The organism is Aeromonas lacus, assembly GCF_000764665.1.
GTDB classification, from domain to species: domain Bacteria; phylum Pseudomonadota; class Gammaproteobacteria; order Enterobacterales; family Aeromonadaceae; genus Aeromonas; species Aeromonas lacus.
The window spans coordinates 57,101-114,581 of the sequence record NZ_JRGM01000154.1 but is presented as its reverse complement, the minus strand read 5'-3'; the positions used below and the strand labels follow the sequence as shown (position 1 = coordinate 114,581).

Here is a 57,481-nt window from a genome sequence, read left to right as displayed (position 1 = left end):
GGTTTAATGTCTCATGTTGATATTAGAGCTTGCGCACCTATATTAGCTGTAGCTGAGCCAAGTAAATGGGCTTTGGAAAAAATCCCAAATAGATAAACAAAGTTAATTTGTAGAATAGATTGGTGAAGCGTAATCGGACGTTCGCGTTCTTTTAGACGGTGCCATAAAAATAATATCCCTCCCTGTTACCAAAAAAGAGACCGGCTATCAGCCGGTCTCTTTTTATTATTTAACACAAACCTTACACCTGCGGCGGGGTACTTTCCGCGTTGGACATCACCGCATCCATCTGGATTCGCGCGCCGGCGGGCAGTTCGCGCACCGCGATCACGGTGCGGGCCGGCAGGTAGGCCGGGAAGTATTTGGTGTAGATGGCATCCACCTCGGCCAGATCCGCGATATTGGCGAGCTGGATATTGACCTTGACGATATCGTCCATCACATGGCCGATGCTCTCCACAATCGCCTTGATATGGCTGAGGCACTGGGCGGTCTGCTCCCGCACGCAACCGGTCAGGATCTTGCCGGTGGCCAGATCAACCGGCAGCTGAGCGGCGATATGGTTGTAGTGGGAGAAGGCGACGGTCTGGGTGTGCAAGGGGCTGCGCGGTGCCTTGTCGGTATTGCGCGGGCGGATCACCAGATTGTGTCTGTCTTCCACCAGTTGCGGCGGGGTGCCGTCACCGTGGGAGATGACCGCATCCATCTGTACCAGCGCACCCATGGGCAGGGCGGAGGCGGCAATCACGCTGCGGGCCGGCATATAGGCAGCGGCGCGGGCAATGGCGGAGTCGGGGAAGAAGGTGGTGTAGACCTCGTTGACGGCATCCAGATCGGCCAGATTGGTCAGATAGACGGTCACCTTGACGATATCGTCGAAGGGCACGTCGATCCCCTCCAGCACTGCCTTGATATTGTGCAGACACTGGGCCGCCTGCTCGCGAATACCGCCGCCAATCAGGGCGCCGGATGCAGGCTCAACCGGCAGCTGGGCGCCAATGTTGTTGTAGTGGGAGAAGGCGACGGTCTGGGTGGAGAGCGAGTCCTGTGGCGCACGGGCGCTGTTGCGGGCGAGCTTCACCAGCGGGCACGGCGCCTGCGGGAAGGTGCCTTCGCCGTTGGAGATGAGCGCATCCATCTGCACTTTGGCATGCAGCGGCAGACCCGCCACGGCCAGTACGGTGCGGGTCGGCAGATTGCGCGGGAAGAACTCGCGATAGACCTCGTTGACTGCCTCGAGGTCAGCCATCTCTTGCAGGAAGAGGGTCACTTTCACCACGTCGTCCATCACATGGTCGATGCTCTCGACGATGGCTTTGATATTGGTGAGGCACTGTCTGGCCTGCGCCTTGATATCACCCTCGATCAGGGCGCCGCTCTTCGGGTCGACCGGCAGCTGGGCGGAGATATTGTTGTAGTGGGAGAAGGCCACGCTCTGGGTATAGGGGCCGATATGCTGCGGAGCATTGGGGGTATTGCGGGCCGACTTGATAATAGTGCCACTCATTGGGATACACCTCGTTGTAATCATCGTTATTGGGGTCAGGGTTCCTCCCGCCAGCGACAAAAAATGTGGGCAGAGCGCGGCGATATAACGCGCCCGGCAACCATTGCGGCACCAGAGGGGGAGAGGGTTCAGACAAGCGCGATTCTATGAACCGCAAAATAGCGATGCAAACCGGGATCGCGTTTCTATGAGATGGCTCAACGCCCTGAAATATATCTCCGATGCGGATCAATTCAGGGATGATAAGAAGCATCTGGCGGCCATTTTTAGCAGCCTGCAGGGCGAGGCCCGCGCCGACGGTATTGGCGCCAGAAATATGGGTGGCTGGCACTCAGGATAATTTCAAATTATTCAGACTTGCTGGCAGCGCATTCATTTTTCGCTGCATAAATATCTATTTTTGCATTTTTATAAGCACTATCTGGCAGAGCAAAAATATGGTAGCCGCGGGATATTCACGACCCAGCAAAGATGTAACGGGAATATAATTCAGCGCTTTTGCATGGGGCTGGTGAAAAGGCTTTCCGGATATCCCGTGGCACGCCGCTGCAAGGGGCTCACCGTATCAGCCTTATGCCATGAATTTTCAGCGGCGCCGAACCGGGCAAACGGGCTCGTTCAGACTCCCTTCACCCCTGCATGTCAGGATCGGCCACCTGCCCTGATGGCGGTTTTCCGACCGGTTGTTGTCAAGGTTTCCCGCTATTTTTGCACCAGTGAAATGGTGTTTCTGTTCTTTGTTACTCAGGTGAAACAATTTGAGCCTGCCATCGGGCGCACAACCCTGTGTTGTTGTGGCAGGCGACCCCTCCGGTTTTGCCCGTGATGACGGTACAGCGTTATGACTGTGCAGCGTCATGACAGTGCAGAGAGAGGAGAAGGTTTATTTATCGCGGCCAGCGGGCCGGATACAAAGGAAGGATGTAGATGATCAGGATCGAGAAGATCGACGCCTCGAACTGCTTCGAGGTGTGCGAGCTGACAACCAACAAGGACGGGGTGGGCACCCTGTTCGAGCAGTATCTCTGCTGCAATGCCATCTCGCTGGTGGAGGCGGCCTACTTCCCGGGCTTTGAGCCCAGAGCGATTTATCGCGGGGAGGAGCTGGTGGGCTTTGTCATGTACAAGGGGTGTGATGCGCCGGGCGACATGGTCGAGATCTTCCGCTTTATGCTGGATGCCCGCTTTATGGGGCAGGGGCTGGGGCGGCAGGTCTTTGGCGAGCTGCTGGCCCACTTTGGCCGCGAGGGGTATCGGGAGGTGCTGCTGATGATCGACGAGGATAACCGGATTGCCAAAGAGCTCTACGCCTCGTTCGGTTTTCGCTTTACCGGCAAGATCGAGAAGGATGAGCACTACTACAGCCTCAATATCGAGGGGCTGCATTAACTGGCGCAGGTGAACCGGAGAGGGGAACAAGCCTGCCAGCCGCGGGCTGACAGGCGATAGCAAGGTCGGGTATGGGCCCGTTAGCCCGCCGGATAGAGGGCGCCGAGCACCGCCGGACGGCTGGCGCCGGTGACGGCGGGCAGGTTGCCCGGTTTGCGCTTGATAAAGCGCTCCGCCAGCCAGGCAAAGGCTGCCCCTTCCATCCAGTCGGGAGCAATCCCCAGCTCGGCAGTGTTGGCGATGCGCCAGCCGGGCAGCAGGCTGGCCAGCTCCGCCAGCAGCGGGGTGTTGTAGGCACCGCCGCCGCAGACAAAGAGCTCGGTCTTGGGCTGGCTGGCCCCGAACGCCTCGGGAGTCGCAGGCAGCTGGCGGGCGATGCTGTGGCAGGTGAGCGCCTGCAGGGTGCGCTGCACATCCGCCGGAGCATAGGGGCGGCCAGCCAGCTCACCATCGAGCCAATCGAGGGTGAACATCTCCCGTCCGGTGCTCTTGGGATGGGGGGCGGCGAAGTAGGGGTGGGCCAAGAGCTGCTCCAGCAACTCGGGAATGAGCTGGCCACTGGCTGCCCACTGGCCGCCGGCATCATAGCCGGCGCCCTTGGGGTGATGGCGGCGATACCAGCCGTCGAGCAGGGTGTTGGCCGGGCCGGTATCGAAGCCATAGACCCCGTTGGCATGGCCCGGCAGCACCGAGATATTGGCGATGCCGCCGAGGTTCAATACCACCCGCAGGGTGCCGGGGCGGGCAAAGAAGGCCTGATGGAAGGCGGGCACCAGCGGCGCCCCCTGACCGCCGAGGGCCATGTCCATGGTGCGAAAGTCGGCGACGACGTCGATGCCGGTCAGCGCCGCCAGCAGGGCCGCGTTGCCGATCTGCAGGGTAAAGCCAAGCTGGGGGCGGTGGCGGATAGTCTGGCCGTGACTGCCAATGGCGCGAATATCGGCGGGCGTGAGCCCCGTCTTAGCCAGCAGGGCGTGGGTGGCGGCGGCAAATTCGCGCGCCACCAGATTGTCGGCCACCCCCATCCGATCGATCTCGTTGTCGCTCGGGGTGCAGAGCTCATGCAGCTCGTGGGCGGTGGGCCAGGGGTGGCTGAGGGCCGCCTCGACCCGCAGTTGATCCCCGTCGATCACCACCAGTACGGCGTCGATGCCGTCCATGCTGGTGCCTGACATCAATCCGATATAGCGTTCAGCCATAGGCTCTCCTCACTCGCTGGTCGGGATAGTCCGCTTCCCGACCCCAATGCGGCATGGCGCCAAGCCATGCGCAGGCAAAATAAAAAAGGGCTGACGGGGCCGCTACCCCGCCAGCCCTGAAGGCTTTAGTTGCCGCGACTCTCCCGCTTGTTCTGGGCCAGCTGCAGCTCGGGGCTGTCGAGCTTGGCCAGTTGCGGTGTCGCCAGTTTTCTGAAGTTGGCCAGCTCGCGTCCGCTCAGGGACTCCGCCTGCGGCAGGGTGAGGGTGCGCGGGTTCTTGTGTACGCCGCCCACCACGAATTCATAGTGCAGATGAGGGCCGGTGACGCGACCGGTGCCCCCCAACAGGCCGATGGTCTGCCCCTGCTTGACCCGCTGCCCCTTGTTGACGGTGCGCTTGGAGAGGTGAAGGTACTTGGTCACATAGTTGCCGGCATGCTTGATAAAGACGTAGTTGCCGTTGAACTGGTTGTAACCGGCCGCCACTACGTTGCCGGAGCCCGCCGCCATGATGGGGGTGCCCACCGGCGCCACATAGTCGATGCCGTTGTGGGGGCGGATTTTGCCGGTCACCGGATGGAGACGGCGCGGGTTGAAGTTGGAGCTGATGTATTTAAAGTTGACCGGCGCGCGCAGGAAGCTCTTGCGCATCGCTTTGCCTTCCGGGGTGTAGTAGTTGCCATCTTCATTGAGCACGGCGCGGTAGGCTGTGCCCTGGTTGACGAACTCGGCGGCCAGAATATCGCCGGAGGCGACCCGCTCGTCATCGCGGAACTTGTCTTCGTAGACCACCCGGAAGCTGTCGCCCGGCTGCAAGTCCTGAGCAAAGTCGATGTCCCAGCCGAAGATGGCAGCCAAGTCCATGATCTGATCCTCGGTCATGCCCGCCTCGACGGCGGAGCCCCAGAAGCTGGAGCGGATCTCCCCCTTGGTCACCTGTTCGCGGGTGTCGAGGGCGATCTTGACGCTGCGGGCGACGAAGGTGTCATCCTTGCGGCTCACCTTGAGCGCCTGTTCGAGGCTGTGGGGGTAGTAGAGGCTGTGCAGCTGGCCATCTCCAGTCAGTTTGAAGGTGAGCTCCTGCCCCGGCTGCAGCATGCGCAGCGGGTTGCTGTCATCGAGCTGATCGATCAGGTGCAGATCCGTGGTGCTGAGCCCCAGACGCTGGAAGATCACCCCCATGTTGTCGCCGCGACGCACCTTCACATGTTTGGTGACATAGCTCGGCTTGGGCGGGGTGGCCGGTTGCACGGCATCTGCGGTGATGTCGTCCTGGGGCAGATTGTCGTCGCTTTTCTCTTCCTGTTGCTGTCGCAGGGCAATCTCGTTGCCGTTTTCATCGACCCGGGTGGCGACCGCCTGTTCGCTGGGCCAGGCCGCCAGCATCATGATCATGATGCTCAAAATCAGCACCATCTTGCGGTGCCAGTGAGGGAGAGAGTTGAAGGCGTGCCAAATAACCATGAGATGCAGATGAAGTCGGGCAGAATGGACGGATTTTACAGCCTTTCCAATTGGCCCGCCATTCCAGTAATATGTTTGGCCCTGTGGAATCGTGATGGAGAGTCAAAAAATGTCCCAGCTCGAGGTGGCGCTAGCCGAGATCAAGCGCGGAGCGGAAGAAATTCTGGTTGAAGAGGAACTGGTTGCCAAGTTGAAGGAAGGGCGCCCGCTGCGCATCAAGCTGGGCATGGACCCGACGGCCCCCGACATTCACCTGGGTCACACCGTGATCCTCAACAAGCTGAAAACCTTCCAGGATCTGGGCCATGAAGTGATCCTGCTGATCGGTGACTTCACTGCCATGGTGGGTGACCCCTCCGGCAAGAACGCCACCCGTCCGCCGCTCTCCGAAGAGGCGATCAAGCACAACGCCCTCACCTATGCCGAGCAGGCGTTCAAGATCCTCGACCCGGCCAAGACCCGCATCGAGTACAACTCGACCTGGCTGAGTGAGCTGGGTGCGACCGGCATGATCAAGCTGGCGGCCAAGCAGACCGTGGCCCGCATGATGGAGCGCGACGACTTCAAGAAGCGCTACAGCAACGGCCAGTCCATCGCGATTCACGAATTCCTCTATCCGCTGCTGCAAGGCTATGACTCGGTCGCGCTGAAGGCGGACGTTGAGCTGGGCGGTACCGACCAGAAGTTCAACCTGCTGATGGGCCGCGAGCTGCAAAAAGATGCCGGCATGGCGACCCAGTGCGTGCTGATGATGCCGCTGCTGGTGGGTCTGGACGGCGTCAAGAAGATGTCCAAGTCCGCAGGCAACTACATCGGCGTCCATGACGCTCCGGGCGAGATGTTCGGCAAGATCATGTCCATCACCGACGATCTGATGTGGAACTACTACGAGCTGCTCTCCTTCCGTCCGCTGGCTGAAATCGAAGAGTTCAAGGCGGGCATCGCTGCCGGCACTCTCAACCCTCGCGACGTGAAGATCTGGCTGGCCAAAGAGATCATCGCCCGTTATCACGACGAAGCGGCGGCCGAAGCGGCCCACGAAGATTTCACCCAGCGCTTCTCCAAGAACGCCATTCCGGACGAAATGCCGGAAGTCGAGCTGGCTCTGGAAGGCGAAGGTCTGGCCATTGCCAACCTGCTGAAAGATGCCGATCTGGTGGCCACCACCTCCGAAGCGCTGCGGATGATCAAGCAGGGCGCGGTCAAGGTTGATGGCGAGAAGCTGGAAGATGGCAAGGCTCTCATCGGTGCCGGTACCGCCGTCTATCAGGTCGGCAAGCGCAAGTTTGCCCGCGTGACCGTCAAGTAAACCGCGACCGTCAAGCAAGGCATCAAGATTGCCGTAAAAGGCCTCCTTCGGGAGGCCTTTTTTGTATCTGGGCGATAAAGCGGCGCAACACGGCGCTGCCGGGGTGGGGGCGGGTAGCGAGGCTGATGGCGGTCATCAGGCCGCTGCCGGCGATGGGGTGATAGCTCACCCCGACCGGGCGCAACGCCGCCACCGAGCTTGGCACCAGGGTCACGCCAAAACCCGCCTGCACCATGCCGACGGTGGAGATCACCTGCGGGCAGACGGGGCCGAGCTGCGGCTCGAATCCCGCCTCCCGGCAGAGGGCCATGATGCCATCGTGAAGGCCGGGGCCAATCTCGCGGGGGAACAGGATAAAGCTCTCGTCGCGCAGGCTGGCGAGGGCGATGGGGCCGAGCTTGGCTTTGGGGTGGCTGGTGGGCAGGGCGATCAGCAGCGGCTCCTGTTCGATGAGGTGGTGATCCAGCCCCTGACTGCCGCTGCAGGGGAGGCGCAGGATGGCGGCATCGAGCCGGTCGTGGCGCAGCGCCTCCACCAGTGCCGGCATGGTGCCCTCCTGCGGGGTGAGCGCCACCTCGGGGTAGCGTTCCCGATAGTCGTGCAACAGGGTCAGCACCGCGGGGTGGAGCACGGTAGAGCCGGCAAAGCCGATGCGCAGCGCCCCCTGCTCACCGCGGGCGATCCGCTTCACCTTCTGTTTGGCGGCATCGGCCAGCGTCAGGATCTGGGTGGCATCCCGATAGAGGCTTGCGCCCGCCTCGGTCAGCTCGACGCCGCGAGTCAGGCGGCGCAGCAGCGGGGTGCCGAGGCTCTCCTCCAGCTTGCGGATCTGCTGGCTCAGGGGCGGCTGGGCCATGTTGAGCGCCTCGGCTGCCCGGGTGAAGTTCTGTTTGTCGACGACCGCCATGAAGTAGCGCAGGGTTCGCAGTTCCATATCGAAAGAGTCTCAAAGTCGCGGGATCGGTGTATTGGCGTTGAAATGTGATCCGGGTCACCATTGAATCCGAACGCTAACAGGATTCAGGCCGGAGGTGAAACCCGAATGGAACGTATTGCAACATCTGACAGTGCCGGATGCGCGTGTGCCCTCGAAGTGAGCCAGCAGTTTTCCCGCTGGCGCAGGCAGCACGATGGCGGCGAGATCTACCAAAGCTCACTGATGAGTGCCCTGCTGGCGGGGGTCTACGAAGGGGAGACCACCATGAGCGAGCTGCTGCGCCACGGCGACTTTGGTCTCGGTACCTTCAACCACCTCGATGGCGAGCTGATCGCCTTCGAGCGCCAGATCCACCAGTTGCGGGCCGATGGCTCGGCCCGGCCGGCCCGCGCCGATCAGAAGACCCCCTTTGCGGTGATGACCCACTTTCGCCCCTGTCTGGAGCGTCGCTTCGACCATCCCCTCAGCCGCGATGAAATTCACCAGTGGGTCGACCGGCTGGTGGGATCCGACAACGTCTTCGTCGCCATGCGCCTCGACGGCCAGTTCGAGTCGGCCAAGGTGCGCACCGTGCCGCGTCAGGAGCCGCCCTATCGCCCCATGCTGGAAGCCATCGAGCAGCAGCCGCTGTTCCGTTTTGCCGCGGTGGCGGGGACTTTGGTGGGTTTTCGCTGCCCGCCGTTTGTGCAGGGGATCAATGTGGCGGGCTTTCACGAGCACATGATCACCGCCGATCGCAGCGGCGGCGGCCATCTGCTCGACTACACCATGGCCCACGGCACCCTGCGTCTCTCCGTGGTGCGTCATCTCAATCTGGCCCTGCCATCGGATCCCGCTTTCCGGCAGGCCGACCTCAACCCCGCCGATCTCGATCGCGCCATTCAGGCCGCGGAAGGCTGATATAGAAGGAGCAATATCATGGAAAACAGACAGTGGAAGTGCGGCGCCGAGCTGGTGGTGCGCCATCTGGAGGCGCAGGGGGTCAAGCAGGTGTTCGGTATTCCCGGTGCCAAGATTGACCGGGTGTTCGATGCGCTGGAGGACTCCCCCATCGAGACCATAGTGGTGCGCCACGAGGCCAACGCCGCCTTTATGGCCGCCGCGGTGGGGCGCCTGACCGGCAAGGCGGGGGTGGCGCTGGTCACCTCGGGCCCCGGTTGCTCCAACCTTATTACCGGGCTGGCGACCGCCACCTCGGAGGGGGATCCCATGGTGGCACTGGGCGGTGCGGTGCGCCGCGCCGACTGCCTCAAACTCACCCACCAGAGCATGGATACGGTCAACCTCTGCCGTCCGGTGACCAAGTTCAGCGCTCAGGTCAACAGCGGGGCCGCCCTCTCCGAGGTGATGGCCAACGCCTTTCGTGCCGCCGAGTTTGGCCGCCCCGGCGCTGCCTTTGTCAGCCTGCCGATGGACATCATCAACAAGCCGGTGCAGGGGGAGGTGCTGGTGCCGCGCGAGATGCCCGAACCCGGCGCCGCCGACGAGGCGAGCATGACCCAGGCGCTCGAGCTCATTCGCGAGGCGGAAAATCCGGTGGTGCTGCTCGGCCTGATGGCGAGCCGGCCGGAGAACGCCGAGGCGGTGCGCGCCTTCCTCGACAAGGCGCGGCTGCCGGTGACCGGCACCTATCAGGCGGCCGGGGTGGTCGACAGTTGCCACTTCGATGACTTCGCCGGGCGGGTGGGGCTCTTTAACAACCAGCCGGGGGATCAGCTGCTGGCAGGGGCCGATCTGGTGATTGCCATCGGCTACAGCCCCATCGAGTACGACCCCGTGCTGTGGAATGGCGACCGGGTGCGCCGCATCCTCCATATCGATGTGCTGCCCGCCGATATCGACAGTTGCTACTGCCCGGCGGCGGAGCTGCTGGGGTCGATCCGCGCCAACCTGCTGCAACTGACCCGCCGGATGGGGTCGCCCAAGCTGCGCATCCCCGAGGTGGATCGCCTGCTGCAAGGGGTGCGCCAGCAGCGGCTGCGGCTGGCGATGCGGGCAGACGATCTGCACGGCACGCCGGTGCACCCGCTGCGGATCGTGCGCGAGCTGCAGGATCTGGTGCGTGATGACATGACCCTCTGCGTCGATATGGGCAGCTTCCATATCTGGATCGCCCGCTACCTTTACAGTTTCCGCGCCCGTCAGGTGCTGATCTCCAACGGTCAGCAGACCATGGGGGTCGCCTTGCCGTGGGCCATCGGCGCCGCGCTGGTGCGGCCGGGGGAGAAGGTGATCTCGGTATCGGGGGATGGCAGCTTTATGCAGTCGAGCATGGAGCTGGAGACGGCGGTACGGCTCAAGAGCAATATCGTCCACATCATCTGGGTCGATAACGGCTACAACATGGTGGCGATCCAGGAGCAGCAGAAGTATTGCCGCACCTCAGGCGTGTCGTTCGGCGCCATTGACTTCAAGCGCTACGCCGAGTCGTTCGGGGCGGCCGGTTTTGCGGTGCGCTCGGCCGACGAACTGCGCGCCACCCTGCGTGCCGCGCTGGCGGTGGAGGGGCCGGCCGTGGTGGCCATTCCGGTGGATTACAGCGACAACCCCGGGTTGATGGCCCAGCTCAGACCGGAAGTGATGGCTTGAGTTGGCTCGGGCAGTGAGAGATGAAAAAACCGGCATCAGGGATGCCGGTTTTTTTATGCCGATTACAGGCAGGGTTTGGGCAGAGTTTAGCGAGCCAGCTGAATGGCCCCGTCTGCCCTGGCCGGCTTGGCGCGGCGCTTTGCTATAGGGGCGCAGGCGCGCTTGAGGCGCAGCCATTCACGCCACAGCAGCCAGCAGAGCGGCAGGGTGAGCAGCAGCACGGTGGCCGGCTGGGCCATCAGTACCCCATCACGGCCCCACAGCAGCGGCAGCAGGAAGATGAGCGGCAGCAGCAGCAAGGTCTTGGCAATCGAGATGACCAGCGCCTGACGGGTACGGGCCATGGATTGCAGCAGCACGATGCCGAACATGATGATCCCCTCCAGCGGAATGGCGCCCAGATTGAGCAGCAGACTGCTGACGGCGGCGGCCAGCAGCTCGGGGTCGTCATCGCCGGTATAGAGCATGGCTACCTGCTGGGGCAGCAGCTGGATGGTGATCCAGACCAGCATGCCGTAGATGAAGGTGAACTTGAGCCCCATCTCCATCAGGTACTTGAGGTCGCGATTGCGCTTGGCCCCGGCCGCTTTGCTGATGAGCGGCTGAATGCCGAAGGCCAGCCCCTGCAGGATGACGATAAAGACCGCCTCGGTGTAACCGGCCACGGTAAAGCCGGCGAGATCCTTCACATTGCCATACACCATCAGCTGGCTGTTGTGCAGCATCAGCAGCAGGCCGAGGTTGAACTGGGCAATCAGGCTCGGCAGGCCGGTAAAGAGCAGGTTAGGCACCGTGGGCAGGCTTGGCACCATGTCGCGCCAACCGAGGCGCAGCCGGGCCCAGGGGGTAAAGAAGTAGCCAAGGCCAATCAGGCTCACCGCCCCTTCCGCCATCAGGGTCGCCTGGGCGGTACCGATCAGTCCCAGCCCCAGTCTGGCCACCATCACGTAGTTGAGCAGGATGTTGAGCACGGCGCCGCTGCTCACCAGCACCATGGCCAGTTTCGGGCGACCGTCGTTGCGCAGCAGATAGGGCACCGCCAGGTTGCTTGCCAGCAGCAGGGTCCCGCCGCCAATCCAGAGCAGATAGTCACTCGCCTGCTTCCAGGTCTCGGTACCCTGCTCGATGCCGAGCCCCAGCAGAATATCGGTGTGGAGGTAATAGAGCAGGATGGGGGCGGTAATACCGAGCACCAGCAGCAGCCAGAGGGCATTGACCAGCGTCTTGCGCGCCAGTGCGAAGTTGCGGGCACCCTGCTGGTAGGAGATGCCGGTGGCGGCACCCATGCTGATCATGGCGGCCAGACCGAGCAGCACCATGATGACCGGGTAGACCAGATTGATGCCGGCAAGACCGGCCGCCCCCACATAGTGGCCGACGAAGATGCCATCGACCAGGTAGTAGGCACCGGACACCAGCATGGCAAGGATCGAAGGGAGGGCATAGGCCCAGAAGCGACGGGTCATGGCCCGTTGCCGTAATGTGAAGTAGGCAGACATATCTGTTCTCTCGATGTGCTCGGTTATCGAACAGTTAGTCTAGATTAATACTTTTTTGGTGATAATCCGGTTTCTACTTGATGAATTGCTGAGTGTTACTCAGTAATCCGCTGTTTTGATAGTGTGCCTTGAGCATGTCGATCAGGATGCGCAGCCCGCTGCCAAGCTGATGGCGGCTCGGATAGAAGAGATAGAAGCCGGCAAAGGTGGGGCTCCAGGGCTCCAGCACCGTGATGAGTCTCCCCTCCGCAACCTTCTGGCTCACCTCCTCCTCAAGGCAGTAGGCCAGCCCCAGCCCCGCCTCGGCGGCACCCAGATAGAGGGCCGGGGTGCTGGTGGTGAGTGGCCCGGTTACCTCTATCTCCAGCAGGTTGCCATCGGCGGCAAAGGCCCAGCGGTAGTGGTGGTGAGGGGTGAGGCGATAGCCGATGCAGGCGTGGCGGCTCAGCTCGCTCGGGTGCTCCGGCGTGCCGTTCTGCGCCAGATAGGCGGGAGAGCCCACCACCAGATAGCGCTGGGGCGGGCCGAGTGGAATGGCGATCATCTCCTTGGGCAGCAGATCCCCGTAAAAGAGGGCGGCATCGAAGCCATCCTCGATCATGCGCGGCATCAACTCCTGCTCAACTACCTCCACCTGCATCCGCGGATAACGGGCCAGATAGTCGATGAGCACCGGTGCCAGCAGGCTGTCGATGGCATTGCGCGGGGCGCAGAGCTTGAGCCTGCCCACCGGTTCATCGCTGTTGCGGGCCAGCTCGGCGAGCGCCTCTTCCAGGGTATTGAGGGTGGGGAGCAGCTGCTTGAGCAGCCGTTGGCCCGCTTCGGTCGGCACCACGGCCCGGGTACTGCGGTTGAGCAGCCGTACCCCCAGTCGCTCCTCCATCCCCTTCAGACTGTGGCTGATGGCGGAGGCTGAGACGCCGAGTTCGAGGGCGGCTTTGCTGAAACTGCGGTGGCGGGCGACGGCGGCAAACACCGCCAGTTCGGCGAGATCGGTACGGGTTATGGTCATCTTGAGTCAACAAAAAGGCGTGAATCACAAGGGTACGCCAAGGGGATGCTGCATACAATCCACCCGAAAACGGCTGCTTGTTTTAAAAATGTAAATCATCAAAATTCATTGAATCCAGTGAAACTAATTTTAAATGTTAAAAAAAACTCACAACAAGGCGCCTTGAGTGTGATCTTAGTCGTCCGAAAGGCGACTCGAATCAAACTTTGGTTGATTAATTCAAAAAAACGCTGTGATTAATAAGGTCATTTAATTAAAGTCACCCCATCGAGAGAGACGCATGTTGTCGAGTTGTTAAGGCGAGCAGGTGTCCCCCCTCAGAGTCAAAAACTCATGCCGTTGTTTGTTGCATTCTTGTTGTTACATGGAGTGATGACCAGATTGCCGGGGCGTGAGAGCTACAGGGAAGAAGAGCAGGCGTTCCAGGGAGATGGAACCGGGCCAAGGCCCGAATGAACAAGAATCCCATTTTTCCTAGATGACAGGAACAACTTATGTCTGACATGAATATTGCAGCTGATGGTCGTGTAGCCAGCAACGCCGCTCGTGGCATCAACAAGGCCGATGTGGTCTGGATGCTGGGCCTGTACGGTACCGCAATCGGTGCCGGTGTGCTCTTCCTGCCGATCAACGCCGGTGTAGGTGGCCTGTGGCCGCTGGTTGCCATGCTGATCCTGGCCCTGCCGCTGACCTTCTTCGCCCACCGTGGCCTGACCCGCTTCGTGCTGTCCGGTTCTACCCGTGATGGCGACATCACCGAAGTAGTAGAAGAGCACTTCGGCAAGACCGCAGGCAAGTTCATCACCCTGCTCTACTTCTTTGCTATCTACCCGATCCTGCTGATGTATTCAGTAGCCATCACCAACACCGTCGAAAGCCTGATGGTTCACCAGCTGGGCATGACTGCACCTCCCCGTGCCATCCTGTCTCTGGCGCTGATCCTCGGTCTGATGGCGATCGTTCGCCTCGGCGGCCAGGTTATCGTCAAAGCGATGAGCGTGCTGGTATTCCCGTTCGTGCTCACCCTGATGGGCCTGGCGCTCTACCTGATCCCGCACTGGAACGGTGCCATCATCACTGAAGCTCCGGCGCTGGGTGATGCCTTCAACGGCGACTTCATCAAGACCCTGTGGCTGGCTATTCCGGTAATGGTGTTCTCCTTCAACCACTCCCCGATCATCTCCTCCTTCGCGGTGGATAACAAAGGTCGTTACGGTGAGAACGCCGAGAAGAAGTGCAGCAACATCCTGCTGGGCGCCCACGTCATGATGGTGATGACCGTTATGTTCTTCGTATTCAGCTGCGTACTGAGCCTCTCCCCGGCTGACCTGGCTGCAGCCAAAGAACAGAACATCTCCATCCTGTCCTATCTGGCCAACCACTTCGACAACCCGGTTATCGCCACTGTGGCTCCGCTGATCGCCATGGTTGCCATCAGCAAATCCTTCCTGGGTCACTACCTGGGTGCGCAAGAGGGCATGAACGGCCTGATGGCCAAGTCACTGCGTGAGAAGGGCAAGAACGTTGACGTCAAGCAGCTGAACAAAGTGACCGCAGTGTTCATGATCCTGACCACCTGGGCCATCGCTACCATCAACCCGAGCATCCTCGGCATGATCGAAGATCTGGGCGGCCCGATCATCGCGATGCTGCTGTTCCTGATGCCGATGTACGCCATCGCCAAGGTTCCGGCCATGCGCAAATACGCTGGCAACATCAGCAACGGCTTCGTGACCATCATCGGCCTGATCGCCATGTCCGGTATCATCTACAAGCTGATTGCCTGATAACGCCGGTCAATCTGTTGAATGAAAAAGCCGCCTCGCAAGAGGCGGCTTTTTTTTATGGCGGTTTGCGGCGATGAGCGAATAAGGCGGCGCTACTTCATCAGCTTCTTCACCTCGTCGCTGGCCAGCGCCTTGTTGAATTTGTCCCGCGCCTCCTTGCCCTTGGCGGAGTTGGTAAAGCAGACGTGGAGCGACTTGTCTTCGAGGATCTTGCTGTTGAAAGCGAGGTTGGCGGCGACTCCCTTGAGGTGGGGATCGCTCTCGAGCAGATAGGTCATCACGTTCTGGTCGATGACCGCCAGATCGAGCCGGCCGTTGCCCAGCTTGAGCAGGTTCTGGCTATCCGAGGTGGTGGCATCGGCCGAGAGCGCCTTGCTGGCCACCTTCTGGTCAAACTCGGTGGTGTTGACGTAACCGGTGACGACCCCGATCTTCTTGCCCTTCAGGTCGTCCAGACTCTGCCAGCTCACCGGCTGATCGGCCCGCTGGGCAAAGCCGAGAGGGCCGTGGCCGATGGGATCGGAGAAGAGGCAGCTGCTCTTGGGATCGAGATACTCGGGGAAGTAGCCCAGCACCTCGGGGTTGTTTGTCGCCTCGTCCACCGCGCGCTGCCAGGGGTAGAACTTGATGGTCAGCGGGTCGCCGGCCAGGGCAAAGGCCGCGGTCACCACCTGACTGGTCTTGCCCTGTTCAGGCAGGCTAGCACTGGTGTAGGGGGGCCATTCAAGGCTGGTCAACTGCGCCGCCTGAGCGGCCGACATGCCGAGCAGGGGAAGGGTGGCCAGGGCGAGGTGCTTCCAATTCAGACTCATGAGATAACTCCTTGTGGTCAAACACCTCTTAAAGATAGCCCTGTGGTGCCGATTGCGGATGCCGACCATGACTGACCGGCATCCATGTCACCTATTTGTTGTCGATATTCTCCGCCTGCCAGAGGGCGTAGCCCTTGCCGGAGGGCGTAGTGGGCAGGTCAATCTGCATCAGGTCATTGCCGATGACGAAGGGGCCTGTGTAGCGGGCACGCAGATCCTGCGCCAGATCTTTCACCCTGATCTTGCCGTTGAGCCCGATGTGGCTGAACACGGTCAGGGCCGGTCTGGCTTCGTTGAGAACGCGGGCGGCCTGCTCGGGGGAGGCGAGGTGACCGGCGATCGCCTTGTAACCCGGGTTGGCCTTCATCTGCTCGGCCGAGGTCATGGAGACGCAGTGCACCAGCAGATCCGCTCCCTTGGCCTCTTTCACCACCTGCGGGCTGTAGCGGGTATCGCCGGAGAGCACCACGCTGTGGCCGTGGTAGTCGATGCGATAGCCAAACGACGGCTTGATGTTGACCCCGTGGTCGTTGTCAAAGGCGGTCACCTTGACCCCATCCCGGTCGTAGACCACCCCGGCAGTCACCTCGTGGCTGTTGATCTTCACCCCGTCGAGCGGCGTCCCCTCATCCTTGACCCGGGTAGCGATATCGGTGGCGTAGGCCTGCTGCAGGCCGTGAGCCAGGGCATCGGTGCCCTTGGGCCCGTAAAGCTCCATCGGTGCATGGCGCTGGCCATAGGCCGGTTGCAGCCAGCCGGTCAGCCAGAGATCCGCCAGCCCGTTGGTGTGATCCGAGTGGAAGTGGGTGAGGAAGAAGGCGTTGACCCGGCCGATGGGGATATGCAGCTGCCACAGGCGGGTAGCGGAGTTGCGGCCAAAGTCGAACACCAGCTTCTGGTTGCCCGCCTCGACCAGAGTGCTGTAGCCGCCGCGACTGATCTGGGGCACCGGGGTGCCGGTGCCGAGCAGGCTGACCCGGAAGATATCGGGCCGGGCTTGAGTTGCCGTGGCCGGGGCCTGATCGTGGTTGCTGATAAAGCTGCTTTCGGCCGCCTGGCTGACACCGGTGGCCAGCAGACCGACCAGCAGGGCGGCCAGATAGGTGCTTTTCATGGGGATATGTCCTGTTTGGTGGCGTTGCTGGCCACTATATTGGTAACCAAAAGTGCGATAAATTGGCTAAAAATCATTTCTTACTAAACTTTTGGTTGTGAATCCGAGCCCTTGTCGCGGGCCAAATGGCCTTGAAACGGGCAAAAAGGAGGGGTTGTGGACCGATTGACCAGCATGCGTATCTTCACCCGGGTGGTGGATCTCGGCTCCTACAGCGCGGTGGCGAGCGAAGAGGGGATCAGCGCCCAGATGGTGGGCAAGCATGTGCTGGGGCTGGAGCAGTGGCTGGGGGGCAAGCTGTTTCACAAGACCACCCGCCAGCAGACCCTGACCGAGCTGGGCCAGCTCTTTCTCGCTCGCTGCCAGCGGGTGCTGGAGGAGCTGGCGCTGACCGAGTCGCTCACCCAGAACCTGCTGGCCGAGCCGGCCGGACGGCTGCGCATCGCCGCCCCCCTCAGCTTTGGCCACCACCGGCTGGTGCCGCTGTTGCCCGCATTTCTCGACCGCTATCCCAAGCTGGAGGTGGATCTGCAGCTTACCCCGCGCTGGGTCGATCTGGTGGAGGAGGGGTTCGATGCCGCCATCCGCACCCTGCGCCCGCAGGATGAGGCGCTTATTGCCCGTCCGCTGCTGACCCAGCACTACCGCCTCTGCGCATCCCCCGACTACCTCAATCGCCACGGCGTGCCCCGACATCCGGCCGATCTCGCCCGCCATCAATGCCTGCACGGCAACTGGGGGGAGCACGAGCGCTGGCAGTTTGTCGGCGAGGATGGCCAGAGCGAGGAGGTGCGGGTCGCCTCGCGCCTGCGCATCAACCACTGGCCGGCTCTGCTGACGGCAGCACTGGCTGGGGCCGGCATCACCTTGCAGCCGGCCGGACAGGTGCGTGAGCATATCGCTGCGGGACGTCTGCTGCCGCTGCTTGGCCATTATCAGAGTCCGGCCAAGACCCTCTACTTTATCTACCCGGCGGCGCGGCGGCAGGTACTCAAGATCACCCTGTTGGGGGATTTTCTGGCCGAATTCCTGCAAGCTGAGCCCGAGCCTGAATAAAAGGCTGCATATTCTCGCCACCGCGCTTAACCATCGTGCTTAACAAAAGGGCGGGGCAGGCCTAACATGGCGGGATGTTTTTTTAGTCAGGACAAAAGGATATGTCTGGGTTGAAAAAGGATCTCGGGCTCTGGCAGGGGATGGGGCTGCTCGCCACCTCGCTGCTCGGCACCGGGATCTTCGTGGTGCCGGCGACCGCTGCCTCGCTGGCGGGCGGGGCCTCGCTCTGGGCCTGGCTGCTGCTGATTGCGCTGGTGCTGCCCATCGCCTTTACCTTCGCCCGCCTCGGCCGTCGCTATCCTCATGCGGGTGGTGCGCCACACCTGATTGGCCTCGCTTTTGGCAACGGCGCCGAGCGCTTCTCTGCTTTCCTCTTTCTGGCGGTGCTGCCGGTGGGCCTGCCCGCCGCCCTGATGATTGCCGCCGGTTTCTGGCATGCCCTGTTCGACATGGGGGAGTGGACCCTCTGGGCCATCCAGCTGCTCACCCTGCTCGGGGTCTTTCTGCTGGGGCTGCGCGGGGCGCGCTCCTCCGGCAACCTGCAACTGCTGATTGCGCTGGCCATTCTGGGGCTCACCCTGCTTATCTGGTTTAAAGGGGAGGTGAGCTGGCGTGACGCGGCCCGGCCGCTGCCGACGACGGACGAGTGGCCTGCCATGGCCACCGCGCTGGCGGTGATGTTCTGGTGTTTCGTCGGGCTGGAAGCCTTCGCCCACATGGGGGAGGAGTTCAAACGGCCGGAGCGGGATTACCCCATCGCCCTGCTCGGCGGGGTGCTGCTGGCGGGGCTTATCTACTGGATCCACTCACTGGTGGTGCTCAAGTACGGCCTCTACGGCGATGAGGCGAAAAACGCCACCGCCATCCCCTCCCTGCTGGCGCTGCTGTTCGGCCCCACCGCCAAGTGGCTGGTGGCGGTGCTCGGTTACCTCTCCTGTTTTGCCAGCATCAACATCTACATTCAGGGCTTTGCCCGGCTGATCTGGAGCATGGCGCGGGAAGGCAAGCTGCCCGCTTCGCTGGCCCAGCTCACCGCGCGCGGCGCACCGCTGCGGGCACTCACTCTGGTGCTCGCCATCTGCCTGCTCTGCATCACCCTCATCATCTGGCTGCGACTGCCGCTGGATGAGCTGATCCGCTACGCCAACGGCAACTTCGTGCTGGTCTACCTGCTCTGTATGGCGGCGGGCTGGCGCCTGCTCGGCGGGGTGGGCAAGGGGCTGGCGGGGGTGAGCGTGCTGCTCTGCGCTCTGGTGCTGGTGGCGCTCGCCACTCAGGTGCTCTATGCGGTGGTGCTGAGTTTTTGCTACGGCGGCTTCTCGCTGTGGCGGCGCAGACGCCGCTTGTTGACCTCTGACGATATTTGCGCCATCAAGTAGCCCCCGAAAAAAGCCCCGCATGCGGGGCTTTTTGTTGCCTGTCAGTGGCTTGCGGGCAGGTCGCTGCGCAAGATGGCGTAGTGGCGCAGGGAGATGAAGCCATCCCCCTTGCGCTCACACTCCCGCGCCGTGCCCTCATAGTGAAAACCGGCCCGCTTGAGCAGACGGGCGGAGGGGAGGTTGGGCTCCTCCACCACTGCCAGCAGCCGGTGCAGCTCGGTAGTGCGGTAAATGAGCGGCAGCCACAGTTGCAGCGCCGCGCTCATCACCCCCTTGCCCCAATGCTCGGGATAGAGCCAGTAGCCCAGCTCGGCCCGCCGGTGAGCCGGGTCGGCATCGTTGTAGCCGATAGCCCCCAGCGGCTCGCCCGAGCGCCGGTCGCGAATGAGGTGCCAGGCACCGCGGCCGCTGCGGGTCAGCTCGGCATACCAGTCCATCTGGGCCTGGCACGCCGTCAGGCTGTCGTAGCTGACGCCATAGTAGGTGACGACCCGCGGATCCGACAGACCGCGGAAGATGTGGGGCAGGTCGGCATCGGTGACGGGATCCAGTCTGATGTCGGGTTGTGTTGATGTCATGATGATTCCTTGCGGCCAACCCGGGTTGGCCGCGTGAGTTGAGTATTAATGGATGGATGATGCTGGCATCAGGCAAAGCCGAGCCGCTCGGCAAGGTGCGCCAGCTCGCTCTGCCACTGCTGCTGCAGGCGCGGGGTCTGGTGTCTGGGCTTGCGGGCCAGATCGGCGGCGAGCAGGGCATCGAGTTCATACCAGCGTGCCAGCAGCACCTCTTCGTCATCCGCCGGGCTGGCCAGTGCCTGCGCCGTTGCGGGGAGGGCCCGGCTTGTCTTGTCTGTTGCCAGCAAGGGGGCATCACCGAGCAGTTCGGCATAGGCGCGCTCGGCGCTGTGGGCCTCCCGGATCTGCCCGTCCCTGATCAGCCAGAAGCGGTTACAGCTGCGCTCGATCAGCTCCCGGTCGTGGGAGACCAGCAGCACGCCCCCCGTGAAGGCGGCAATGGCGTCGGTCAGCTCCTCCTTGCCCGCCAGATCCAGGTGGTTGGTCGGCTCGTCGAGCCAGAGCATGTGGTGGCTACCGAGCGACAGGGCGAGAAACAGCAGCCGTGCCCGCTCGCCTCCGCTCAAGGTATGCACCTGCTGGCCGTGGCGGGCATAAGGAAAGCCCGCCCGGATCAGCGCCTGACGCCGCGTGGTCTCCGGCAGAGGGGCCTGCGGGTAGAGGGCATCGCTCAGGGTGGCGTCGTCAGCCAGCTGCTGCAGCGACTGATCGTAATAGGCGATGCTGGCGCCGGGGTGGCAGTACCAGCCTGCCTGCGGGCTCTGCGCGGCCAGTTCGCGCCAGCACTGGCGCAGCAGGGAGGACTTGCCGGTGCCGTTGGCACCGAGCAGGGCGACCCTGTCTCCCGCCCGCAGCCAGAGCCCTTCGGCGCGCAGCAGCGGCGGCAATGCTGGCGCCGGCGCCACGTCGAGGTCCTCCAGTCGCAGCAGCGTGTCGGCAGGCAGGCTCACTCCGCGCAGCTCGAGCCGCCAAGGGGCCAGCGCCGCGACCTGGCTCTGCTCCTCCTGCAGGCGGGCGATGCGCTTTTCCATGGACTTGGCCTGGCGCACCAGCTTCTCGTTGTCATGCTCCCGCCCCCAGATGGCGAGACGTTTGCTGCTGGCGCTCAGGCGGTCGATCTCTTTTTGCTCGTCAGCCCGGCGCAGGCGGGCCTGCTCATCCTCGGCGGCCAGCATCGCCCGCGCCTGGCTGCAGGGCAGGGCGAAGCGGTGCAGCTGGCCATCGCGCAGGATCAGGGTCTGCTCGGTGACCCGGTCCAGCAGGCGACCGTCGTGGGAGACCAGCACGAAGGCGCCGCGCCAGCCCAGCAGAAACTGTTCGAGCCAGAGCAGGGCGGGCAGATCCAGATGGTTGCTGGGCTCATCAAGCAACAGCAGATTGGGTTGGCGCAGCAGGGCGCGGCCTATCTGCAGCCGGCTGTGCTGGCCGCCGCTCAGGGCACTGACCGGCAGCGCGGCCTGGGCCTCCAGCTGCAGCTCGGCCAGCAGCTTATCCACCTGCCATTCGGCGGCGGGGTCATTGGCCAGCGCGTCAAACAGCACGGCGCGGGTGTTGAGGGTTGAAAGCCTGGCGGGCAGTTGCTGGGCCACGAACTCGCAGCGGCAGGCGGCGGCCTGCACGATCCGACCGGCCTGAGGCGTGCGCTCGCCCGCCAGCAGCGTCAGCAATGTGCTCTTGCCGCAGCCGTTGGCACCGACAAGGCCGAGCCTATCGCCTGCACGAATGCCGAGTTCGAGATGGTCAAATAACGGAAGGTGCCCCGCACTCATCTGCAGGGAATGGGTACTCATCAGGGTTGTCATGCTCTTGCTCTCTTAAATCGCGGGATCGAAAATCCCTGTCATCAGGAGCGCTGGCGACAACTGCAGAGTCGAGAAAGGTCTCGGTATGGAAGGGAGTCGGCTTTGCTCGAACCCGCTATCGCAGCGCGATGGTATGCAGGCAAGAGCAGGCAAATGTGCCGAACAGGCGGGCCGAAATGATCGGGCACGCTTGGATAACCATGTTTTACCTCCTTGTGTTTCGTTATGGCACGGTGCGGCGATTATAAGAAGAGAGCCGGATCCAGTTCAACAATTCATCATCGTTGTGAGAGGGACCATGGAGAGGTTGCCCATATGGGCCCGCTATTCTCTTATCCCTGGCCCCAAACCCCCTGTTGGATCAACTCATCGGTGATTTGTCGGCAAAAAAAGTGGGATCCGGCTCTCGTTTTGCTTAAAGTGACTCTTTTCCGGCTCAGCCCGGAATGCCCGCAAGGATGCCCTTCAGACGTCAACAGGATGGCCTGGCCAGACTGGCTCACAGAGATGTTACTGCTTCGGTTCTCTTCTTCTCTGTCGCCCTTGCGTGACAGCGCTTCGTTCCGTTCAGTCAGCCCAGGTCCTGCGTCACTCTCATCGAGCATTGTCTCCATCTGCTGCGAGTGAATCATGAGCGAATCGGTTTTTGAGATCCATGACTGGACCCTGAGCGTTGACGACAACACGCTCTGCCGTCCCGACCGCGAGGTCTACCTCGAACCCCGGCTGGTCAACCTGTTGCGGTTTCTGGCCCGCAATGCCGGCACCGTGTTTGGTCGCGATGCCCTGATCAACGAGGTGTGGGACGGCGCCGAGGTGACCGATCAGGTAGTGACCCAGTCCATCTTCGAACTGCGCAAGATCCTCAAAGATGGTCGCACCGATGCGACCGACTATATCGTCACCGTGCCCAAGCGTGGCTACAAACTGGTGGCGCCGGTACGGCCGCAACAGGAGCTGGTCGCTGCCGAGGAGCATGTGGTCTCCTCTGCCAATTCCCAGCTCAATCCGACCCTCTCCGACCTCAGTCCACCCGCTGAGGATGAGCCGCTCTCCAATGTGGCCCCTTTTCCCGCCGGGCCCCTGACCCGTGCCATCTCCAACCATGCCAAGGATGCCCGCAGCCGCTGGAAGATGGTGAGTTTCGATATCTTCGTGGCAGTCATTCTGGTTGCCATCGTCAGCCTGCTCAGTTACCAGCACACGGCGCCACAAGTGCACTCCATGCTGGATCCCAACCTGCTGGTGTTCCGTTTCCACTCCGGCATGGATGACAACAACGAGAACGTCCGCCTTGCCGATGGCATCACTCGCGCCCTGATGGCCGAGGTAGCGGCGACGACGCCACTGCGGGTGCAGTATGGCGCCACCACCCTGATGGGGGGCATCATGCCCGGCAAGGAGCTGAGCGTGCGGGTCTCGCGCCAGCCGCGCGGCACCTACCTCGATCTGGAGTACCGCAATATCAACACCAACCGGGTGCTGTTTAGCCACCAGTACCAGCTCAGCCGCCACAACGTGCACGGAGTGCTGCAGGAGAGCAGTCAGGATCTGCTGCGCGCCCTTGATCAGCCGGATGCCGAGTCGGGCATGGGGTGGCCGACCGATGATGCCTCCCTGATGGCGATGATGGAGGCTCACTACTACACCAACAGCCGGGATCCGGTCGCCCTCAAGCGCGGTATCGAGCTGCTGGAGGAGGCGCTGGCGCTCCAGCCAGATCAGCCGTTGCTGCTGGCGGAGCGCTATCTGGCCGGTGAGGTGCTGGCTACCCTGGCTGGCAAGTCCGAGAGCGAACGGCTGCAGGAGGTGGGAACCCATCTCGCCCGCGTAGTGCAAAATGGTGGCGCCATGCCATCCCGGGTGTGGGAGGCGCTGGCGCTGCAGGCGGTGCTCAACAGCGAGCAGCAGCAGGCGAACTATCTGCTGGAGCTGGCGGCAAAACGCGGCCGCTCGGTGCTCTATTACATACTGCAGGGCAAGCTGGCGGAGCTGGACGGCCGCCCGGAAGAGGCGGGGGACGCCTACAGTCAGGCGTTCCTGATGGAGGCGACCGAGCAGACCTATCTGCTCTGCCAGCAGCTCGGTTTCTACAGCAATATGGAGACCCTCACCCCGGCTCTGTTCGATGCGCTGGGTCAGAGCAAGGTGAAGCTCTTCTAATCCTGCGCCCTTTGTTGCGGCCGACATGACATCCTGCCCTTCGCTCAGGCCACCTTCGGGTGGCCTGAGCCGTTTCTGGCCGCCTTTTATCAGGCTTGAGGCCCCTGAAAAGAGGTTATCTGCAAGTCATATCGTGGTGAGCTACCCCGGGTGATCTTCCGGCGAGCTGTGCCGGGAACACCGTTGGTTCTTGTCGCTTCTCTGCATCATCCATTTCCCGCATGACCGCATGACCGCATGACCGTACCTTCAGCTATGTCCAGCCGGGGCGAGCTTCTTCCGATTACGTCATTTAGCGCATGTGGCCATGGCGCCGCACGGGCTGCCAACAGTGCATTGAGCAGGCTGATGCCCCTTCGTCTGAGGAGTGGCGGCCATGCAAGGAGAGGGTAAATTGCATGCCGGATGGCGCTTATGGCGATGGGATTGGTCGGGTCGATGAGATGGATAGGACGGGAGAGATGGGGGCGGCTCTGTGCGAGCCCCTTTATCCCGGGGTTATCGCGGGAAAAATATCAAGACGGCGAGATAAAGGGGTTATCAAGGCGAAAAAAACGGGACTCTGGATATCAAGGTTTTATCAAGATGGTGGCGCTGGTTGCTGTCAATTGGCTGTTTTTAAATGATTTTTAGCAAAAGCGACAGGGCAGCGAAAAAAGTTGCCTCATATTTTTATCCGTTAGCTGCTCCTTATGTTTTTCGGGGACGAGAGGCCTAGTCTGTGCCCATTCGTTGGCCGGACGTTGTGCCAACTGTGTATGTGACGACCCGACCTTTTTAAAGACCCGGAGATCTTATGTCCCTAGATACGAGCAAGAAGATCGGCCTTATCGCCTGTACAGGTGTAGTGGCCGGCAACATGATGGGGAGCGGTATCGCACTGCTGCCTTCGGCACTGGCCAACATAGGTTCCATTTCTGTATTCAGCTGGGCTATCTGTCTGGTAGGCGCCATGGGCCTCGCCTTCGTTTTCGCCCGCCTCGCAACCAAGAACCCGCAAGAGGGTGGCCCCATTGCCTACGCCGGTGAGATCTCTCCGGTATTCGGTTTCCAGACCGGTGTGCTCTACTACCACGCCAACTGGATCGGTAACCTGGCCATTGCCATTACCGGCGTCTCCTACCTCTCCGTCTTCTTCCCCATTCTCAACAGCCCGATCCCGGCCGCTGCAGCCACCATCGCCGCCGTCTGGGTCTTCACCTTCGTCAACCTGCTTGGCGGTAGCTGGGTGAGCCGACTCTGTACTCTGGGTCTGGTGCTGATCCTGCTGCCGGTTGTCGGTACTGCGCTGGTGGGTTGGGGTCATTTTGATTCCGCGATTTACAGCCAGAACTGGAATACCACCAGCGGCAGTGACCTGCACGCGGTCATCAGCGCCGTGCTGATCTGCCTCTGGTCCTTCGTTGGTGTTGAATCTGCTGCCGTCTCTTCCGGCATGGTGAAGAACCCCAAGCGCACCGTACCGCTCGCCACCATGCTGGGTACCGGTATCGCGGGTGTTATCTACATCCTCTCTACCCAGGTGATCAGCGGCATGTTCCCGGCCGGTGAAGTGGCTGCTTCCGGCGCCCCGTTTGCCATGGCCTCTTCCGCCATTTTCGGTAGCTGGTCTGCACCTTTCGTTTCTGCCTTCACCGCCCTGGCCTGCTTCACCTCGCTCGGTTCCTGGATGATGCTGGTAGGCGAGGCGGGCAAGCGTGCCGCCAACGACGGCAACTTCCCGAAAATCTACGGCGAAGTGGACAAGAACGGCGTGGCCAAGAAGGGTCTGATCCTGGGCTCCCTCAAGATGACTGCCCTGATGATTGGCCTGACCGCCTTCACCTCCCAGTCCGCTCACGCTGCCGACCTCTTCAATGTGCTGACCACAGATGCGGTGCTGCTGACCATGCTGCCCTACTTCTACTCCAGCATTAACCTGATCCGTTTTGAAGGCATGACCTCCCGCAGCATCGGCGCCATGATCTTCTCCGGTGTGGCCTGCGTCTTCTGTCTGGTAGCCCTGATGGGTGCCAAGGGTTCCAACCTCACAGCTACCTTCGTGGTGTCGCTCATCATCCTGATGTTCTACGCCAAAAAACTGGGTCTGCGTCAGCACGATGCCCTGCTGAACGAACAACCCAGCAACTGAGTTCCCCTTTTATCTTCCGAGCGCTCTTCACTCACCATCCCTGATGGAGAGCGCCCCTTTACGTGTGGAGCATTACGATGAATATCATTGCCATCCTCAACCACCTCGGCGTTTTCTTTAAAGAAGAACCCATTCGCCAGCTGCAAGCCTCCCTCGAGCGCAAGGGTTTCGAGGTTGTTTATCCGGTCGACGTTGCCGACCTGCTGAAGCTGATTGAGAAGAACCCCCGCGTTTGCGGTGCCATCTTCGACTGGGACAAATACTCGCTGGGTCTGTGCAAGGAGATCCACGATCGCAACGAGAAGCTGCCGATCTTCGCCTTCGCCAACGACCAGTCCACCCTGGATATTCACCTGACCGACCTGCGTCTGAACGTGCACTTCTTCGAGTACCGTCTCGGCATGGCTGACGACATCGCCCTCAAGATGGGTCAGGCCACTCAGGAGTATCAGGACGCCATCCTGCCGCCGTTCACCAAGGCACTGTTCAAGTACGTGGAAGAGGGTAAATACACCTTCTGTACTCCGGGTCACATGGGCGGTACCGCCTTCCAGATGAGCCCGGCCGGCAGCATCTTCTATGACTTCTACGGCCCGAACGCGTTCAAGGCTGACGTCTCCATCTCCATGCCGGAGCTGGGCTCCCTGCTGGATCACTCAGGTCCGCACAAGGAAGCCGAAGAGTACATCGCCCGTACCTTCAACGCCGATCGCTCCTACATCGTTACCAACGGCACCTCCACTGCCAACAAAATCGTCGGCATGTACTCCGCGCCGGCCGGCAGCACCGTGCTGGTTGACCGTAACTGCCACAAGTCGCTCACTCACCTGATGATGATGAACGACGTGACTCCGATCTATTTCCGTCCGACCCGCAACGCCTACGGCATTCTGGGTGGTATCCCGCAGAGCGAATTCAGCCGCGAGACCATCGCTGCCAAGGTTGCCGCGACACCGGGTGCCCAGGCTCCCCGTTACGCCGTCGTCACCAACTCCACCTATGATGGCCTGCTCTACAACACCGGCTTCATCAAGGAGAGTCTGGATACCCCTTATATCCACTTCGACAGTGCCTGGGTGCCTTACACCAACTTCAGCCCGATCTATGAAGGCAAGTGCGGCATGAGCGGTGAAGCGATGCCGGGCAAGGTGTTCTACGAAACCCAGTCCACCCACAAGCTGCTGGCGGCCTTCTCCCAGGCCTCGATGATCCACATCAAGGGTGACGTGGAGGAGGAGACCTTCAACGAAGCCTTCATGATGCACACCTCCACCTCGCCGCAGTACGGCATCGTGGCATCGACCGAGATCTCCGCTGCCATGATGCGTGGCAACACCGGCAAGCGTCTGATCAAGGACTCCATCGATCGCGCCATCTCCTTCCGCAAAGAGATCAAGCGTCTGCGTGATCAGAGCGAAGGCTGGTTCTTCGACGTATGGCAGCCGGACAACATCGACACCGTCGAGTGCTGGAAGCTGGATCCGAAAGATGACTGGCACGGCTTCAAGGACATCGATGACAACCACATGTACCTGGATCCGATCAAGGTCACTCTGCTGACTCCGGGTATGGGTCGTGACGGCCAGCTGCTGGAGAAGGGTATTCCTGCCTCTCTGGTCTCCAAGTTCCTGGACGAGCGCGGCATCGTGGTCGAGAAGACCGGCCCTTACAACATGCTGTTCCTCTTCTCCATCGGTATCGATCAGTCCAAGGCGATGCAGCTGCTGCGCGCCCTGACCGAGTTCAAGCGCGGCTACGACCTGAACCTGACCATCAAGAGCATCCTGCCGAGCCTCTATCGTGAAGACCCGAGCTTCTATGAAGGGATGCGCATTCAGGAGCTGGCGCAGCGCATTCACGAGCTGACCAGCAAGTACCGTCTGCCGGAGCTGATGTTCAAGGCGTTCGACGTACTGCCGGAGATGAAGATGACTCCGCACGCCGCATGGCAGCAAGAGCTGGCCGGCAACGTGGTGGAAGTGCCGCTGCGTGACATGGTTGACCGCATCAGCGCCAACATGATCCTGCCGTACCCGCCGGGAGTACCGCTGGTTCTGCCGGGCGAGATGGTGACCAAGGATTCTCTGCCGGTGCTCGAGTTCCTCGAGATGCTGTGCGAGATCGGTGCCCACTACCCGGGCTTCGAGACCGACATCCACGGCCTCTATCGTCAGGTCGATGGCAGCTACACCGTCAAGGTGCTGCGTTAATCACAGTGACAACAACGGGCCGCAAGGCCCGTTTTTCCCTCCGGAATTTCTCTTTTCTTGCGTGAGTCATCATGAAGCGAGTGCTCTCCATTCAATCCCATGTGGTCTTTGGCTGTGCCGGCAACAGTGCCGCCGTCTTTCCCATGCGTCGCCTCGGCATTGAGGTGTGGCCGATGAACACGGTGCAGTTCTCCAACCACACCCAGTACAGTGAGGGGTGGCAGGGGATGGTGATGCCGGCGGGCCATATCGCCCAGCTGGTGGACGGCTTGGCGGAGATCGGCGTGCTGGCCCAGTGCGATGCGCTGCTCAGTGGCTATCTCGGTTCGGCCGAACAGGGGGAGGAGATCCTGGCGGCGGTGGCCCGGCTCAAGGCATGCAATCCCGGTGCCCTCTACTTCTGCGATCCCGTGATGGGTCACCCGGACAAGGGGTGCATAGTGGCGCCCGGCGTCACCGACTTTTTCCGGGAGCGGGCCTTACCCCGCGCAGATCTGCTGGCCCCCAACCTGCTGGAGCTGGAGCAGCTGACCGGTCGCGACATCGGCAATGTCTCGCAGGCGCTGGCGGCGTGCCAGCAGCTGCGCGAGCAGGGGGTCAAGATGGTGCTGGTGAAACATCTGGGCAAGGCAGGCTTTGCCATGGACCGCTTCGAGATGCTGCTGGTGTGCGAGGAGGGGGCGTTTCACCTCTCGCGTCCGCTCTACCCTTTTGCCCGCCACCCCATCGGAGTCGGGGATCTGCTGAGCGCCACCATGCTGGCCAATCTGCTGGCCGGTTTCACTCCGGTGGTGGCGTTCGAGCGTACCAATGCCAGTGTCGATGCGGTGCTGGCTCGCACCTGGCTGACGGGGGCCTATGAGCTGCAACTGGTGGCGGCCCAGCACGAGATGGCGCTGCCGCTGGTGCGTACCCGGGCCACTCGCCTTGAGTAGATGCGTCGCCGATTCTGGATACAAAAAAGCCCTGCTGGTCAGGGCTTTTTCTATTTCTGAAGCATGGGGGGCTGTCGCGCCTTAATCCTTGGGATCCTTGAGCGCCTCGATCACATCCTCCTTGGGCCCGAGTCCCTCGACATGGTTGAAGGTGTCGAGCCCCTCCTGCGCACTGATGGTAAAGGCGTCGGCGCTCAGGTAGCTGCCGCTGCCAGCGCTCTCCATGATGACCACCAGCTCGGGCTGCTTGTCACCGTTGAGATCCAGCAATTTCAGCTCCTTGATGGAGCCATCGCGCGGCAGCACCTTGCCATCGATGAACTGATCCAGCGGGAACTGGGGATTGGCGCCGGAGTAGAGGCGCACATCGTAGCTGCCGATGGAGGCGGGTTCACCGCGTCCTTCGGCCACCGTGATCACCTGACCGGAGGGGAGTGTCAGCTGTTTGCTAAATCCCTCTTCGGCTTGAACTGATGTACCAATAACCAAAAGAAATAATAATGCTCGGTTCATGGCAGCTCCTGTCATGTGTTGGCTATTTGGACGAAAGGTATTCATTTGTTTCTTGAGTTCACTACTTTGGAAACAACTGTTCTTCTGGAAAATCATTTTCACTTTCCCAATATATGGGTTCGCTTCTACTTGAAATAGTAAATATGCCTTTGTCGAGAGTTAGTCTGCTAAATGTGGTTTTGGTCGACTCGCCATCCCACTCACCTTGTTTAGGGATATCTGGGAAAGAACTTACTACCAAAAAACCGGAGGGAACTTCGCGCCAATTAGCCCTTAGTGCTGATAAAAGTGTCCATGTTTTGTTTATATCAGATCCTTTTAGCGGTAAAAAATGGATGCCTTTGGGTGATGCAGTAAAAGGTCGTGATTCCACACCATTAAATCCTCCGGCTCCCATAGAGCGATCTTCATCCAGAAGAAATACTGGTTTTGCTTGATCTACCAACTTGGTAGGACTGATTTTTGCTAAACGAAATACCTTCAATCGAGCAAGTTGTTCATTGTTTGTGCCAAAAATGCGTATTTCTGCGTTGACCAGAGGTGGTTCCCAAGGGCCTTCTGCTTCAGAATAAAAACCCGCATTTGTATCCGATACAACGCGAGAATCCTGATACAGACAAATACGAAGATCCTGTGAGGGATAGCACTCTCGCTGTTTTATGGTACTGGCCCAAGCTTCAGTAGCACTCGCATATAGGGAAAGAAGTCCCAGAGCCAGAAGCGTCTTGTTCATATTTTTCTCTTTTGTATCAGGGCCCATGATTGGGCCCTGCTTTTTATCATTACCAGATCTTCACCCGTTTCTGGGGCGGCAGATAGAGCTTGTCTCCCGGCTGGATGTTGAATGCCTCGTAGAAGGCGGGAATATTCGGCACCACGCCGTTGACCCGGTACTCGGGCGGCGAGTGGGGGTCGGAGCGCAGCAGCATCTGCATCAGCTCGGGACGATATATCCCTTTCCACACCTGCGCCCAGCCGAGGAAGAAGCGCTGCTCGCCGGTGAAGCCGTCCAGCACCGGCGCCTCCTTGCCATCCAGCGACAGCTCGTAGGCCTTGTGGGCGATGGTGAGGCCGCCCAGATCGCCGATGTTCTCCCCCAGGGTGAACTGACCGTTGACGAACTGGCCGTTGATGGGCTCGAAGCGGTTGTACTGGGCGACCAGCCGGCTGGTACGGAAGCGGAACTCCTTGAGATCCTGCGGCGTCCACCAGTCGCGCATCATGCCGTCGCCGTCGGATTTGGCCCCCTGATCATCAAAACCGTGGCCCATCTCGTGGCCGATCACCCCGCCGATGGCGCCGTAGTTGACTGCGTCATCTGCAGTCATGTCGAAGAAGGGGGGCTGCAAAATGGCCGCCGGGAAGACGATCTCGTTGTTGCTCGGGTTGTAGTAGGCGTTCACCGTCTGCGGCGACATATGCCACTCGTCCCGATCGACCGGCTTGCCGAGGCGAGCCAGATTGTCGGCATACTCGAAGGCCTGCGAGCGCTGCAGGTTGCCCACCAGATCGTCCGGTTTGATGGCGATGGCGCTGTAATCCTTCCACTTGTCGGGGTAGCCGATCTTGGGTCGGAACTTGGCCAGCTTCTCGAGCGCCTGGGTCTTGGTCTCCGGCGACATCCAGTCCAGCTCTTCAATGCTCTGGCGATAGGCGGTGCGCAGGTTCTCCACCAGCTGCTCCATCCGCTCCTTGGCTGCGGGCGGGAAGTAACGGGCCACATAGAGCTGGCCGACCGCTTCGCCCAGATGATCGTTCAACACCCCCAGCCCACGCTCCCAGCTGGCCCGCTGCTTGGGCGTGCCGCTCAGGGTGGTGCCGTAGAAGGCGAAGTTGGCCCGATCGGTCTCGCTGTCGAGATAGGGGGCGTAGTCGGTCAGCAGCTGCCACTTGAGGTAGGCCTGCCAGTCGGCGATGGGGGTCTGGGCCATCACCTGATCCAGCGCGCTCAGATAGGTTGGCTGACCGATGATGAGCTCCGGCTGGGCTGCGATGCCCGCGGCGTTCAGATAAGCCTGCCAGTCGAGATGGGGGGCGAGCCGCGCCAGTTCGCTGGCGGGGCGCTTGTTGTAGTTCTTCTCCCGATCCCGCAGGGCCACGTTGTCCCACTGGATGGTGGCGAGCCGGGTTTCGAGGGCCAGAATTCGCTTGGCCTTGCCGCTCGGATCAGATTCACCGAGGCGACTCAGCATGGCGGCGATATGTTGCTGGTACTTCTGGCGCAGCGCCTGACTGTCTGGATCCTGCTTGAGGTAGTAGTCGCGATCCGGCAGCCCCAGCCCACCCTGATAGAGGTAGACCGCATAGCGATCCGGCGCCTTGGCATCGGCATCGATCCAGATACCGAACGGTGCGCCGCCACCCATGCGACCACTTTGGGCAAAGGCGCGGGCCAGCGTTGCTTGATCACTGATCCGGTCGATATCGGCCAGCGCCGGTGCCAGCGGGGTGAGCCCCTTGGCGTCGCGGCCTGCCTGATCCAGATAACTGGCGTAGAGATCACGGATCTGCTGGGTCGGCGTGCCGGTAGCGGCTTGTTGATGGGCCAGCCCCTCGACCAGCACCCGCACGTCGGCGAGGGATTTGTCCCGCAGCATGTAGAAGGCGCCATCGGCGGGGCGATCGTCGGGGATCTTGGCGGTGGCGAGCCACTTGCCATTGACGTAGCGGAAGAAGTCATCGCCGGGTTTGACCCGGGTGTCCATATTGGCCAGCGCCAGTCCGGAGTGTTTCGGTGCGCTCTCGGGCGCCTGGCTGCAACCAGCCAACAGGGCCAGCCCGATAAGGCCGGCCAGAATGCTTTTCTTGTTGTTCATGGGATCTGATTCCACATCGGGTTGTTTGCTTCCCTGCCTGCGCCTCTTCTGAACGGGTGACTTTCGGGTCTGCACAGGCGAGCCCTACTCTAGGGTGGGTTGCCGTGCCGGCGCAAGCGGCGTCGTCAGGACGAGTGATCCCGAACGAGCCCCTAGTCGCCACAGTGCAGCTTGCCAGCCGCGACTCTGCTAAGATCGGCCGGTCCGTTTTGGGGAAGCCTATGATTTCTCATCTTTATTCTCGCTTTTGTCAGACTCTGCCAGAACCGGAAGGTTCCACTCGCCTGCTGGTGGCCTTCAGCGGTGGCCTCGACTCCACCCTGCTGCTGGCGCTGGCGGCGCAGTTTGCCCGTGAGCACGGCTTGCCGCTTCGGGCGCTGCACGTGCACCATGGTCTCAGCCCCCATGCCGACGAGTGGGTGGCTCACTGCGAGTCGGTCTGCCTGCAGCTGGCGGTGCCGCTCATTGTCGAGCGGGTCACCCTTGCCCGCGGCAATGGCGAGAGTCTGGAGGCGCAGGCACGCACCGCCCGCTACCAGCGGCTGATGGCGCACATGACGGAGGGGGAGTGGCTGCTCACTGCCCACCATCAGGACGATCAGCTGGAGACTCTGCTGCTGGCCCTCAAGCGCGGCGCCGGTCTGCGCGGTCTGGCCGGCATCTTGCCAAGCCAGCCCTTTGCTGGCGGTCTCCTGCTGCGGCCGCTGCTCGATATCAGCCGGGCCGAACTGGCCGAGGTTGCCGTCACCCTGCCTTATGGTTGGGTCGAGGATGAGAGCAATCAGGACGTGAGCTATGACCGCAATTTTCTGCGCCAGACGCTTATCCCCCAACTCAAGGCGCGCTGGCCTGCCATTGCCCGCACAGCCGTCCGCAGCATGGCACTGTGCGCCGAGCAGGAGGCGCTGCTGGACGAACTGGCCGAGAGCGACTGGCAGCTGGCCGGCGAAGGGGAGGCGCTCCATATCGGCCTGCTGCACGCCCTCTCGTCGACCCGGCGCAACAACCTGCTGCGCTACTGGATCCGCCGTCAGGGGGGGGAGATGCCATCGCGCGAGCAGCTTGCCCGGCTGTGGCAGGAGGTAGCGCTGGCGCGGCCCGATGCCAATCCGCAGCTCAACTGGGGCGGCCTGAGTTGCCGCCGTTTTCAGGAGCGCCTCTATCTGGTCGCCCCGGATCTGCAACCTTGTCATCAGGTGTTGCCGTTGACGCCGGGCGAGCCGCTTACCCTGCCGGATGGCTTGGGTGAACTGGTGGTACGTATGGAGAAAGCGGGAGATGGGTTGCTGCGTTTGCCCAGACCGGAGGAGCCTCTGTCGGTGCGCTTTGGCGTGGTGCCGGGGGCCATGCTGAATCCGGTGGGACGCGGTGGCAGCCGCCGCTTGAAGAAGCTGCTGCAAGAGTACGGCGTTCCTTCGTGGCAGCGGGGGCGGATCCCTATCCTCTACTATGGCGAGCAGGTTGCGGCTGTGGTCGGACTCTTTGTCTGCGACGGATTTATGGCAGAGCAGGAGGGGCTTTCATGCCAATGGTTGTCAACGCAAGGGCGGGAGCTGTTGCCTGAGCAGGAAGCGGAGTGAAAAAAAGGGCTCCGGTCACATGGCTGCATGTGCCGGAGCAAAGAAGAGTACCCGGTTATTCGGCGAGGCCGGCTTTGCCGGCTTTTTTGCGGGCGTAGAGGTGGCTGTCTGCCGCCTCGTAAAGAGCTTGTACACTGACGCCTGATTGCCAGCTGGCGGCCCCCAGACTGCAACCGACCGAGAAGGTGCTGAGTTCCTTGTTGGTCATCAGCATGTGCTGCAGGCGCAGCCAGACCGGGCGCCACGCCTCGGGTTCGGCCGGTTGCAACAGCAGGGCGAACTCATCCCCCCCGAGCCGGAAGGCCTGATCCGTACTGCGGATGCACCCCTTGAGCAGCTGGGCGAAGCGGCTCAGAACCAGATCCCCGACCGGGTGGCCCCAGGTGTCGTTGATCTGCTTGAAGCGGTCGAGATCCAGCAGCACCAGCACCAGACCATGGGGCTCGCGGCTGTGCTGCTCGATGGCGCGGCCGATGGCTTCGTCAAAATAGGAGCGGTTGCCAAGGCCGGTCAGGTGATCGAGGCGCACCTGCTGATCCAGTTTTTCCAGCCGCATGTAGAGGGGCAGCAACAGGCTGAGCAGCTGATGGTACTGCAGCAGTACCCGTTGCTGGCTGCCGCTGAGCGGGTGTTCCAGCTCGTAGTGGAGCTGGCCGAGCAGTTGCTCATGCTGACCGCGCAGCTCGAACAGGTAGCTGTGCAGGTTGAGGGTGGCCATCGGCGGGTGCTGGATCAGCACATGGGGGTGGCTACCGTCCATATAGAGACTGTGGATCCTGACAATTTTTGCCGCTCGATCGGCAAAAGTTGTCAGCAGGCCGCCGAGCTCGTGCTGCCCCAGCAACTGCTCCAGCAACTGATTGCGTTCTACGCTGGGCAAGGGCGTGAGCCGCTCCATCTGGCGAACCCACTGCTCGATGCCATGGCTAAAGCCATTGAGTGACGATCTGTTTTCCATGGTATTCCACCTGTAACCACTTGACTGCTCCCCTTCACCTGCAATTGGCATGCCCAATATATGTTTCCAGAGCCAAGGATCGGCTGACTAGACTTAAGTTGATAAAAAGGAGGGGAAAATTTGTACACAGACCTGCTGATCCTGCTCTTCGCCGCTGTCCTGCTGGTGGCAATTTTCCGACGCTTCGGCTTGCCGGTGATCCTCGCCTACCTGATTGCCGGCGTACTGCTAGGCCCGCACGGGTTGGCGGTGATCACCGGCCAGTCGATCATGCAGACCATCGCCGAGCTGGGAATCGTCTTTCTGATGTTCTCGCTGGGGCTGGAGTTCTCCCTCCCCAAGCTGCTGGCGATGCGCTATCTGGTGTTGGGGGTGGGCGGTTTGCAGGTGCTGCTCACCTCGCTGCTCTTCTTCTGGTTTGGCTGGCATCTGGGGCTGAGTCTGGCGCAGGCGCTGGTGGTGGGGGGCACGCTGGCGCTCTCCTCTACGGCGGTGGTGATCAAGCAGCTGGGTGAGCAGAAGCAGCTCCATACCCGTCGCGCCCAGTTGGGGGTGAGCGTGCTGCTGTTTCAGGATCTGGCGGTGGTGCCCCTGCTGGTGATGATCCCCATTCTGGCCGAGCCACAGGTGCAGGGCAGTGCGCTGATTGCCGAGATCGCCTGGGCGATTCTCAAGGGGAGTTTCGCCCTGTTGAGCCTGCTGGCGGTGGGCAAGTGGTTGTTGCCGCTGCTGTTTCATGAGGTGGCGCGGGCCCGCTCCGACGAACTGTTCGTGCTGAGCGCCCTGCTGGTGGCGCTGCTGGCCGCTTTCATGACCTATTCGCTCGGTCTTTCGATGGCGCTGGGGGCCTTTCTGGCCGGCATGATGCTGGGGGAGTCCCACTATCGCCATCAGCTTGAAGTGGATATCAAGCCCTTTCGCGACGTGCTGATGGGGCTCTTTTTCATCACCATCGGGATGAACATGGACTGGGAGCTGGTGGCACAGGCATGGTGGCAGGTGTTGCTCTGTGTGGTGCTGCTGGTGCTCTGCAAATCCCTGCTGGTGCTGCTGGCCGGCCGGCTGATGGGAGAGCGCAAGCGCGACAGCATGGCGGCCGGCATCATGCTGAGTCAGGTGGGGGAGTTCGGCTTTGTGCTGCTGGCGTTGGCACTCCATCACGGCCTGCTGGATCCGCAACTGGTCTCCCGGCTGATCGGCATCGGCATCATCTCCATCGCCATGACCCCCTGGCTGGTTACTCAGGCCCACTCGCTGGCTCGCAGTCTGACCGATCCGGCGCTGTTGACCCGCTCCGAAGTGGCCCAGTCCGGGCTCAGCAAGAGCCAGCACGTCATCATTGCCGGGTTTGGTCGGGCGGGGCAGACCTGCGCCCGTTTTCTCAAGCTTGAGGAGATCCCGTTTCTGGCGCTCGACCTTGACCCGGAGCGGGTGAGCGAGGCCAAGCTGGCAGGGGAGCAGGTGGCCTTTGGCGATGCCAGCCGGCGCGATATCCTGCTGGCGGCCGGTCTGCTGCGGGCCCGGCTGGTGATCATCACCTTTGACGATCGCAAGCGGGTGGAGGCGATGCTGGCGTTGATCCGCGAGCTGGCAGGAGAGCTCAAGGTGCTGGTGCGTACCCGGGATGACAGCTTCCTCGAGCACTACAAGCAGGCGGGGGCTTTCGAAGTGATCCCGGAGTCTCAGGAGGGGGCCCTGATGCTGGTCTCCCATCTGCTGGTCAATTGCGATATTCCCCTCGGGCGGGTGATCCGGCGCATGGAGCATGAGCGCAGCAGCCAGTACCGCTTTCTGCACGGCTTCTACTGGGGAGATCAGAGCGCCAACAACCTTGAGGCTGATCAGCTGCTGGAGCGCCTCCACCCATTGATGTTGCATGATCAGGCTTGGGCTGTGGGGCGCGAAGTGCGGGAGCTGCCGCTGGATGAGGTGAGGATCAAGGAGGTTCAGCGTGGCGATCAGATGCTGGAGCCTCGGGATGAGCTGACCCTGCAGGCTGGCGATCGGCTGATCCTGTTTGGTACCGCGGTCGCCATCGAGCAGGCGGAGCAGCGCCTGCTCGAGGGGCGCTGAGAAGCGTTACTCTCTCTCCCTCGGCTGAGCCTCTATGCCGAGAAAGTCGATCACCCGGGCCTGCTCCCTCAGGGTGTCCCGATAGCCCAGCTTGATCAGCTGCTGGCAGTAGCCCGGATAGAACATCAGAAAACTGGCCAGACTGCTGGTCTCATCCCCCTTCACCCCCAACACGCGCAACAGGCGGCGCAACTGCACCGGCAGCTTGCGCAGATAGGCCAGCGCGATGGCATCGAGATCTTCGCTTGGCTTGAGCACGCAGGTCTCCACCCGCTTCAGCTTGAGGCGATTGCGCTCCCGCTCCGGAATAAGATCCAGAGTCTGGTTGATACGCCACAGCCGCTCCAGATCGGAGTTGAGGGTGTCGGTAAAGACGGTATCGAGCAGATGGCTGGCGATATTGGAGCTGGTGAGATGGCCGTGATGATGGGTCGGTGCCGAGTGGGCTGGCGGATCCAGGGTGATCAGCAGGATCCGCTCCGCCCCCAGATGGATGGCGGGGCTGAGCGGGCTCAGCTGATGGATGGAGCCGTCGCCGTAGAACTTGTCGCCGATATGGGTGGCCGGAAAGACAAAGGGGAGCGCCGAGGAGGCGAGCAGATGATCCGAGGTGAGCAGGGTGCGCACCCCGCGCCGTCTGGCTCGCTCCCAGGGATGGTGGTCGGCCCGCCCCTGAAAAAAGGTGGTGGAGAGACCGTCGTCGTAGTCGGATGCCGTGATGGCAAGCGCCTCCAGACTGCCGTAGAGGATGTTGTCATCGATGCGGTGATAGTCGATGAGCTGATCCAGCAGGCGGCGCAGCGGCGCGTTGTCAAACAGATGAAAGGCGTGGTTGGTGTCGGGATTGATGAGGCCGGCCGAGCCTTCGTACATCAGTCGCCACAGCAGGCGCCCCGGGTGAAAATCGAAGATGTGGTGGGTCTCGAAGCGGCGCCAGACCCACTCCAGCTTGCGCACCCCCAGATGAAAGCTGGAGGCGTAGCAGGCGAGCGCGGTGACGTTGATGGCCCCGGCTGAGGTGCCACACAAAATGGGAAAGGGGATGCCGAGATTGCGCGGATAGAGCTCCGCCACGGCCTTGAGGGCGCCGACCTGATAGGCGGCGCGCGCTCCGCCTCCGGTGAGCAACAACGCTGTATTGGGTCTGGCCATATGCTGGCGCCTTATAGTGTTCTGACAAGGATGTTCCCACTGACAAATTAACTATAAGGCGCTGTATCAAATATAAAAACGGGCGCTTGCCCGTTTTTTTCATGGTCCCCTGTCAAAGGGCACGGTGGGGATTTTCCGGTCGTGCCAGCTGATCGAAGGCAGCGAATACCGGCGCACTGGCGAGAATGCGGCCGTGGCCCAGACCCCGGGTGCTCACCAGCCGGGTATGACCATCCTGGCTGGCCCGCAGGGAGTCGCTATGGGGGGCGAATCTGTCCTCTTCGTCGTGCACTATGATGGCCTCGCCGCTGCGACTGGCAAGGCGACCCAGTGGATCGACCGTGCTCAAGGGGTGCTGATACTCCTGTTCAATCTCCTTGACCACCGCATCGAACAGCCGGATGGAGTAGCCGGAGCGTGCCACCATGCCGTAGAGCTGGGGCACATAGTCGAGCACCGGCGAGATGAGCAGCAGCGGCAGCCCGTCAAGATCCTGCTGGCGGCTGGAGAGGGTGACGGCGCCCCCCATGCTGTGGGCGATAACCCCATGGACAGGGCCCACTTCCGTAGCCAGCCGGGCAGCCAGCTCGTCGAAGGCGCGCACGAAGCGGGGCAGGTGGCCGGTATGGCCGGCGCTGTGGCCGTGGGCCGGGTGATCGTAGGCAATGGCCGTAAAACCCTGCGCAGCGATATGGCTCATCAGCGGATAGAACTGGCTGGCACTGCCTGACCAGCCGTGCATCAGCAGCCAGAGCGGCCCCTGACCGAGCCGGTAGCTCATCAGCGTCCCTTCGCTGGTATGGACGGCCTGCTTGACCAGACCGGCTGGCGCTGCGTTGTCCCGCTGGTTGCGCTGGGGGGTCAGCAGCAACTTGCTGGCGGTGCGCTTGGCATGGCCGGGGGCCAGGGTATGGTGCAATCGGGTGCCGATCCCCAGCAGCCATTTGCTCGGGCTGAAGCGGCGGGTGTTGAAGTAGATCTTGCTGCTCATGGTCATCCGGTGGTTTTTATGTGCGAACGGTCGTGCTTTTTTGTCGGTTTTAAAAAAGGATTGCCAGGAGATCAGCACCAGCTGGCGAGCAGATCTTCCACTTCGGGCCAGAAGTGGCGGGCCGGATCCTGACACAGATTGAGGGCGTTGAACACCTGATCCGCCAGATAGAGGCCATAGAGGCGGTAGACGGCACGCCAGGGATCCATCCCCTCGCGCCACTCCCCCTCCAGCTGTCCCTGTGCGACCTGACGAGCCAGATAGTCGAGCCAGAAGCGCACCAGCTGGCGGGCGGCCTGCTGCACCTCACCCTCCTGCGCCGAAGTCCAGGCATCGAGAAACATGCAGCGTCCGGCAAAGCTCTGGTTCCAGGCCAGCCAGGCCTGCAACAGGGCGATCAGCTTGTCGTGCTGACTCTGGTGTTCCTGCTGGCGCACCGGCTGGATCACCCGCTCGCGAAACACTTCGGCAGCGTACTCCAGCACGGCGATCTGCAGATTGTCGCGAGAGTGAAAGTGGGCGAACAGGCCGCTTTTTGACATCTCGCAGGCGTTGGCCAGCGAGCCGATGGTCAGGCTCTCCAGCCCTTGCTGGCTCGCCTGCTCGAAGGCTGTCTGCAAAATGTTTTCCCGGGTCAGGCGCCCCTTGCTCATCACGATCTCCTCATGGCTGGTGGCAGCATAAAGTACGATCGTGCTATTTGTCGAGCGGCAGATAAGTTGCGGGCTGGATGGGAGGGCTCAACCCTCCTTGATATCCATCTGTTGCAACGCGATGACCGCCTGAGTGCGGTTCTTGACCCCGAGTTTGCGGAAAATAGCCGTGATATGAGCCTTGATGGTGGCCTCGGAGACGTTGAGTTCCCAGGCAATCTGCTTGTTGAGGCTGCCGTCGCGCAGCATGATCAGCACCTTGTACTGCTGGGGGGTGAGGCTGGCCAGCTTGCTGGCGAAATCGGGGCCATCTTCCGATTCGGGATGGAGCGAGATCCCCTCCGGCACCCAGTTATCGCCCCCGATCACCGTATTGAGGGCGGTGACCAGCTCCTTCATCGGCGCCGATTTGGGGATGAAGCCGAGCGCGCCAAGGCGCAGCACCTGCTGGATGATGGCGGGGTCCTCCGAGGCGGATACCACCACGACCGGCAGGTCGGGATACTGGCCGCGCAGGTGAGCCAGTCCTTCAAAGCCGTTGGCGCCCGGCATCTTGAGATCGAGCAGCAGCAGGTCGACCTCAGGATGCTCGCCGAGGAGGTGGGTAAGGCTGTCGATGGAGTCCGCTTCCAGCAGATGGGCATCGTTGATGGCCATGTGCACCGCTTGATAGAGGGCGCCCCGAAACAGGGGGTGGTCATCTGCGATGACGATGGTAAATTGGCTGTCCATATCTCAGTTAATGGCTCACATGGTTGCTAACTGATTGTTTTGAAAAATCAAACTAGCATCGCTCATCGGGAGGGTCAAACCTGCCTGTGCGCAAATGTGAAGCGGGCGCCGGATGTCGTGCCAAGAGGCCGACGGGGCGTAAAGCGCAAGTCCCTGCAGGAGGCAAAGATGGGAGTTCTGGTATTGACGGTGGGCACGGGCTCCACCTGGGCGATGCGGGCGGCACTGGTGCTGGCCATGAGCGGCCTGACATGGCAGGAGCAGGTGTTCGATCTGGAAGATGCCAAGTCGTTGGTGCGGCTCAAGCGGGTGGCGCCTGCCGGGTTGGTGCCCTGGCTCGAACACGATGGCGTGCGGGTACACGACTCGCTGGCTATCGCCGAATATGTTCACGAGCTGTGCCCCGATCGCCAGCTCTATCCCGCATCTCAGGCCGAGCGGGCGCTGGCTCGCAGCCTTTGCGCCGAGTTGCACGCCGGTTTTCGCCAGATCCGCACTCTGCTCCCCTTTTTCCTCGGTGCTCCCACCCGCATCGAGCCGCCGGTTGAGGCGGTGGGCGAACTGGCCCGTTTGCAGGAGATCTGGTCGCAGACGCGGGGCCCCTTCTACTTTGGCGAGGCGGGCATTGTCGATGCCTTCTATGCGGTGATGGCCTATCGGCTGGCCAGCTATGGTATCCAGTTGCCCGGTCAGGCGGGGGTCTATCAGCAGGCACTGCTGGCCTGGCCGTTGTGGCAGGAGACCCTGGTCAAAGCGCGCCTGCAGTGGCCGGCGGCTGTACGCCAGACGCAGTAAGCCGATAGACGTGCAAAAGAGAGGGGAGCCACTGGCACCCCTCTCTTGTTTTCTCAGCCTCTTCGCCTCTATTTTTGCCGGCCGGCGAACACGATAACCACCTTGTCATCCCCCTTCTCCCGCACGAAGGCATAGGGGCTGTCGGCCAGTTTTTTGTGACTGCCAGCCGCCACCGCCGGGTGGGCGGCACGGAACTGGCCGAGCCGCTGCCAGTGCTTGAGCAGCTCGGCCTTGTCGCCGCTGGCCAGCTCCTGCCAGTTCATGTCAGAACGCAGCGCCTGATCGAACACGCCGCCATCCTTGGCGAGCCCCCGGCCTGACTCATCGCCGTAGTAGATCTGGATACCGCCCGGCAGCAACATAAAGCTGCTGGCAACCCGGCGCTGCAGCGGCACGTCCTGATAGTCGCCGAAGAACAGTTTGGTGTCGTGGGAGCTGATGTAGCTCAGCACGTTGAACTCGGGATCCTGATTGATGCGGCTGGCGTAGCTGGCGTAGGTGGGCTCGGCGCTGGCCAGACACTGGGCCTGGGGCAGGGCGAACTCGCGCTGGTAGTCGAAGTTGATCAGTGAATCGAAGCCATTCTGATACCAGAAATCCTTGGCAACCCCGTGATCCCACACCTCGCCCACCATGTAGAAGGGTAGGTCGTCGAGCTTCTTGGTCGGGTTGGCGGCCTTCCACTCCTTAAGCGCCGCCGTGCCAGCCTGCTTGAGGCGGGCCCACACCTCGGGCTCCAGGTGTTTGACGGTATCGGCCCGAAAACCGTCGATGCCAAAGCGGCGTACCCAGTCGGTGTGCCAGGCGATGAGATAGTCGCTCACGGTGGCGTTGGGCAGGGCCTTGGCCTTGGTATCTTTTTTCGCCGTCAGCAGCTGCGGCAGCCCCACCGGCTTGGTGGATTCGGTCAGGAAGTCCGGCAGCCCCGCCACCGAGCCGGTGACGTCGTCGGTGCCGGGCTGCGGGTAGCCGGGCAGGCCAGCCCGCACCCAGTCACCGCTCCACCACCTGTCCCACTTCGGCGACTGGTAGTCGATGAACTGGTTGTAGCCATGCCAGTTGAGGCCACCGCTCGGGCGCCACTGGTTCCAGACGGTCGGCAGCTTATCTGTGTTCCGGGTGAGATCGGTGAGCCCCAGATCCTGCAGGTCAGCAAGGGTGGCGTAGCCAGCGTGGTTCATCACCACGTCGAGGATGATGCGCATGCCGCGCTTGTGCGCCTCGTCCACCAAGGTTTTGAGACTCTCCTCGTCACCGTAGTTGGGATCTATCTTGGTGAAATCGAGCGCCCAGTAGCCGTGATAGGCGTAGAAGGGGAAGCTGCCCTGCTCGCCGCCCCCGATAAAGCCATGCACCTGCTCCACCATGGGGGTGATCCAGATGGCGTTGATGCCAAGCTGCTTGATGTAATCGAGCTTGGCGGTCAGCCCCTTGAAGTCGCCGCCGTGCCAGGTGGCCACTTCATCCTGACCATCCTTTTGGCGCCCGAAGCTGTGGTCATTGGCGGGATCGCCATTGTTGAAGCGGTCGGTCAGCAGGAAATAGACACTCGCCTGATCCCAGCTGAACGGTGCTGGCTTGGCCGCCTTGATTGGCTCAAGCAGCAGCAGGCCGCCGCTCTCTTTGCTCGGCGTCAGGGTCAGCTTGCCGCCCTTGACCACACTCTCCTGACCGGAGTAGGCATCCCGCAACCGGGTGCCGTCGGGCCAGACTCCTTTCAGGGATACGGTAACCGGGCCGCCATCCCAGCTGATGCAGGGCTCCTCCGGCGGCTGGCGCTTGAACTCGCTCTTCTTGGTCGCCCGCAGCACCTTGAGGCTGGGGGTATCCGGGTTGAAGGTGAACTGATAATCCCCCGCCAGCATCACTCGCAGGTTAAAGCTCTGCCCCTTGCTGCACTTGTCCATGGGCTGGGCGGTGCCGAAGGGGAGAGGCTTGCTTTCGCTCGGGCCGAAGCTGGTACCGCAACTGTTGTCCGCGTCGCTGATGCGGATCTGGTGGCTCCCCTTGGCGAGGGTGTGGGTCAGCTCGACCGTCCCCTTGTCCAGCGCGATCGGAGTCGCTACCGGCTGGCCATCCACATAGAGGTGAACCTCGGGAGCGGCCATGGCCTGACCGATCAACAGAGGGCTGGCCAGCAGGGCGAGCCAGAGAGGGGATAAGTTGGGAGCGCGACGCATAAGCCATTCCTTGAGCTGGGCAGTTCGGACAAGGGCCCATTCTAGGAGGAGCAAGGAGAGCCTTGGATCGGCAAAATGCCGATTTGTGACATCAGTTCAAATGGTTACGTTTTCAAGCCGAGCAAAGTGTGACGGGGAGTGGCAGGGGGAGCGCTGCTGATAAAAATAGCGGCCATAAAAAATGCCGGTCAGTTGACCGGCATTTGAGGTTTCAGCTATCGCCGTCATATCAGACGGTGAAGAACTTGAAGTTGACGAAGGCCACCGCAATGAAGGAGGCGACCATGCCGCTGATGCAGAGCACCGCCGGGCGCATGGCAGGCCAGCGATGGGTCAGCAGGATCAGCGCCAGCATGGTCGGGTAGAGACCGAACATGTAACGCGGCATGGCGTTGAGGCCGGTCATCAGCGGAATGGTGCAGCAGATGAACATCAGGGTCGCTTCGGCCCAGCGCTTCTGGCTGAACAGGTAGAGGTTCAGACCCCAGCCGAAGATCACCATGATGGAGAGGTAGGCCTTGCGACCACCCAGCTCGAAACCGCTCAGCCACCAGTCCAGCGGGCTGTCCATATAACGGCCCCACGCCACCTGAATGTGCTTGAAGGCCATCGCATCACCGGTGAGGTGATAGAGGTAAAGCATGTAGGCGAAGAGGCCAAAGGGGATCATCCAGAGGGTGAAAACCACCTTGAAGGCGCGCTCGGTGAAGCGGAAGAACTCGCGCCAGCCGTAAGCCTGCAGCGCCAAGATCAGCACCGGGAACACCATCATCACACCCAGGTTGCGGGTGGCGGAGATGAATACCCCGAGCAGCGCCACCATCAGCCACTGCTGCCGGTAGGCAAACAGGAACATCCCCAGCATCAGCGCCATAAAGGTCGACTCGGTATAACCGGAGACGAAGTAGGCGGAGAAGGGGGAGAAGGCCAGCAGCCAGACGCCGAAACGGGCGGTATCGTCACCCAGCTTGAGCTGGCGCAGCACCAGCAGCATCAGCGGCAGGCTGGCGAAGAAGGAGGCGTTGGCGACAATGATGAGGCCGATCAGGCTCTCGACATTGAGCAGGTTGGAGATGGCGCCGGAGACCATCGGATAGAGCGGCATGAAGGCCCAGTTGGCCGCATTGCCCTTGCTCAGCCAGCGCGGGTAGAGGTCGTAGCCGTTTTCGATGATGCGCTGGAACCAGACGCAGTCGAACTGGCAATAGGCCTGCAGTGGCCCGATACCGGGAGTGCCATAGAGCTGGACACCGAAGTAACCCATGCCATAAAGGGCAACGCGGCTCAGCACGAAGGCGGCGATGATCATCAGCCAGTCACGGCCGCTGATGCGCAGTGACGGGCGATAGGGGAGGCTGTCCCCGGGCAGGGAAGCGGTATTGGTCATGTCATTCATCAGGCAAAAACCCAGACGCGAGAGAGGATGTAGGTGAGTACAGTAACGGTCAGGGTGGCAATGACCACCGGGACGAGACCGGAGAGACCCGCAAACAGCAGACCGCTCAGGATCAGGTTACGCACCGCCAGTGAGAAGAGGGCGACCAGCAGAAACTTGCTGGCGGCTCCCTGCTTCTGGAAGGTGATGTAACGGTGACCGAAGAACGAAAACCAGAAGGCGACGGCGAAAGCCAGAGTCGTCACCAGATGTTCGGAGATGGTTGGCCAGGTGTGAAACAGGGCGATGGAGGTGCCCAGATCGACGAGGGTAGCCCCCCCGCCGACAAAACCGAAACGAACCAGCCGCCAGAATTCCTCGCGGGAGATCATCAGGACGCTTGCTCCTGCTGCTCTTGTTGCTCGTCATCCTGCTTGTTGCCCGCCTCCTTGGCGTACTGGCCGTAGACACCCTCGATGAGGTAGACAGGGCGCTGTTTCACCTCCACGAACATGCGGCCGATATACTCGCCGATGATACCGAGTGACAGCAGCTGGATACCGCCGAGGAACAGCACCACCGACATCAGAGAGGCATAACCCGGTACGTCGATACCGAAGAAGAGTACCTGGGTGATGATTTTCAGGATGTAGAGGAAGGCGACCAGAGAGACGCTCACGCCCACGTAGCTCCACACCCGCAGCGGCCAGCTGGAGAAGCTGAGCAGACCGTCGAGGGCGAAGTTCCACAGTTTCCAGTAGTTGAACTTGGTCTCGCCGGCATGACGGGCGGGACGCTCGTAGGGAACGCCAACGGCACGGAAACCGGCCCAGGCAAACAGCCCCTTCATGAAGCGGTTGCGCTCGGGCAGTTGCTTGATAGCCTCAACCACCTTGCGGTCGATCAGACGGAAGTCACCGGCGTTCTCCGGCAGCTTGGTGCTGGTGGATAGGGCGTTGAAGAAGCGGTAGAAGCCGCCGGCAGTCAGACGTTTCATCGGGGTATCGGCGCTGCGATCGACGCGGATGCCGTAGACGGTGTCGTAGTCACCGGTTTGCCACAGTTTGACGAACTCCAGGATCAGGGCGGGAGGATCCTGCAGATCCACGTCCATCGGTACGACGGCGTCCCCTTTGGCCTGATGCAGACCGGCGGTGAGGGCAGCCTCTTTACCAAAGTTGCGGGCCAGGTTGACCAGGGTTACGCGGGGATCGCGGGCGATGGCCTGCTCGACCACTTCACGGGTGCGATCACGGCTGCCATCGTTGACGAATACAATTTCAAGCTGGTCTTTCAGCGGGGCCAGTTCGTTGTCTATCGCGTTGATGAAGGCATCGATGCTCTCTTCCTCGTTGTAAACGGGAACGACCAGAGAGAGTCGAAAATCTGGATACGACATAAGAACGTCCTTATTGGATAGTAGTTTTTATAAAACGGTGTTCAGGGCAAATATCACTGGGCAACGGTCAGGCGCACTGATTGAACGTTGATGGGGGTTGGTGCCGAGAGCGCCAGAAAATTGGGGCGCTTGGGATCTGCGGTGAGGGAATCCCCCGGCAGGCTGAGACGGATTTCGTTAATCCCGGCCTTGGCCAGTTTGACTGTAGTGGTAAAGTCGTGACCGAGCGCCACCTGCAGCAGAGCGCCCGCTTGCGGGCTGTTGACGCGAGCGTGGATGGTCAGCTCTTCCGGATTGGCAGCCTGCTTGGGCAGTACGAAGTAGAGGCCGCCCTTGCCGCTCAGCTGGGTGCCTTCCTCGCTCGGTTTTTTAGCCCAGCCTTCGCTCGACAGGAAACGGCTCGGTTTGGTGAGGTTGAGCTCGTTGCCCGGCAGATAGGTCATGCTGGAGTTGTGTTCCCAGAAACGGGTTTTCCCCTCCAGATAATAGAGTCGGTAGGCCAGACTCACGTTGGGGTGAGCCGCCAGATAGAGGGTGTAAAGATAGAAACCGCTCAGCGCCAGGATGGCGGTCAGAAAACCAAACTTTTTATACGTCATATCACTCTCTACGCCTGACTGAAATTGGTAGGCAGATCTCGCGCATATGCTAATCCAATTGCAAAAAAAGCATAGTGGATCACAAAAAAATATTTGGTCACATATTAACCCCTTTTGCTCGATGCTCCAAACCCTACTCGACTGTTTGTTGATAAAACAAACATTATGGAAGTAGCTGATTACAAAGGAATGCTTCTCTTTGGCATAAGAAAAGGGTGCTCTTTGCTGCGTCATTTTCTTGCGGATGGCGTTACTGGCGTTACTGATAGTTCCAATAGCACTGATATGAGCCCCTTTTTTACCGGTTTACCCCTTCAGTCAGTCGAGGTGGCAGTCGATAAACCTGGAGCGTTTCGGGCTGACCTCATTAGCCAGGGCGTGGTTATCACACACCGGCTGACCACCTGCTCTGTAGCGGCTTTACGCATGTCGGTGCAGCACTGGTGAGCACCTTGCTTTTATTTGGCGATTGGCGGTCGGATGCTGGCTCTTCCGCTCGCAGCAACGGGGGAATTGGCCGATTGCGATTCAATCAATGACAATGAAATTATCTGGTGGCGCTATGTTCCGGGGTGCTGGCAAAGTGATAGCCATTCACGCATCATGAGCAGCCGGACCAGAGGGTCTGACAGAGTGAACACATCGTTTTGAGGTATCCATGGGGATGAAGTATTGGCTGGCCCTTGCCAATCTGGTCTGGTTTGGCTGTTTGCCTGCCGGAGTAGTGCATGCGGCCGAGGCACAGGTGGTAGTCGCTGCCAGCAAAACCCAGCATGACTGGTATCAGGGCAGCAAGGCCGAACAGGCCCGTATCGAGTTGGAGCAGCAGCTGCAGGAAGCGGTACTTGCCCAGCTCCATCCCGATTTTTTCAAGCTCTGGCGACGGATGCAGGCAACTCCTGCTGCGGCGCGGGGCGCTATTTATGACGAAGCGTTCGCCAAGCTGGGTCGCTTTCAGTATGCCTGGCGGTCGATGGATCTGGTCTCCCGGGAACAGATGAAGACGCTCAAGTTCGATCTGAACCGTCCCGTGGTCACCAAACCAAGCGATGATGACCTGCTCACTCAGGTGAAATCGCTGCGCCCTCAGGTGGCTGAATATGATGCGGTGCGGGAGAAGGTCCACAAGCTTTTGGCGATGCCGATGGCCAATAAGTGGCCCACCCTCGACATGCCGACCCTGCGTGCCGGTGAGAGCTCTGACGAGCTTGGCCAGATCCGTACCATGCTCAACGAGCTGGGAGATAGCGCGCCCAGGCACGGCGATGCCATCTATGACGCCGATACCGAACAGGCTATCAAGCAGTTCCAGCGTCGTCACGGTCTGACCGCCGACGGCGTGATCGGCCGTCAGACCCGCTCCTGGCTCAATACCGGGCCGCAAGTACGTGCCAGCCTGCTGCTGCGTAACCTGTGGCGCCGTGATCTGGTCGATCAGCTGAGCAAACCCCGTTATGTACTGGTCAACATTCCTGACTATCGCCTGAGCGTGGTGGAGTCCGGTAACGAGGTCTTTACCAGCCGGGTCATCGTCGGCAAGGAGCAGCGTGCTACACCCATCCTCGCCAGCGAAATTCGTTCCATCGTGCTCAACCCCTCCTGGCATGTGCCGCGCTCCATTCTGAGCAAGGATATTCTGCCCAAGCTGAGTCGCGATCCTGCCTATCTGAGTCGTGAGCAGTTCGATGTGATCGATGGCGAGGGCAATCCGGTCCAGTTCACCGAAGAGGGGTGGCGTCAGGCGCTGGCCGCCGGTTTCCCTTATCGTCTGCGGCAAAAGCCGGGCGATCACAACGCGCTCGGTCGCTACAAGTTCTACCTGCCCAACAACGAGGCCATCTACCTCCACTCGACCCCGCGCAAATCCCTGTTTGAGCAGGGGGCTCGCGCCTTCAGCTCGGGTTGTATCCGGGTCGAGCATGCCGATGATCTGGCCGAACTGCTGCTGGCAGACTCCCGCTACCAGCCGGACAAGGTGGCGTCGATCCTCAAGGAGAGCGAGACCAAGTGGTTGCCGCTGACCAAGCCAATTCCGGTGTTTACTGTCTACTGGAGCAGCTGGATCGACGAAGATGGTCGTCAGCAACTGCGCAACGACATCTACGGATTTGATCGGGTCAGCTTCCAGAGCCGTCTGCTGTGATCCCTGCCACAGAGTGAAAAGCCCGGCCATGGCCGGGCTTTTTCATGGGCGAGAGAGGTTTGACATGATCCCGGCCTGGAGGTAGTTTCAAGCGCCTGAACCGAATTCATTGAACAATCTTTATTCAACCATGTCGCTTGAATCTGCGATGGACGGACCCCTTATGCTGGAACAAGAGATAAGTCGTCGTCGCCTGTTGCTGGGAGCCGGTTGCCTGCTGGGTAGCTCGCTGGTCTCTTTCCCGGCGCTGGCAAGCCGCAGTACCACTGGTCGTGAACTGAGCTTTTTCAATCTCAACACCGGTGAGCGGGCAAGGGTCAGTTATTGGGAAAATGGCCGCTATCTGAATGACGGGCTGGCCGAACTGAACCATATCTTCCGCGACTATCGTCGCAATGAAGTGTTCGACATCGATACCAAGCTGTTCGATCAGCTCTTCCTGCTGCAGCACAAACTGGGGCGGCGAGGGGAGATCCAGCTCATCTCCGGTTATCGGGCTCCGGCGACCAATCGCCAGAAGCGCCGCAGAAGCCGCGGGGTTGCCAAGCATAGCTACCACACCTTGGGACAGGCGGTCGATGTGCGCATTCCCGGCGTGCAGCTGGCCAATCTGCGCAAGGCTGCGCTCCATCTCAAGGTGGGTGGGGTCGGCTACTACCCCCACGACAACTTTGTTCACCTCGATACCGGCCCTGTACGAAGCTGGTGATCACCCGGGTCAACCTGTTAGGCTCCAATCATTGAGAGAGGAGAGACAGATGAAACGTTTGGTAACGGGGATCCTGATCGCCCTGGCATTGACCGGTTGCAGCAAGCTCAACCGCGACAACTACGACAAGCTGAAGATGGGGATGAGCTACGCCGAGGCCAGCGCCATTCTGGGGAAAGCCGAGCATTGTGACGATGCACTGGGAACCACCAGCTGCATCTGGGGTAGTGATGGCAAGAACATCAAGATCCGCTTCATCGCCGACAAGGCGACCTTCTTCAGTTCGGAAGGGATTAACTGAGGCTGCAAGGGCCCATGAAAAAAGCGCCATACCGGCGCTTTTTTGTTGTCCGCAATCCGGGCTGTCTCGTCAAAAGCTGGCGTACTCAGTGGGTTGCGTATTGGTAGTTGAAGGTGGGCAATCCCCACTTGAAGCGAACTGCCAGGAGGCGCAACACAAAGCCGATGCCAATCGCCCCAAAGGCTGCCCAGTTGGTTGGCAGCCCCTGATCCAGCGCCAGGCAGTAGAGGGCTGCCGTGATGAGGGAAATGGCGGCATAGAGCTCGCGGCGAAACACCAGTGGAATCCGCTGGCAGAGCAGATCCCGCAGCACCCCGCCAAAGACCCCAGTCACTACCGCCATGATGCAGGCGATGCCGGCGCCATGTCCCATTTCCAGCGCTCTTGCTGCGCCGAAAATGGAGAAGACCACCAGACCCAGCGCATCGAGCGCCATAAAGAGCTTGCCGAGGTAGCGCATCAGCGGCGCCGAGATGACCCCGGCCATGGCCGAGCCCGCAACCAGCAGCACATATTCCGGATGCTCGACCCAGAGCAGGGGATAGTGCCCCAGCAGCACATCGCGGATGGTACCGCCGCCGATGGCGGTTGCCGAGGCGATGATCACCACACCAAACAGATCCATCCGTCGCCGGCCCGCTGCCAGCGCACCAGTCATCCCTTCGGCCACCAGGCCCAGCAAGAAGAGTGCATGTAACATGAGATATCCCAGGGTACGAGAAAGGCGAGCATCCTAACAACTCGGACTATATGGGACAAGCAAAGCAATATATCCATTATTTTAATTCATGCGAAAAAGCAAAAAGGCACCTTAATAGGTGCCTTTTTAATCACCGTTTGAGGATCAGCGGCGCAGCTGTTCCTGCCGGTAGTGATCGACCCAGATGGCGGTGGCGCCACAGATGGCGACCGGCATCACGAACAAGTTCACCACCGGAATGGCGGAGAAGAGGGTCACCAGAGCGCCAAAGCTGAGGCACTGGCCACGGCGCTGCTTCAAGGCATCGCGCATGGTGATGAAGTCGATCTTGTGGTTGTCGAACGGATAGTCGATGTACTGGATAGCCATCATCCAGGCGCTGAACAGGAACCAGAGCACGGGGGCTAAAGTCTGGCCGACCACGGGAATAAGGAAAAGGATGAGACAGCCGATCGCCTTGAACAGGTAGTACTTGAGCTTCTTCCACTCGCGACCGAAGGTGCGCGGCACATCCTTGACGATATCGAGCATGCCGCTGTCGTTGGGGGCCTCGCCGGTCAGGATCTGTTCCACCTTTTCAGCCAGCAGGCCGTTGAAGGGGGCGGCAATCCAGTTGGCGACCGAGCTGAAGATAAAGGAGAAGACCACCAGTATGGTGATGAGGGCGATCGGCCAGAGCAGGTAGTCCAGCCAGTTGAGCCAGGCCGGGATCTGCTGGTGCAGCCAGGCGAACAGGCCGTCGAGTTGCAACAGCAGAGCATAGAAGGCGCCGGCGAACAGCACGAAGTTGACCAGCAGGGGGATCAGCACGAAGGTGCGGATACCGGGCTGGCGGATGAGGGAAAAACCGCGCAGGAAGTAATCTGCACCGCTGATTGACGCTTTGACCATATGGGGTGATTGGCTCATATGAGCTCCATCTGTGCATGGGAAGACAGTCAGCATATTACAAACAAGCTTTTGATTTGGTAAAGTCGCCTGCCCGCCTCCCCTTTATTTAGCCACTGATACAGGTCGCCATGCGTCTGAAACTGATCAAACTCGCCGGCTTCAAGTCGTTTGTCGAGCCGACCCGCATCGAGCTCAATGCCGACATGACCGCAGTGGTCGGGCCCAATGGCTGTGGTAAATCCAACGTGATCGACGCCGTGCGCTGGGTGCTTGGCGAGAGCTCGGCCCGCCATCTGCGCGGCGAGAACATGACGGATGTCATCTTCAACGGCTCCGTCAACCGCACCGCTCATGCCCGCGCCTCGGTCGAACTGGTGTTCGACAATCCCCACAACCGGGTGCCCGGCGAGTTCGGCCGCTTTACCGAGATCTCGGTGCGTCGCGAAGTGCTGCGTGACGGCACCAACCACTATCAGATCAATGGCCAGAAGTGCCGTCGCAAGGATGTGACCGACCTCTTCCTCGGTACCGGCCTCGGTCCCCGCAGCTACGCCATCATCGAGCAGGGCACTGTCAGCCGGCTGGTGGAGTCCCGTCCCGCCGATCTCAAGCTCTTTATGGAGGAGGCGGCCGGCGTCTCCCGTTACAAGGAGCGGCGTCGCGAAACCGAGCAGCGCATTCGCCACACCCAGGAGAATCTGGAGCGTCTGGGCGATATCCGCGGCGAGCTGGGCTCCCGTCTCGACCACCTCAAGGCGCAGGCCGAAACCGCCGAGCGCTACAAACAGCTCAAGAGCCGTTCACGCGCCGCTCGCGCCGAGTTGATTGGCTCCGAGTTGTGGGCGCTGGAGACTCGCCTTGGCGAGGCCAAGAGCGAGCTGGCACAGGTCGAGCAGGCGCTGGCGGCGCTCGATGCCAAGCGCACTGCCGACGAGGGACGCCACGTCACCCTCTCGGTGGCTCGGCAGGAGGCGCAGGCCGAGCAGGCCAATCGGCAACAGCAGATTTTCCTTGGCGGGCAGGCCATCGCCCGTCTTGAACAGCAACAGCTGCACCAGAGCGAGCTTGGCCGTGACTTGCAGGCGCGAACTCAGGCTCTCGGGGAGCGCATCACCAGCCGCAAGGCGCAGCTGGCCAGCCAGCAGGAGCAGCTGACCGAAGGCGTACTGAGGGCCGAGCTGGAGGAAGCGCGGCTGGAGCAGTGTGAGCAGTTGCTCACCGAGCAGCAGGAAGCGCGACTGCGGGCCAGCGAGCAGCTTGAGCAGACCCGCCAGCGCCAACAACAGTGGCAGCAGCAGGTGACCCGACTGCAGGGCGAGCTTAACCAGACCCGGGCCCGGCTCGGTGTCTTGCATGAGCTGCAAGCCAAAACCCGACTTGCCCGTCTCAAGCTGGAGGATGAGCGCTCCGGCCCCATCGGCGCAGAGGATGCAGATCTGCAACCGACCCTCGAGATGCTGGGGGGCGAACTGGAGTTGGGCCGGGCGGCGGCCGAGGAGCTGGCGGCGCAGCTCGCGCAGGCCATTGAGGAGCATGAAGCACTCAAGCTCGCCCACAGCCAGCAGCAGGGATTGCTGCGAGAACTGGAGGCGCGTCTGACGACGCTGGATCAGATCCTTGGCGAGCAGATGGAAGGGGCGACTCTGGCGGATCGGCTGCACGTTGCCCCTGCATGGGCTCAGGCACTCGACAAGGTGCTGGGCCGCTGGCTCACCGCGACCCCTGCGGACGAGTGCAATCCGGCTTTGGACGGACTCTGGATTGGCCCGGCGCTGCCAGCCGTTGCCGGCACGCTGGCCTCCTTGATCAGCGGCGATCACGTTCCCGCCTTCCTCAACGCCATCTGGCTGGCCGATGACAGGGAAGAGGCACAGGCTCGCCAGCCAACCCTGCTGGCCGGTGAGTCGGTACTGACTCCTGTCGGCGACTGGTTGGGGCCGAACTGGGCGGATATTGGGCAAGGCGCCGCGCTCGGTACCATGGCGTTGCTGGGGGAACGTGAGCGGTTGCACATCGAGCAACGCGCTGCAGCCGACGTGCTGGCACAATTGAGCGAGCAGCTGGCAGCAGCCGACGAACGGCGGGCACGCATCGTTAATGCGCAGGAGTTGTCGCAGCGAACCCTGCGCGAGCAGGAGCAAAAATGGCAGCAACTGCGCGAAGCCTGGAGCTTGCAGCAAGGTCAGCGACAAGAGCGGCTGCTGCGGCTCGGCCAGCTTGGCGAAGAGCTGATCCGCCTCGATAAAGAGCAGGCCGAAGAGGCGCAGCGGCTGGCCGAGACCGAGCAACAGCTGGCGCTCGAAGAGGCGCGTCTGGCCGAGTTGCAGGAGCAGGGCGAGCCCCTGAGCGAAGCGCTGCAGGCGGCTCAGGATTTGGTGGGGCGCTGCGAGCGAGCGCAGGAAGAGGCGCGCGGGCGGCGCGAGCAGCAGCAGGCGACCTGTCAGCGTTTGCAGCTTGAGCTTGGCAACCTGCGCCAACTGATTGCGCTTGGTGAGGAGGAGCTGGCAAGGCTTGGGCTGGAGCTGGCCGGACTCAAGAGCCCGGAGAACGAAGCGATTCCTGATCTCGCCCCTTTGTTGGCCGAGCAGCGCAATCTGGAGGCACAGCAACTCGCCTGCCATCAACGGCTGGCGGAGCTGGAGCGCCAATTGAGCGAGCTGGATCAGGCGCGTAGCGCCGATCACAAGCAGCTGGTGGTGCTGCAGGAGAAGCTGGCGACCCTGCGCCTTGAGCGCGAGCGCAACCTCACCCGCCGGCAAGGGTTGCACGAACAGTTCGAAGAGCTGGGTGTACGACTGGTGGATCTCGATCAGGCGGTGCTGATTGCCGCTGATCGCGGCAAGCTGCGCCAGGAGATCCAGACGTTGGAGACGCAAGTGGAAGCACTTGGCGCCATCAACCTGGCTGCACTGGAAGAGTACGAAGAGGCGAAAACGCGAGCAACTTATCTGGAAAACCAGTGCCAGGATCTTGAGCAAGCGCTGGAAACCTTGAGCCAAGCCATTAAAAGAATTGATAAAGAGACACAAATACGCTTCCGGGACACTTTCGATAAGGTCAACGAAGATTTAAAATCCCTCTTTCCAAAAGTGTTTGGTGGGGGCAGTGCCTGGCTTGAGCTCACCTCCGATGATCTTTTGGAGGCCGGAGTGAGCATCATGGCGAGACCTCCGGGTAAGAAGAATGCTACCATTGCCCTGCTTTCCGGGGGGGAGAAGGCGTTAACCGCACTTGCGCTGGTTTTTGCCATCTTCAGACTCAATCCAGCACCTTTTTGTCTGCTGGATGAGGTGGATGCACCGCTCGATGAAGTGAACGTCGGTCGCTTCTGTTCTCTTGTCAAAGAGATGTCGAGCACAGTACAGTTCGTTTACATCAGTCATAATAAGGTCTCCATGGAGATGGCTGAGCAGCTGGTTGGCGTCACAATGCAAGAGCCCGGAGTTTCTCGCATTGTGTCAGTCGATATCGGTGAAGCCGTCGCTTTGGCTGAGCAAAACTAGAAAGAGAAGCAGCTAATGCAGGAATTGCGTTACATCTTGGTTGCCCTGGGCGGTATTGCTATTGCGGCATTGCTCATTCACGGGTTGTGGAGCAACAAAAAGAATCGTCAGGCACCGATCAAAGAGAAACCGCTTGGCCGGATGGAGTCCAAGTCACGTAATCGTGACGATGATGCGTTCGACAGCGATGGCATCGGTCAGGTGCGTGTGGTCAGCAGTGGTCGTCGCGCCGAGCCCAAGCTCCATCGTGACGAAGAGAGCCGCCAGCCGGAACTCAGCCGTCGCTCCTCATTGCCCGCCTTTGATGATGAAGATGACGAGGACGATCTGCCGCCACCCGTTGTGCGCAAGCCTGCTGCCCGTCCGGTTCCCCCGCCGCCTCCTGTCTATGAAGAAGAGGAAGCATACGATGAGCCTCAGCCCGAAGTTGTAGAGGAAGAGCCTGCTGCACCCGTGCGCAAGCCGGCGCAGGTCAATCGTCGTACCCCGGTTTACCGCTCCCGTCCCCAGCGCGAGCCTGTCATGCAGGTTCAGGATGACGAGCCGCTGGTTGAGCCAGCCTATGCAACTGCGCCGACTTTTGGCGTGCGCAACGAGAGCGTGCGTGCCGAGCCGGTGCGCGCTGCCGAACCCGAATACAAACCGCAGCCCCGTCACGTTGCTCCCGAGCCCGTGTATGAGGAGCCGGTCTACGAAGCGCCGGTTGAAGAGCCGCGCGTTGCTGCCCAGCCGGTCGAGAAGATTTGGCAGGACGTTTATGTCATCAACCTGATGGGACGTCCGGGTCACGAGTTGCAAGGGGCTACCCTGCTCTCCTCCCTGATGGCGCTTGGCTTCAAGTTTGGCGAGATGGATATCTTCCACCGTCACGAAGATGCCAATGGCAAGGGGGAAGTGCTCTTCTCCATGATCAACATGGTCAAGCCGGGTACTTTCAATCCCTACCGGATGGAGCAGTTCACCACACCGGGGGTCTCCCTGTTCATGCAGCTGCCTCTGCGCAGCAATGCCGCATTTGCCTTCGAGGACATGTTGCAGGCTGCCGATCAGCTGGCCAGCGATCTCGATGCCATGCTGACCGATATGGAGCGCAGCCCGCTGAGTGACGAGACTATCGCCCGTTACCGTCATGAGCTGGCTGCCTACGAGGCCAGCCGCGACTAATACGCCATGCGGGTCGAATGAATCAAAGTGCGGTACCCAGGTACCGCATTTTTGTTTCTACCCTAGGCCGGATTTTCAATCACACTTCGAGACTTTTTCATGAGCGATATCCTCTCCCGCCACCGTCAACTGTGTGAGCTGCTTACCGAATATGGTCATCAGTACTATGTGCTGGATAACCCGACCGTACCGGATGCTGAATACGACCGTCTGATGCGCGAACTGATCGCGCTGGAGGCCGACCACCCCGAGCTGAAAACCCCGGCTTCCCCGAGCGTGCGGGTGGGTGGCCAGCCGCTGACCGCCTTCAAGCAGGTGCGTCACGAGATCCCCATGCTGAGTCTGGACAACGTCTTTAGCAGTGAAGAGCTGCAGGCGTTCGAGCAGCGGATGAGCGATCGCTTGAAGCGTGAGGTGCGTTTCAGCTTCTGCTGCGAGCCCAAGCTTGATGGCTTGGCGGTGAGCCTGCTCTATGTAAATGGTCAGCTGGTGCAAGCCGCGACCCGGGGCGATGGCGCTACCGGTGAGGAGATCACCGAGAACGTGCGTACCATCAAGGCCATTCCGCTCGCATTGCGGGGCTCTGGCTGGCCCGAGCGGCTTGAGGTGCGTGGCGAAGTCTTTATGCCCAAAGCAGGTTTCGAGGCGATGAACGCCAAGGCGCTGGCCGCGGGTGAGAAGGTGTTCGTCAACCCGCGCAACGCCGCTGCTGGCAGCCTGCGTCAGCTTGATTCGCGGATTACCGCCAGCCGTCCCCTCAGTTTTTACGCCTACGGGGTGGGGGTGGGTGGCGATCTGCTGGGGGACTCCCATTTTGGTCGTCTCAATCAGCTCAAAGAGTGGGGGCTGCCGCTTAGTCCCGAGGTGAAACTCAAAGAGGGGGCTGCCGGTTGTCAGGCGTTCCACGACGACATTCTGGCCCGCCGTGGCGAACTGCCCTACGAGATCGACGGTGTGGTCTACAAGGTCGATGCCATCGCCCTGCAGGAGGAGCTCGGCTTTGTGGCACGCGCGCCGCGCTGGGCTACGGCCCACAAGTTCCCGGCGCAGGAGGAGATGACCCTGCTTGAGAACGTCGAGTTTCAGGTTGGCCGCACCGGCGCCGTGACGCCGGTGGCCAAGCTTAAACCGGTGTTTGTCGGCGGCGTTACCGTCTCCAACGCCACCTTGCACAACGCCGACGAGATCGAGCGCCTTGGCGTCATGGTCGGTGATACCGTGATCGTGCGCCGGGCAGGGGACGTGATCCCGCAGATCGTGGCCGTGGTAGAGGCACAGCGCCCTGTTGATGCGCGCGAAATTCTCTTCCCGACCGAGTGCCCGGTGTGTGGCTCGGCAGTGGAACGGCTGGAAGGAGAGGCGGTTGCCCGCTGCTCCGGTGGC

General features: G+C 61.1%; 47 protein-coding genes (1 of these 47 only partly in view). 22 read left to right on the top strand and 25 right to left on the bottom strand.

The features are described from left to right. Positions 1-241: 241 nt before the first annotated feature. Positions 242-1,507, bottom strand: coding sequence for a RidA family protein (locus tag LG31_RS0118125; protein WP_033115815.1), 1,266 nt, complete (start codon positions 1,505-1,507; stop codon positions 242-244). Positions 1,508-1,694: 187 nt separating this feature from the next. Here LG31_RS0118125 and LG31_RS21300 point away from each other — a divergent pair, with 187 nt between their 5' ends. Together LG31_RS21300 and LG31_RS0118120 are read left to right on the top strand one after the other, a co-directional pair. Then, positions 1,695-1,847, top strand: a complete 153-nt coding sequence (locus tag LG31_RS21300; protein WP_161785991.1) for a hypothetical protein — start codon at positions 1,695-1,697, stop codon at positions 1,845-1,847. 587 nt (positions 1,848-2,434) lie between these two features. Next, entirely contained in the window at positions 2,435-2,896 is a 462-nt protein-coding gene (locus LG31_RS0118120; RefSeq protein WP_033115814.1) for a GNAT family N-acetyltransferase, read from the top strand. An 80-nt stretch (positions 2,897-2,976) separates the two neighbouring features. On the opposite strand, the gene LG31_RS0118115 is transcribed toward LG31_RS0118120, so the two are convergent. Together LG31_RS0118115 and LG31_RS0118110 are read right to left on the bottom strand one after the other, a co-directional pair. After that, positions 2,977-4,095: an anhydro-N-acetylmuramic acid kinase gene (locus tag LG31_RS0118115; protein WP_033115813.1), complete on the bottom strand. Its 1,119-nt coding sequence runs from the start codon at positions 4,093-4,095 to the stop codon at positions 2,977-2,979. Between the two features lie 125 nt (positions 4,096-4,220). After that, positions 4,221-5,558, bottom strand: a complete 1,338-nt coding sequence (locus tag LG31_RS0118110) for a peptidoglycan DD-metalloendopeptidase family protein (RefSeq protein WP_033115812.1) — start codon at positions 5,556-5,558, stop codon at positions 4,221-4,223. A gap of 109 nt (positions 5,559-5,667) precedes the next feature. Here LG31_RS0118110 and tyrS point away from each other — a divergent pair, with 109 nt between their 5' ends. Further along, entirely contained in the window at positions 5,668-6,867 is a 1,200-nt protein-coding gene (gene tyrS / locus LG31_RS0118105; RefSeq protein WP_024941863.1) for a tyrosine--tRNA ligase, read from the top strand. A 22-nt stretch (positions 6,868-6,889) separates the two neighbouring features. Here the strand turns inward: tyrS and LG31_RS0118100 are convergent, their stop codons facing one another. Next, the gene (locus tag LG31_RS0118100; RefSeq protein WP_081849296.1) at positions 6,890-7,801 is read right to left on the bottom strand and encodes a LysR family transcriptional regulator; all 912 of its coding nucleotides are present in this window, start codon (positions 7,799-7,801) and stop codon (positions 6,890-6,892) included. A 108-nt stretch (positions 7,802-7,909) separates the two neighbouring features. On the opposite strand from LG31_RS0118100, the gene budA reads away from it, so the two are divergent. Both budA and alsS read left to right on the top strand, forming a co-directional pair. Continuing rightward, positions 7,910-8,704: an acetolactate decarboxylase gene (budA, locus tag LG31_RS0118095; protein WP_033115811.1), complete on the top strand. Its 795-nt coding sequence runs from the start codon at positions 7,910-7,912 to the stop codon at positions 8,702-8,704. 18 nt (positions 8,705-8,722) lie between these two features. Beyond that, complete coding sequence (alsS, locus tag LG31_RS0118090) at positions 8,723-10,393, top strand: acetolactate synthase AlsS (protein WP_033115810.1); 1,671 nt, start codon at positions 8,723-8,725, stop codon at positions 10,391-10,393. Positions 10,394-10,479: 86 nt separating this feature from the next. On the opposite strand, the gene LG31_RS0118085 is transcribed toward alsS, so the two are convergent. Together LG31_RS0118085 and LG31_RS0118080 are read right to left on the bottom strand one after the other, a co-directional pair. Then, positions 10,480-11,892 (bottom strand): MATE family efflux transporter, encoded by a 1,413-nt coding sequence (locus LG31_RS0118085; protein WP_033115809.1) that lies wholly within the window; start codon positions 11,890-11,892, stop codon positions 10,480-10,482. A 73-nt stretch (positions 11,893-11,965) separates the two neighbouring features. Continuing rightward, positions 11,966-12,904, bottom strand: a complete 939-nt coding sequence (locus tag LG31_RS0118080) for a LysR family transcriptional regulator (protein WP_033115808.1) — start codon at positions 12,902-12,904, stop codon at positions 11,966-11,968. A gap of 494 nt (positions 12,905-13,398) precedes the next feature. Here LG31_RS0118080 and LG31_RS0118075 point away from each other — a divergent pair, with 494 nt between their 5' ends. Continuing rightward, positions 13,399-14,691, top strand: coding sequence for an HAAAP family serine/threonine permease (locus LG31_RS0118075; protein WP_033115807.1), 1,293 nt, complete (start codon positions 13,399-13,401; stop codon positions 14,689-14,691). A gap of 92 nt (positions 14,692-14,783) precedes the next feature. On the opposite strand, the gene LG31_RS0118070 is transcribed toward LG31_RS0118075, so the two are convergent. After that, on the bottom strand, positions 14,784-15,503 hold the full coding sequence (locus tag LG31_RS0118070; RefSeq protein ID WP_033115806.1) for a substrate-binding periplasmic protein: 720 nt from the start codon (positions 15,501-15,503) through the stop codon (positions 14,784-14,786). Positions 15,504-15,594: 91 nt separating this feature from the next. After that, complete coding sequence (locus LG31_RS0118065) at positions 15,595-16,617, bottom strand: MBL fold metallo-hydrolase (RefSeq protein ID WP_033115805.1); 1,023 nt, start codon at positions 16,615-16,617, stop codon at positions 15,595-15,597. 156 nt (positions 16,618-16,773) lie between these two features. Here LG31_RS0118065 and LG31_RS0118060 point away from each other — a divergent pair, with 156 nt between their 5' ends. After that, positions 16,774-17,673: a LysR family transcriptional regulator gene (locus tag LG31_RS0118060; protein ID WP_033115804.1), complete on the top strand. Its 900-nt coding sequence runs from the start codon at positions 16,774-16,776 to the stop codon at positions 17,671-17,673. Positions 17,674-17,774: 101 nt separating this feature from the next. Then, positions 17,775-19,052, top strand: a complete 1,278-nt coding sequence (gene yjeH, locus LG31_RS0118055) for an L-methionine/branched-chain amino acid transporter (RefSeq protein WP_033115803.1) — start codon at positions 17,775-17,777, stop codon at positions 19,050-19,052. Positions 19,053-19,093: 41 nt separating this feature from the next. Here the strand turns inward: yjeH and LG31_RS0118050 are convergent, their stop codons facing one another. Together LG31_RS0118050 and LG31_RS0118045 are read right to left on the bottom strand one after the other, a co-directional pair. Then, entirely contained in the window at positions 19,094-19,630 is a 537-nt protein-coding gene (locus tag LG31_RS0118050) for a GNAT family N-acetyltransferase (protein ID WP_033115802.1), read from the bottom strand. A gap of 68 nt (positions 19,631-19,698) precedes the next feature. Continuing rightward, positions 19,699-21,432, bottom strand: coding sequence for an ABC-F family ATP-binding cassette domain-containing protein (locus tag LG31_RS0118045; RefSeq protein ID WP_033115801.1), 1,734 nt, complete (start codon positions 21,430-21,432; stop codon positions 19,699-19,701). A 630-nt stretch (positions 21,433-22,062) separates the two neighbouring features. Between LG31_RS0118045 and cadC the strand changes: the two genes are divergently transcribed. From cadC to pdxY, 4 genes are all read left to right on the top strand, one after another. After that, a complete protein-coding gene (gene cadC, locus LG31_RS0118035; RefSeq protein ID WP_033115799.1) occupies positions 22,063-23,595 on the top strand; it encodes a lysine decarboxylation/transport transcriptional activator CadC in 1,533 nt (510 codons plus the stop codon). A gap of 796 nt (positions 23,596-24,391) precedes the next feature. After that, positions 24,392-25,726: a cadaverine/lysine antiporter gene (cadB, locus tag LG31_RS0118025; RefSeq protein WP_033115797.1), complete on the top strand. Its 1,335-nt coding sequence runs from the start codon at positions 24,392-24,394 to the stop codon at positions 25,724-25,726. Positions 25,727-25,803: 77 nt separating this feature from the next. Next, the gene (locus LG31_RS0118020; protein ID WP_033115796.1) at positions 25,804-27,936 is read left to right on the top strand and encodes a lysine decarboxylase CadA; all 2,133 of its coding nucleotides are present in this window, start codon (positions 25,804-25,806) and stop codon (positions 27,934-27,936) included. Positions 27,937-28,007: 71 nt separating this feature from the next. Continuing rightward, the gene (gene pdxY, locus LG31_RS0118015; RefSeq protein ID WP_033115795.1) at positions 28,008-28,871 is read left to right on the top strand and encodes a pyridoxal kinase PdxY; all 864 of its coding nucleotides are present in this window, start codon (positions 28,008-28,010) and stop codon (positions 28,869-28,871) included. Between the two features lie 81 nt (positions 28,872-28,952). Here the strand turns inward: pdxY and LG31_RS0118010 are convergent, their stop codons facing one another. From LG31_RS0118010 to LG31_RS0118005, 3 genes are all read right to left on the bottom strand, one after another. Next, entirely contained in the window at positions 28,953-29,384 is a 432-nt protein-coding gene (locus LG31_RS0118010; protein ID WP_108572444.1) for a PliI family lysozyme inhibitor of I-type lysozyme, read from the bottom strand. Positions 29,385-29,445: 61 nt separating this feature from the next. After that, positions 29,446-30,117 (bottom strand): hypothetical protein, encoded by a 672-nt coding sequence (locus tag LG31_RS21055; RefSeq protein WP_152598433.1) that lies wholly within the window; start codon positions 30,115-30,117, stop codon positions 29,446-29,448. Between the two features lie 49 nt (positions 30,118-30,166). Further along, entirely contained in the window at positions 30,167-32,200 is a 2,034-nt protein-coding gene (locus tag LG31_RS0118005) for a M13 family metallopeptidase (RefSeq protein ID WP_033115793.1), read from the bottom strand. Positions 32,201-32,421: 221 nt separating this feature from the next. Between LG31_RS0118005 and tilS the strand changes: the two genes are divergently transcribed. Then, the gene (gene tilS / locus LG31_RS0118000; protein WP_033115792.1) at positions 32,422-33,780 is read left to right on the top strand and encodes a tRNA lysidine(34) synthetase TilS; all 1,359 of its coding nucleotides are present in this window, start codon (positions 32,422-32,424) and stop codon (positions 33,778-33,780) included. A gap of 55 nt (positions 33,781-33,835) precedes the next feature. Here the strand turns inward: tilS and LG31_RS0117995 are convergent, their stop codons facing one another. Then, positions 33,836-34,738 (bottom strand): GGDEF domain-containing protein, encoded by a 903-nt coding sequence (locus LG31_RS0117995; protein WP_033115791.1) that lies wholly within the window; start codon positions 34,736-34,738, stop codon positions 33,836-33,838. Positions 34,739-34,858: 120 nt separating this feature from the next. On the opposite strand from LG31_RS0117995, the gene LG31_RS0117990 reads away from it, so the two are divergent. Continuing rightward, a complete protein-coding gene (locus LG31_RS0117990) occupies positions 34,859-36,811 on the top strand; it encodes a monovalent cation:proton antiporter family protein (RefSeq protein ID WP_033115790.1) in 1,953 nt (650 codons plus the stop codon). A 6-nt stretch (positions 36,812-36,817) separates the two neighbouring features. On the opposite strand, the gene LG31_RS0117985 is transcribed toward LG31_RS0117990, so the two are convergent. From LG31_RS0117985 to LG31_RS0117970, 4 genes are all read right to left on the bottom strand, one after another. Further along, positions 36,818-37,963, bottom strand: a complete 1,146-nt coding sequence (locus LG31_RS0117985) for a patatin-like phospholipase family protein (RefSeq protein ID WP_033115789.1) — start codon at positions 37,961-37,963, stop codon at positions 36,818-36,820. Between the two features lie 112 nt (positions 37,964-38,075). Next, entirely contained in the window at positions 38,076-38,954 is an 879-nt protein-coding gene (locus LG31_RS0117980) for an alpha/beta hydrolase (RefSeq protein ID WP_033115817.1), read from the bottom strand. A gap of 71 nt (positions 38,955-39,025) precedes the next feature. Continuing rightward, positions 39,026-39,607, bottom strand: a complete 582-nt coding sequence (locus LG31_RS0117975; protein WP_033115788.1) for a TetR/AcrR family transcriptional regulator — start codon at positions 39,605-39,607, stop codon at positions 39,026-39,028. Between the two features lie 87 nt (positions 39,608-39,694). Continuing rightward, the gene (locus tag LG31_RS0117970) at positions 39,695-40,339 is read right to left on the bottom strand and encodes a response regulator transcription factor (RefSeq protein WP_033115787.1); all 645 of its coding nucleotides are present in this window, start codon (positions 40,337-40,339) and stop codon (positions 39,695-39,697) included. Positions 40,340-40,507: 168 nt separating this feature from the next. Here LG31_RS0117970 and LG31_RS0117965 point away from each other — a divergent pair, with 168 nt between their 5' ends. Next, complete coding sequence (locus LG31_RS0117965; RefSeq protein WP_033115786.1) at positions 40,508-41,134, top strand: glutathione S-transferase; 627 nt, start codon at positions 40,508-40,510, stop codon at positions 41,132-41,134. A 68-nt stretch (positions 41,135-41,202) separates the two neighbouring features. Here LG31_RS0117965 and LG31_RS0117960 read toward each other — a convergent pair whose 3' ends face one another. From LG31_RS0117960 to LG31_RS0117940, 5 genes are all read right to left on the bottom strand, one after another. After that, entirely contained in the window at positions 41,203-43,314 is a 2,112-nt protein-coding gene (locus LG31_RS0117960; protein ID WP_033115785.1) for an alpha-amylase, read from the bottom strand. 229 nt (positions 43,315-43,543) lie between these two features. After that, entirely contained in the window at positions 43,544-44,710 is a 1,167-nt protein-coding gene (locus LG31_RS0117955; RefSeq protein ID WP_033115784.1) for a hypothetical protein, read from the bottom strand. Beyond that, on the bottom strand, positions 44,710-45,081 hold the full coding sequence (locus tag LG31_RS0117950) for a GtrA family protein (protein ID WP_033115783.1): 372 nt from the start codon (positions 45,079-45,081) through the stop codon (positions 44,710-44,712). The genes LG31_RS0117955 and LG31_RS0117950 overlap by 1 nt, the downstream gene beginning before the upstream one ends. Continuing rightward, the gene (locus LG31_RS0117945; protein ID WP_033115782.1) at positions 45,081-46,088 is read right to left on the bottom strand and encodes a glycosyltransferase family 2 protein; all 1,008 of its coding nucleotides are present in this window, start codon (positions 46,086-46,088) and stop codon (positions 45,081-45,083) included. The genes LG31_RS0117950 and LG31_RS0117945 overlap by 1 nt, the downstream gene beginning before the upstream one ends. Before the next feature lie 53 nt (positions 46,089-46,141). After that, entirely contained in the window at positions 46,142-46,687 is a 546-nt protein-coding gene (locus LG31_RS0117940; protein WP_033115781.1) for a hypothetical protein, read from the bottom strand. A gap of 165 nt (positions 46,688-46,852) precedes the next feature. Here LG31_RS0117940 and LG31_RS21695 point away from each other — a divergent pair, with 165 nt between their 5' ends. From LG31_RS21695 to LG31_RS0117925, 4 genes are all read left to right on the top strand, one after another. Continuing rightward, positions 46,853-47,134 carry a hypothetical protein gene (locus LG31_RS21695; RefSeq protein ID WP_152598431.1) on the top strand — a complete coding sequence of 94 codons (282 nt, stop codon included), beginning with the start codon at positions 46,853-46,855 and terminating at the stop codon, positions 47,132-47,134. Between the two features lie 211 nt (positions 47,135-47,345). Next, positions 47,346-48,830: a L,D-transpeptidase family protein gene (locus tag LG31_RS0117935; protein ID WP_033115780.1), complete on the top strand. Its 1,485-nt coding sequence runs from the start codon at positions 47,346-47,348 to the stop codon at positions 48,828-48,830. Between the two features lie 163 nt (positions 48,831-48,993). Then, positions 48,994-49,539, top strand: coding sequence for a peptidoglycan L,D-endopeptidase MepK (gene mepK, locus LG31_RS0117930; RefSeq protein WP_033115779.1), 546 nt, complete (start codon positions 48,994-48,996; stop codon positions 49,537-49,539). Positions 49,540-49,588: 49 nt separating this feature from the next. After that, positions 49,589-49,840, top strand: a complete 252-nt coding sequence (locus tag LG31_RS0117925; RefSeq protein ID WP_033115778.1) for a lipoprotein — start codon at positions 49,589-49,591, stop codon at positions 49,838-49,840. A gap of 85 nt (positions 49,841-49,925) precedes the next feature. Here the strand turns inward: LG31_RS0117925 and LG31_RS0117920 are convergent, their stop codons facing one another. Together LG31_RS0117920 and cysZ are read right to left on the bottom strand one after the other, a co-directional pair. Further along, on the bottom strand, positions 49,926-50,540 hold the full coding sequence (locus LG31_RS0117920; RefSeq protein ID WP_033115777.1) for a trimeric intracellular cation channel family protein: 615 nt from the start codon (positions 50,538-50,540) through the stop codon (positions 49,926-49,928). A 144-nt stretch (positions 50,541-50,684) separates the two neighbouring features. Next, the gene (gene cysZ / locus LG31_RS0117915) at positions 50,685-51,449 is read right to left on the bottom strand and encodes a sulfate transporter CysZ (RefSeq protein WP_033115776.1); all 765 of its coding nucleotides are present in this window, start codon (positions 51,447-51,449) and stop codon (positions 50,685-50,687) included. 110 nt (positions 51,450-51,559) lie between these two features. On the opposite strand from cysZ, the gene LG31_RS0117910 reads away from it, so the two are divergent. From LG31_RS0117910 to ligA, 3 genes are all read left to right on the top strand, one after another. Further along, the gene (locus LG31_RS0117910) at positions 51,560-54,934 is read left to right on the top strand and encodes an AAA family ATPase (protein ID WP_033115775.1); all 3,375 of its coding nucleotides are present in this window, start codon (positions 51,560-51,562) and stop codon (positions 54,932-54,934) included. A 15-nt stretch (positions 54,935-54,949) separates the two neighbouring features. Continuing rightward, on the top strand, positions 54,950-56,098 hold the full coding sequence (zipA, locus tag LG31_RS0117905; RefSeq protein WP_033115774.1) for a cell division protein ZipA: 1,149 nt from the start codon (positions 54,950-54,952) through the stop codon (positions 56,096-56,098). A gap of 99 nt (positions 56,099-56,197) precedes the next feature. Next, positions 56,198-57,481, top strand: the 5' portion of a protein-coding gene (gene ligA, locus LG31_RS0117900; protein WP_033115773.1) for an NAD-dependent DNA ligase LigA. The gene runs 723 nt beyond the window's last position; 1,284 of the gene's 2,007 nt are visible here — the first part of the coding sequence; the start codon lies at positions 56,198-56,200; its stop codon lies off the right edge, out of view.

Bases quoted from the DNA above. Each gene is read 5' to 3' on its own strand.
- tilS (WP_033115792.1), top strand. From the start codon at position 32,422: ATGATTTCTCATCTTTATTCTCGCTTTTGTCAGACTCTGCCAGAACCG.
- cysZ (WP_033115776.1), bottom strand. From the start codon at position 51,449: ATGAGCCAATCACCCCATATGGTCAAAGCGTCAATCAGCGGTGCAGAT.
- zipA (WP_033115774.1), top strand. From the start codon at position 54,950: ATGCAGGAATTGCGTTACATCTTGGTTGCCCTGGGCGGTATTGCTATT.
- cadC (WP_033115799.1), top strand. From the start codon at position 22,063: ATGAGCGAATCGGTTTTTGAGATCCATGACTGGACCCTGAGCGTTGAC.
- LG31_RS0118065 (WP_033115805.1), bottom strand. From the start codon at position 16,617: ATGAAAAGCACCTATCTGGCCGCCCTGCTGGTCGGTCTGCTGGCCACC.
- LG31_RS0118115 (WP_033115813.1), bottom strand. From the start codon at position 4,095: ATGGCTGAACGCTATATCGGATTGATGTCAGGCACCAGCATGGACGGC.
- tyrS (WP_024941863.1), top strand. From the start codon at position 5,668: ATGTCCCAGCTCGAGGTGGCGCTAGCCGAGATCAAGCGCGGAGCGGAA.
- LG31_RS0117935 (WP_033115780.1), top strand. From the start codon at position 47,346: ATGGGGATGAAGTATTGGCTGGCCCTTGCCAATCTGGTCTGGTTTGGC.
- LG31_RS0118125 (WP_033115815.1), bottom strand. From the start codon at position 1,507: ATGAGTGGCACTATTATCAAGTCGGCCCGCAATACCCCCAATGCTCCG.
- LG31_RS0118050 (WP_033115802.1), bottom strand. From the start codon at position 19,630: ATGACATCAACACAACCCGACATCAGACTGGATCCCGTCACCGATGCC.
- mepK (WP_033115779.1), top strand. From the start codon at position 48,994: ATGCTGGAACAAGAGATAAGTCGTCGTCGCCTGTTGCTGGGAGCCGGT.
- LG31_RS0118070 (WP_033115806.1), bottom strand. From the start codon at position 15,503: ATGAGTCTGAATTGGAAGCACCTCGCCCTGGCCACCCTTCCCCTGCTC.
- LG31_RS0118080 (WP_033115808.1), bottom strand. From the start codon at position 12,904: ATGACCATAACCCGTACCGATCTCGCCGAACTGGCGGTGTTTGCCGCC.
- pdxY (WP_033115795.1), top strand. From the start codon at position 28,008: ATGAAGCGAGTGCTCTCCATTCAATCCCATGTGGTCTTTGGCTGTGCC.
- LG31_RS0117970 (WP_033115787.1), bottom strand. From the start codon at position 40,339: ATGGACAGCCAATTTACCATCGTCATCGCAGATGACCACCCCCTGTTT.
- budA (WP_033115811.1), top strand. From the start codon at position 7,910: ATGGAACGTATTGCAACATCTGACAGTGCCGGATGCGCGTGTGCCCTC.
- LG31_RS0117960 (WP_033115785.1), bottom strand. From the start codon at position 43,314: ATGCGTCGCGCTCCCAACTTATCCCCTCTCTGGCTCGCCCTGCTGGCC.
- LG31_RS21300 (WP_161785991.1), top strand. From the start codon at position 1,695: ATGAGATGGCTCAACGCCCTGAAATATATCTCCGATGCGGATCAATTC.
- LG31_RS0118075 (WP_033115807.1), top strand. From the start codon at position 13,399: ATGTCTGACATGAATATTGCAGCTGATGGTCGTGTAGCCAGCAACGCC.
- LG31_RS0118085 (WP_033115809.1), bottom strand. From the start codon at position 11,892: ATGTCTGCCTACTTCACATTACGGCAACGGGCCATGACCCGTCGCTTC.
- LG31_RS21055 (WP_152598433.1), bottom strand. From the start codon at position 30,117: ATGAACAAGACGCTTCTGGCTCTGGGACTTCTTTCCCTATATGCGAGT.
- LG31_RS0117965 (WP_033115786.1), top strand. From the start codon at position 40,508: ATGGGAGTTCTGGTATTGACGGTGGGCACGGGCTCCACCTGGGCGATG.
- LG31_RS21695 (WP_152598431.1), top strand. From the start codon at position 46,853: ATGGAAGTAGCTGATTACAAAGGAATGCTTCTCTTTGGCATAAGAAAA.
- alsS (WP_033115810.1), top strand. From the start codon at position 8,723: ATGGAAAACAGACAGTGGAAGTGCGGCGCCGAGCTGGTGGTGCGCCAT.
- LG31_RS0117910 (WP_033115775.1), top strand. From the start codon at position 51,560: ATGCGTCTGAAACTGATCAAACTCGCCGGCTTCAAGTCGTTTGTCGAG.
- LG31_RS0117985 (WP_033115789.1), bottom strand. From the start codon at position 37,963: ATGGCCAGACCCAATACAGCGTTGTTGCTCACCGGAGGCGGAGCGCGC.
- cadB (WP_033115797.1), top strand. From the start codon at position 24,392: ATGTCCCTAGATACGAGCAAGAAGATCGGCCTTATCGCCTGTACAGGT.
- LG31_RS0117950 (WP_033115783.1), bottom strand. From the start codon at position 45,081: ATGATCTCCCGCGAGGAATTCTGGCGGCTGGTTCGTTTCGGTTTTGTC.
- LG31_RS0117995 (WP_033115791.1), bottom strand. From the start codon at position 34,738: ATGGAAAACAGATCGTCACTCAATGGCTTTAGCCATGGCATCGAGCAG.
- LG31_RS0117975 (WP_033115788.1), bottom strand. From the start codon at position 39,607: ATGAGCAAGGGGCGCCTGACCCGGGAAAACATTTTGCAGACAGCCTTC.
- LG31_RS0118005 (WP_033115793.1), bottom strand. From the start codon at position 32,200: ATGAACAACAAGAAAAGCATTCTGGCCGGCCTTATCGGGCTGGCCCTG.
- LG31_RS0117980 (WP_033115817.1), bottom strand. From the start codon at position 38,954: ATGAGCAGCAAGATCTACTTCAACACCCGCCGCTTCAGCCCGAGCAAA.
- LG31_RS0118020 (WP_033115796.1), top strand. From the start codon at position 25,804: ATGAATATCATTGCCATCCTCAACCACCTCGGCGTTTTCTTTAAAGAA.
- LG31_RS0118010 (WP_108572444.1), bottom strand. From the start codon at position 29,384: ATGAACCGAGCATTATTATTTCTTTTGGTTATTGGTACATCAGTTCAA.
- LG31_RS0117955 (WP_033115784.1), bottom strand. From the start codon at position 44,710: ATGAATGACATGACCAATACCGCTTCCCTGCCCGGGGACAGCCTCCCC.
- yjeH (WP_033115803.1), top strand. From the start codon at position 17,775: ATGTCTGGGTTGAAAAAGGATCTCGGGCTCTGGCAGGGGATGGGGCTG.
- LG31_RS0118045 (WP_033115801.1), bottom strand. From the start codon at position 21,432: ATGACAACCCTGATGAGTACCCATTCCCTGCAGATGAGTGCGGGGCAC.
- LG31_RS0117940 (WP_033115781.1), bottom strand. From the start codon at position 46,687: ATGACGTATAAAAAGTTTGGTTTTCTGACCGCCATCCTGGCGCTGAGC.
- LG31_RS0118110 (WP_033115812.1), bottom strand. From the start codon at position 5,558: ATGGTTATTTGGCACGCCTTCAACTCTCTCCCTCACTGGCACCGCAAG.
- LG31_RS0118120 (WP_033115814.1), top strand. From the start codon at position 2,435: ATGATCAGGATCGAGAAGATCGACGCCTCGAACTGCTTCGAGGTGTGC.
- LG31_RS0117945 (WP_033115782.1), bottom strand. From the start codon at position 46,088: ATGTCGTATCCAGATTTTCGACTCTCTCTGGTCGTTCCCGTTTACAAC.
- LG31_RS0118100 (WP_081849296.1), bottom strand. From the start codon at position 7,801: ATGGAACTGCGAACCCTGCGCTACTTCATGGCGGTCGTCGACAAACAG.
- LG31_RS0117920 (WP_033115777.1), bottom strand. From the start codon at position 50,540: ATGTTACATGCACTCTTCTTGCTGGGCCTGGTGGCCGAAGGGATGACT.
- LG31_RS0117925 (WP_033115778.1), top strand. From the start codon at position 49,589: ATGAAACGTTTGGTAACGGGGATCCTGATCGCCCTGGCATTGACCGGT.